The organism is Enteroscipio rubneri, from assembly GCF_002899715.1.
Taxonomy (GTDB): Bacteria; Actinomycetota; Coriobacteriia; order Coriobacteriales; family Eggerthellaceae; genus Enteroscipio; species Enteroscipio rubneri.
In genome coordinates, this window is sequence record NZ_PPEK01000006.1 from 1 (window position 1) to 56,852 (window position 56,852).

Annotated in this window: 52 protein-coding genes, 2 tRNA genes and 2 pseudogenes (1 of these 56 running past the window's edge); 18 read left to right on the forward strand and 38 right to left on the reverse strand. The window is 61.6% G+C overall.

Annotated elements, in window-relative coordinates; genetic code table 11:
* The 7 genes from C2L71_RS12195 to C2L71_RS06240 all read right to left on the reverse strand — a co-directional run.
* The coding region (locus C2L71_RS12195) for a DUF4417 domain-containing protein (RefSeq protein ID WP_204600462.1) at positions 1–319 on the reverse strand (319 nt) is incomplete at its 3' end.
* 180 nt (positions 320–499) lie between these two features.
* Positions 500–832 carry a hypothetical protein gene (locus C2L71_RS06220; protein WP_103264925.1) on the reverse strand — a complete coding sequence of 111 codons (333 nt, stop codon included), beginning with the start codon at positions 830–832 and terminating at the stop codon, positions 500–502.
* 13 nt (positions 833–845) lie between these two features.
* Positions 846–1,490: an AAA family ATPase gene (locus C2L71_RS06225; protein WP_103264926.1), complete on the reverse strand. Its 645-nt coding sequence runs from the start codon at positions 1,488–1,490 to the stop codon at positions 846–848.
* Entirely contained in the window at positions 1,487–2,500 is a 1,014-nt protein-coding gene (locus tag C2L71_RS06230; protein WP_157938934.1) for a toprim domain-containing protein, read from the reverse strand. The genes C2L71_RS06225 and C2L71_RS06230 overlap by 4 nt, the downstream gene beginning before the upstream one ends.
* Positions 2,500–2,943, reverse strand: coding sequence for a hypothetical protein (locus C2L71_RS12010; RefSeq protein ID WP_157938935.1), 444 nt, complete (start codon positions 2,941–2,943; stop codon positions 2,500–2,502). The genes C2L71_RS06230 and C2L71_RS12010 overlap by 1 nt, the downstream gene beginning before the upstream one ends.
* Positions 2,933–3,205: a helix-turn-helix domain-containing protein gene (locus C2L71_RS06235; RefSeq protein ID WP_103264928.1), complete on the reverse strand. Its 273-nt coding sequence runs from the start codon at positions 3,203–3,205 to the stop codon at positions 2,933–2,935. The genes C2L71_RS12010 and C2L71_RS06235 overlap by 11 nt, the downstream gene beginning before the upstream one ends.
* Positions 3,186–3,407, reverse strand: coding sequence for a helix-turn-helix domain-containing protein (locus C2L71_RS06240; RefSeq protein ID WP_129588479.1), 222 nt, complete (start codon positions 3,405–3,407; stop codon positions 3,186–3,188). Before C2L71_RS06240 ends, C2L71_RS06235 begins: the two co-directional genes overlap by 20 nt.
* Before the next feature lie 116 nt (positions 3,408–3,523).
* On the opposite strand from C2L71_RS06240, the gene C2L71_RS06245 reads away from it, so the two are divergent.
* Together C2L71_RS06245 and C2L71_RS06250 are read left to right on the forward strand one after the other, a co-directional pair.
* Complete coding sequence (locus C2L71_RS06245) at positions 3,524–4,537, forward strand: hypothetical protein (protein WP_103264930.1); 1,014 nt, start codon at positions 3,524–3,526, stop codon at positions 4,535–4,537.
* A 73-nt stretch (positions 4,538–4,610) separates the two neighbouring features.
* Positions 4,611–5,888: a tyrosine-type recombinase/integrase gene (locus C2L71_RS06250; RefSeq protein ID WP_103264931.1), complete on the forward strand. Its 1,278-nt coding sequence runs from the start codon at positions 4,611–4,613 to the stop codon at positions 5,886–5,888.
* A gap of 101 nt (positions 5,889–5,989) precedes the next feature.
* On the opposite strand, the gene C2L71_RS06255 is transcribed toward C2L71_RS06250, so the two are convergent.
* The 12 genes from C2L71_RS06255 to C2L71_RS06310 all read right to left on the reverse strand — a co-directional run bounded on the left by C2L71_RS06255 (position 5,990) and on the right by C2L71_RS06310 (position 21,582).
* Positions 5,990–6,065, reverse strand: a tRNA-Arg gene (locus C2L71_RS06255).
* Positions 6,066–6,133: 68 nt separating this feature from the next.
* The gene (gene pknB / locus C2L71_RS06260) at positions 6,134–8,083 is read right to left on the reverse strand and encodes a Stk1 family PASTA domain-containing Ser/Thr kinase (protein ID WP_170042454.1); all 1,950 of its coding nucleotides are present in this window, start codon (positions 8,081–8,083) and stop codon (positions 6,134–6,136) included.
* 88 nt (positions 8,084–8,171) lie between these two features.
* Positions 8,172–10,922 (reverse strand): FtsW/RodA/SpoVE family cell cycle protein, encoded by a 2,751-nt coding sequence (locus C2L71_RS06265; RefSeq protein ID WP_103264933.1) that lies wholly within the window; start codon positions 10,920–10,922, stop codon positions 8,172–8,174.
* Between the two features lie 4 nt (positions 10,923–10,926).
* On the reverse strand, positions 10,927–12,135 hold the full coding sequence (locus tag C2L71_RS06270) for a Stp1/IreP family PP2C-type Ser/Thr phosphatase (protein WP_103264934.1): 1,209 nt from the start codon (positions 12,133–12,135) through the stop codon (positions 10,927–10,929).
* Positions 12,135–12,548: an FHA domain-containing protein gene (locus tag C2L71_RS06275; protein WP_103264935.1), complete on the reverse strand. Its 414-nt coding sequence runs from the start codon at positions 12,546–12,548 to the stop codon at positions 12,135–12,137. The genes C2L71_RS06270 and C2L71_RS06275 overlap by 1 nt, the downstream gene beginning before the upstream one ends.
* A 21-nt stretch (positions 12,549–12,569) precedes the next feature.
* Complete coding sequence (locus C2L71_RS06280; RefSeq protein ID WP_103264936.1) at positions 12,570–13,853, reverse strand: FhaA domain-containing protein; 1,284 nt, start codon at positions 13,851–13,853, stop codon at positions 12,570–12,572.
* A 457-nt stretch (positions 13,854–14,310) separates the two neighbouring features.
* On the reverse strand, positions 14,311–14,919 hold the full coding sequence (locus tag C2L71_RS06285) for a TorD/DmsD family molecular chaperone (RefSeq protein WP_157938936.1): 609 nt from the start codon (positions 14,917–14,919) through the stop codon (positions 14,311–14,313).
* A gap of 69 nt (positions 14,920–14,988) precedes the next feature.
* Positions 14,989–16,101: an NrfD/PsrC family molybdoenzyme membrane anchor subunit gene (gene nrfD / locus C2L71_RS06290; protein WP_157938937.1), complete on the reverse strand. Its 1,113-nt coding sequence runs from the start codon at positions 16,099–16,101 to the stop codon at positions 14,989–14,991.
* Between the two features lie 12 nt (positions 16,102–16,113).
* Positions 16,114–16,734 carry a 4Fe-4S dicluster domain-containing protein gene (locus C2L71_RS06295; protein WP_103264939.1) on the reverse strand — a complete coding sequence of 207 codons (621 nt, stop codon included), beginning with the start codon at positions 16,732–16,734 and terminating at the stop codon, positions 16,114–16,116.
* Positions 16,735–16,748: 14 nt separating this feature from the next.
* Positions 16,749–19,514: a molybdopterin-dependent oxidoreductase gene (locus C2L71_RS06300; RefSeq protein ID WP_239926433.1), complete on the reverse strand. Its 2,766-nt coding sequence runs from the start codon at positions 19,512–19,514 to the stop codon at positions 16,749–16,751.
* Positions 19,515–19,811: 297 nt separating this feature from the next.
* Positions 19,812–20,468, reverse strand: a complete 657-nt coding sequence (locus C2L71_RS06305; protein ID WP_103264941.1) for a TetR/AcrR family transcriptional regulator — start codon at positions 20,466–20,468, stop codon at positions 19,812–19,814.
* A 112-nt stretch (positions 20,469–20,580) separates the two neighbouring features.
* Entirely contained in the window at positions 20,581–21,582 is a 1,002-nt protein-coding gene (locus C2L71_RS06310) for a DMT family transporter (protein ID WP_103264942.1), read from the reverse strand.
* A 297-nt stretch (positions 21,583–21,879) separates the two neighbouring features.
* Here C2L71_RS06310 and C2L71_RS06315 point away from each other — a divergent pair, with 297 nt between their 5' ends.
* Entirely contained in the window at positions 21,880–23,604 is a 1,725-nt protein-coding gene (locus C2L71_RS06315; RefSeq protein WP_103264943.1) for an ABC1 kinase family protein, read from the forward strand.
* 161 nt (positions 23,605–23,765) lie between these two features.
* On the opposite strand, the gene C2L71_RS06320 is transcribed toward C2L71_RS06315, so the two are convergent.
* The 7 genes from C2L71_RS06320 to C2L71_RS06350 form a co-directional block, all read right to left on the reverse strand.
* On the reverse strand, positions 23,766–24,578 hold the full coding sequence (locus C2L71_RS06320; RefSeq protein WP_103264944.1) for a family 1 encapsulin nanocompartment shell protein: 813 nt from the start codon (positions 24,576–24,578) through the stop codon (positions 23,766–23,768).
* A 91-nt stretch (positions 24,579–24,669) separates the two neighbouring features.
* Complete coding sequence (locus C2L71_RS06325; protein WP_103264945.1) at positions 24,670–25,041, reverse strand: demethoxyubiquinone hydroxylase family protein; 372 nt, start codon at positions 25,039–25,041, stop codon at positions 24,670–24,672.
* A gap of 406 nt (positions 25,042–25,447) precedes the next feature.
* On the reverse strand, positions 25,448–25,921 hold the full coding sequence (locus C2L71_RS06330; protein WP_103264946.1) for a universal stress protein: 474 nt from the start codon (positions 25,919–25,921) through the stop codon (positions 25,448–25,450).
* A gap of 44 nt (positions 25,922–25,965) precedes the next feature.
* Positions 25,966–26,826, reverse strand: coding sequence for a stress response protein nst1 (locus tag C2L71_RS06335; RefSeq protein ID WP_103264947.1), 861 nt, complete (start codon positions 26,824–26,826; stop codon positions 25,966–25,968).
* Between the two features lie 188 nt (positions 26,827–27,014).
* Positions 27,015–28,463 (reverse strand): N-6 DNA methylase, encoded by a 1,449-nt coding sequence (locus C2L71_RS06340; RefSeq protein WP_103264948.1) that lies wholly within the window; start codon positions 28,461–28,463, stop codon positions 27,015–27,017.
* A gap of 53 nt (positions 28,464–28,516) precedes the next feature.
* Positions 28,517–30,130, reverse strand: a complete 1,614-nt coding sequence (locus C2L71_RS06345; RefSeq protein WP_103264949.1) for a helix-turn-helix transcriptional regulator — start codon at positions 30,128–30,130, stop codon at positions 28,517–28,519.
* Positions 30,131–30,301: 171 nt separating this feature from the next.
* Complete coding sequence (locus C2L71_RS06350; protein WP_103264950.1) at positions 30,302–32,041, reverse strand: FAD-dependent oxidoreductase; 1,740 nt, start codon at positions 32,039–32,041, stop codon at positions 30,302–30,304.
* Positions 32,042–32,472: 431 nt separating this feature from the next.
* Here C2L71_RS06350 and C2L71_RS11920 point away from each other — a divergent pair, with 431 nt between their 5' ends.
* The gene (locus tag C2L71_RS11920) at positions 32,473–32,661 is read left to right on the forward strand and encodes a hypothetical protein (protein WP_129588480.1); all 189 of its coding nucleotides are present in this window, start codon (positions 32,473–32,475) and stop codon (positions 32,659–32,661) included.
* 94 nt (positions 32,662–32,755) lie between these two features.
* On the opposite strand, the gene C2L71_RS06355 is transcribed toward C2L71_RS11920, so the two are convergent.
* From C2L71_RS06355 to C2L71_RS06365, 4 genes and pseudogenes are all read right to left on the reverse strand, one after another.
* Complete coding sequence (locus C2L71_RS06355; protein WP_239926416.1) at positions 32,756–33,202, reverse strand: hypothetical protein; 447 nt, start codon at positions 33,200–33,202, stop codon at positions 32,756–32,758.
* Between the two features lie 99 nt (positions 33,203–33,301).
* Positions 33,302–33,364 (reverse strand): annotated as a pseudogene (locus tag C2L71_RS12485) (zinc-ribbon domain-containing protein); the annotation flags it as partial.
* A 13-nt stretch (positions 33,365–33,377) separates the two neighbouring features.
* Positions 33,378–33,596 (reverse strand): hypothetical protein, encoded by a 219-nt coding sequence (locus C2L71_RS06360; protein ID WP_103264952.1) that lies wholly within the window; start codon positions 33,594–33,596, stop codon positions 33,378–33,380.
* Positions 33,596–34,240 (reverse strand): hypothetical protein, encoded by a 645-nt coding sequence (locus C2L71_RS06365; protein WP_103264953.1) that lies wholly within the window; start codon positions 34,238–34,240, stop codon positions 33,596–33,598. The genes C2L71_RS06360 and C2L71_RS06365 overlap by 1 nt, the downstream gene beginning before the upstream one ends.
* A 113-nt stretch (positions 34,241–34,353) precedes the next feature.
* Between C2L71_RS06365 and C2L71_RS06370 the strand changes: the two genes are divergently transcribed.
* From C2L71_RS06370 to C2L71_RS06380, 3 genes are all read left to right on the forward strand, one after another.
* Positions 34,354–34,584 (forward strand): helix-turn-helix domain-containing protein, encoded by a 231-nt coding sequence (locus tag C2L71_RS06370; protein ID WP_103264954.1) that lies wholly within the window; start codon positions 34,354–34,356, stop codon positions 34,582–34,584.
* Between the two features lie 35 nt (positions 34,585–34,619).
* Positions 34,620–35,363: a TIGR02391 family protein gene (locus C2L71_RS06375; RefSeq protein ID WP_103264955.1), complete on the forward strand. Its 744-nt coding sequence runs from the start codon at positions 34,620–34,622 to the stop codon at positions 35,361–35,363.
* Between the two features lie 105 nt (positions 35,364–35,468).
* Positions 35,469–36,080 (forward strand): hypothetical protein, encoded by a 612-nt coding sequence (locus tag C2L71_RS06380; protein WP_129588481.1) that lies wholly within the window; start codon positions 35,469–35,471, stop codon positions 36,078–36,080.
* A gap of 245 nt (positions 36,081–36,325) precedes the next feature.
* On the opposite strand, the gene C2L71_RS06385 is transcribed toward C2L71_RS06380, so the two are convergent.
* The 3 genes from C2L71_RS06385 to C2L71_RS06395 are packed head-to-tail and all read right to left on the reverse strand — an operon-like array spanning position 36,326 to position 37,735.
* Entirely contained in the window at positions 36,326–37,339 is a 1,014-nt protein-coding gene (locus tag C2L71_RS06385) for an IS110 family RNA-guided transposase (protein WP_103264957.1), read from the reverse strand.
* Entirely contained in the window at positions 37,336–37,539 is a 204-nt protein-coding gene (locus C2L71_RS06390) for a helix-turn-helix domain-containing protein (protein WP_204600463.1), read from the reverse strand. Before C2L71_RS06390 ends, C2L71_RS06385 begins: the two co-directional genes overlap by 4 nt.
* Positions 37,526–37,735 carry a helix-turn-helix domain-containing protein gene (locus tag C2L71_RS06395; RefSeq protein ID WP_103264959.1) on the reverse strand — a complete coding sequence of 70 codons (210 nt, stop codon included), beginning with the start codon at positions 37,733–37,735 and terminating at the stop codon, positions 37,526–37,528. Before C2L71_RS06395 ends, C2L71_RS06390 begins: the two co-directional genes overlap by 14 nt.
* Positions 37,736–37,833: 98 nt before the next feature.
* On the opposite strand from C2L71_RS06395, the gene C2L71_RS06400 reads away from it, so the two are divergent.
* The gene (locus C2L71_RS06400; RefSeq protein ID WP_103264960.1) at positions 37,834–39,054 is read left to right on the forward strand and encodes a hypothetical protein; all 1,221 of its coding nucleotides are present in this window, start codon (positions 37,834–37,836) and stop codon (positions 39,052–39,054) included.
* A gap of 33 nt (positions 39,055–39,087) precedes the next feature.
* Positions 39,088–40,329 carry a tyrosine-type recombinase/integrase gene (locus C2L71_RS06405; protein WP_103264961.1) on the forward strand — a complete coding sequence of 414 codons (1,242 nt, stop codon included), beginning with the start codon at positions 39,088–39,090 and terminating at the stop codon, positions 40,327–40,329.
* A 120-nt stretch (positions 40,330–40,449) separates the two neighbouring features.
* Here the strand turns inward: C2L71_RS06405 and C2L71_RS06410 are convergent.
* A tRNA-Phe gene (locus C2L71_RS06410) sits at positions 40,450–40,525 on the reverse strand.
* Between the two features lie 205 nt (positions 40,526–40,730).
* Positions 40,731–40,856, reverse strand: a pseudogene (locus C2L71_RS06415) (twin-arginine translocase TatA/TatE family subunit); the annotation flags it as partial.
* Between the two features lie 397 nt (positions 40,857–41,253).
* Between C2L71_RS06415 and C2L71_RS06420 the strand changes: the two are divergent.
* Both C2L71_RS06420 and purE read left to right on the forward strand, forming a co-directional pair.
* Positions 41,254–41,895: a TetR/AcrR family transcriptional regulator gene (locus C2L71_RS06420; RefSeq protein ID WP_239926418.1), complete on the forward strand. Its 642-nt coding sequence runs from the start codon at positions 41,254–41,256 to the stop codon at positions 41,893–41,895.
* Between the two features lie 208 nt (positions 41,896–42,103).
* On the forward strand, positions 42,104–42,574 hold the full coding sequence (gene purE / locus C2L71_RS06425; RefSeq protein WP_103264964.1) for a 5-(carboxyamino)imidazole ribonucleotide mutase: 471 nt from the start codon (positions 42,104–42,106) through the stop codon (positions 42,572–42,574).
* A gap of 387 nt (positions 42,575–42,961) precedes the next feature.
* Here purE and C2L71_RS06430 read toward each other — a convergent pair whose 3' ends face one another.
* Positions 42,962–43,297, reverse strand: a complete 336-nt coding sequence (locus C2L71_RS06430; RefSeq protein ID WP_103264965.1) for a TFIIB-type zinc ribbon-containing protein — start codon at positions 43,295–43,297, stop codon at positions 42,962–42,964.
* A 350-nt stretch (positions 43,298–43,647) separates the two neighbouring features.
* Between C2L71_RS06430 and C2L71_RS06435 the strand changes: the two genes are divergently transcribed.
* The 5 genes from C2L71_RS06435 to C2L71_RS06460 all read left to right on the forward strand — a co-directional run bounded on the left by C2L71_RS06435 (position 43,648) and on the right by C2L71_RS06460 (position 51,287).
* Entirely contained in the window at positions 43,648–45,957 is a 2,310-nt protein-coding gene (locus tag C2L71_RS06435; protein ID WP_239926420.1) for a thiamine pyrophosphate-dependent enzyme, read from the forward strand.
* Positions 45,950–46,546 (forward strand): indolepyruvate oxidoreductase subunit beta, encoded by a 597-nt coding sequence (locus tag C2L71_RS06440; protein WP_103264966.1) that lies wholly within the window; start codon positions 45,950–45,952, stop codon positions 46,544–46,546. The genes C2L71_RS06435 and C2L71_RS06440 overlap by 8 nt, the downstream gene beginning before the upstream one ends.
* 94 nt (positions 46,547–46,640) lie before the next feature.
* On the forward strand, positions 46,641–47,627 hold the full coding sequence (locus tag C2L71_RS06445) for a GGDEF domain-containing protein (RefSeq protein ID WP_103264967.1): 987 nt from the start codon (positions 46,641–46,643) through the stop codon (positions 47,625–47,627).
* A gap of 207 nt (positions 47,628–47,834) precedes the next feature.
* Positions 47,835–49,076 (forward strand): phenylacetate--CoA ligase family protein, encoded by a 1,242-nt coding sequence (locus C2L71_RS06450; protein WP_103264968.1) that lies wholly within the window; start codon positions 47,835–47,837, stop codon positions 49,074–49,076.
* A gap of 666 nt (positions 49,077–49,742) precedes the next feature.
* Positions 49,743–51,287: a sodium:solute symporter family protein gene (locus tag C2L71_RS06460; protein WP_103264970.1), complete on the forward strand. Its 1,545-nt coding sequence runs from the start codon at positions 49,743–49,745 to the stop codon at positions 51,285–51,287.
* A gap of 99 nt (positions 51,288–51,386) precedes the next feature.
* On the opposite strand, the gene C2L71_RS06465 is transcribed toward C2L71_RS06460, so the two are convergent.
* On the reverse strand, positions 51,387–52,901 hold the full coding sequence (locus C2L71_RS06465; protein ID WP_103264971.1) for a helix-turn-helix transcriptional regulator: 1,515 nt from the start codon (positions 52,899–52,901) through the stop codon (positions 51,387–51,389).
* Between the two features lie 175 nt (positions 52,902–53,076).
* Positions 53,077–54,672 carry an FAD-dependent oxidoreductase gene (locus tag C2L71_RS06470; RefSeq protein WP_103264972.1) on the reverse strand — a complete coding sequence of 532 codons (1,596 nt, stop codon included), beginning with the start codon at positions 54,670–54,672 and terminating at the stop codon, positions 53,077–53,079.
* 246 nt (positions 54,673–54,918) lie between these two features.
* Between C2L71_RS06470 and C2L71_RS06475 the strand changes: the two genes are divergently transcribed.
* Positions 54,919–55,959, forward strand: a complete 1,041-nt coding sequence (locus C2L71_RS06475; RefSeq protein ID WP_239926422.1) for a YdcF family protein — start codon at positions 54,919–54,921, stop codon at positions 55,957–55,959.
* A gap of 258 nt (positions 55,960–56,217) precedes the next feature.
* Positions 56,218–56,852: the start of a Na+/H+ antiporter NhaC family protein gene (locus C2L71_RS06480; protein ID WP_103264973.1), read on the forward strand. The gene runs 1,024 nt beyond the window's last position; 635 of the gene's 1,659 nt are visible here — the first part of the coding sequence; it begins with the start codon at positions 56,218–56,220; its stop codon lies beyond the right edge, outside the window.

The window sequence follows — 56,852 nt, forward strand, 5'->3', positions numbered from 1 at the left end:
AGTCGGGCGTGAGGACGCACGCGAAGCGGGAGAGCATGGGCACGTAGCGCACGGGGTCGCTCCACGTCCCCTCGAACCGGTAATCGTCCAGGAAGAAGTGAACCCCGGCGTTAGGGTCGCTGCATCGCGGGCACGACGTGAACGCGCGCAGGCGCTCGGGCACGACCTCCACGGGGTCGAGCAGTGGCATGCCGGACGGCCCCACGTCGAAGCCGTCCAGCAAGTGGAGGTTGTACGTCCGGCGCACGCGGTCGCGGCGGTCGGCCTTTAGGGAGGAGGCTCTTCCGTCCTTGTCGGCTCGTTTGCCCTCTGCTTCCATCTTCCGCCCTTCATTCGCCTCAGGCTTCACGACCCCCGCAAAGGAACCGACCCCAGCGGTTCTTTGCGGGGATTTGAAGCCCTGCATCTTGGAACCCTTCAACAACCTTGCACCCTGCAACAAATACCTTTTATAAGCTGCTTGAAGGGCTGCAAGGCTTCAATTTGCAACCTTGCAATCTTACATATCACGCGGCACAACGAAACACGAATTCGGCCCCGACTCCCTTCTGTATCGCAGGCTTTCTTTCAAGTACGTCCGCAAAGTGTTGTCAGAGCAACCGCAGCGCCGTACCAAGTCGCGAAACGGTATCGGCTGGCCTCCGTTCTCGTCGCGCATTTCGTCCGCAGCCCGCTCCATTACCGCTATATTGCCGAGCTTTTGGAGCTTCGCCTTGCCGCCTGTGGCCTTTCCTCCCGCCCTCGCCGCCGTCATCGGCTCCCAATCGTCCAGCGCGCCGTCATAGTCGCGCACATGGACGGGATGGCGGAACCACACGTTGAACGGGCGCATGGGCGCGAACTCCCTAAGCGTGGCGGACACCCGGAAAGTGGTGGTGGTCGTATATGACCGAGCATCCGAGCCTGTCCGACACCTCGGTTATCGCGTTGCAGAACGACCTCACGTCCCCCGCGCTGTTCTCGTCGCCGTCCATGAACGGATAGGCCGGGTCGAGTATCACGGCGTTATACCCCTTGCCGGAAGCCCTGTCCGCGATCTGTCCCGCCAGCTCGCCGAGGGGCCGAGACTTGCCGCGAAGGATCCAAACGTCTACTGACGCCTTCACACATGCGTGATCGGCCGCCAGCCTGTCGGCTACGCCGCGGAAGCGGTGCGCGAAGCTGGCCGGGTCGGTCTCTCCGTCGATGTACAGCACGCGCCCTTTCTCGCAGCGAAGCCCGAACCACGTACCGCCCGCCGCGATAGCCACTGCAAGCTCCACGAGGCTCTGCGTTTTTCCGGCCTTGGACGGCCCCCCGAGCATCATCACGTGCCCTTGGCGCAGCACGCCCTCTATTAGCTCCGGGCGCAGGGGCGGCACGTCCGCGAGGTCGAGCGGCACGATGGGAGGCAACCCGCCTTCCTCCCTTTCTGCCTCCTGGCTCATATCGCCCGCCAGCTCTCCCGCCCGTCGCGCCTCATCCTCCCAGGCGTCTACTACCTCGCTCATGGCATCACCCGCTTGGCCCGCAGCACGTCGGCGGCGTCCTTCGCGCCGCCCGGGTAGGGCGGCATCACCGAGCAGGCCGCGCCGATCTTGGCGAAGCCCTCTTGAAGCGTCTCGGAGAACCTGCGCCCTGCATCGTCGGCGTCGGTCGCAATGACGTAGGCGGGCCGCTCGCTTGGCGGCGTGTCGGCCGCCACGTCGAGCACCCGGCCCGTTCCGGCCCCGCACATAGCGCACGCGGGCACGCCGAGGAGAGCAGTGAGCGCCGCGGCGTCGAAGATGCCCTCCGCGATGTACACGGGCGCGCTGCTCTGGCGCAGCAGGTGCTCCCTCCACACGGGCGAGGGCGCGCCCTTGGGCTTCCATTCCTTCGGCTTGGCCCCGTTCCTGCACGGGCGAAACGTCGCGTATCGCACGGCGTGCCAGCCCTCGCCCTCTGGGAACGGCAGGCAGATGTAGCCCGCCTCCACCATAGGCGCGCGCTCGAAGCCGGTAGTGAATATGTCGCTAGGGTGCTGCACCCAGCCCCAGCCAAAACGGCATATTTTCTCGTCCGTGAAGCCGCGCCGGCGCAGCCAGTCCAGGGCGACGGCCCCGGGTTCCTCGTAGAGCGCCGCGAACGCCCCCTGCACGGCTGGGAGCACGTCCTGGCCCTCTATCTGTCGGGGCGCGCGCCGCGCTGGCTTCCTCGCCGCCCGTCTGGGCCGGCAAGGGGAAGTGCACTCGCCTAGATCGATGCCCGCGCCCGACGCCGCCGCCCGCACCTTGTCGGGGAAAGCCTCGGCCCCGGAGTCCCACCCCGCGACCTCGAACACGTCCCCGGACGCGCCGCACGAGAAGCACTTCACCCTACAGGCGCGCGCATCGTAGCCCATGGAGGGGTGCCTGTCCTCGTGGTCGGGATGGATGCACCGGAAGTTCCTCCGCAAGTCCGTCACGCCATGGACGTTCGCCAGGTAGTCGGGCATCGCCTCGCGCACCGCTTGGAGCTGCGCTTCGCCGAACCCGTCCATCACAGCGCCTCGTCGAACATGGAGGGCTTCAATACAACGAACGGGCGCACCTCGGGATGTTCTTCGATCAGGATGCGGGCGAACGCCGCTGTGAGCGTGTTGCTGAACTCGGAGGGCTTGCCGTGTTTGCCTGCGAAGTCCTTGCGGCGCGCCTGCTCCGCAACCCACTTCACCGAAAAGGGGCGCTCCGCCTCGACCTCGTGCAAGGCAAGACCTTCCATGTAGTGCCATGCGTCGGGGTTCTCCGCAATCCACGTGAGAGCGCGAGAGCGCGCACGCGCCGCCTTCTGTGCGCGCTTGGGCGTGGTAGACTTCGGGGAGGGTTTCGGCCCGGTTGATGGCGTCCGGCTCGCTGCTTCATGCTTTCCAGGGCTTGCGGCGTGTCCGGGCGCTTCTTTCGGCGTTTCCTCGGCGTTCGCACCGAACGAGCATCTAGCGGCCATCGGCGGCACCTCCCGTCGCGTACTCGACAAAGCGGCACTTAGGGACGAACAGCCGGCGGCCAATGCGGCACCCCGGCAGCCTCCCCGCGTTTATCTCCGCGCGGATGGTCTGCTCCGACACACCGGTGAGGCGGTGCATATCCTGCACGCTCAGCAGCTCCGGTTCTCCCGCGAGCATTTCCGGCGTATCGGCGGGCGGTTTCTCGGAGAGGTACACCATGCGGCATTTGCCGCAATCTGCGCTAGATATCGGTAAGGCCATCCTGGGACACCTCCTTCAGTAATGAGCTCATTTCCGCTTTGTCCATGCCGAAAGCGTTTGCGACTTTAGCCAGTTGACCCGGGTAAAGTTGAAACCCTCTATTTTCTGCATAAGAGATTAAAGAAGCGTCGATGCCAGACCTTCTTGCGAGTTCGCGTTTGCTCCATCCAAGCATGATTCGTTTTTGCTGCATTTCGATCATAATGACCACCTCCAAGCTTATTTGTTGTTCATTGCACTTTGTATAATAGCGTTGTAAAATACTCTATAATAGAAAAATTAGAGGTTATTACTTTAGAGATTACGGAGTATCTACAAGTGAATGAGTACAAGATAAAAAGAGTCTTTAGTATTCACGAGGTTTTCAAACCGCTGCCGTGGTATGTCCGAGACGTAATTCCCATATTGAGAAGCGACGGCGAGCCAATCGCTTATTGCGAAGTGGACGGTCATAGTAGGCTTATGCGAGAGCTTCCGTGTGAAATTTTTAATCACGAATTGAAACGGCTTAACGTTTTGAATGGCGAAGAATTCGCCTCTTTCATGTCCGAGTATGGACTTGTTGGATGTTTTGAGAAAAACAGAGAATTATTTTCTTCGTCTCTCCTGAAACTCGACATTTCCGATCGCAGCCAAGTTCTGAGGTTTGAGGCGGATATGGATTTCCTAGCGTTACTTCCGAAAAACCCTTCTGATTACTTTATCTCTCGGCAAGAAATTGAGACACGCTATTCGGAACTTCAGGAAGGAATTGCATGTGTGGCAAAAGATCACAAGGTGCTTAGTGTCGTGTCTGCCGCAGAGGCGGCAACAACTGTTTGGTCTTTGCTGAGCAGTGCGAAAACAGTAAAGGCAATTATGCAGAGTGACGATCCTGAGACAATAGCCAAGCTTGCGGACATCAGCGTCGATGGTCTTTACGATGAGATACAGGAGGATGATGAATACCTGAACTGGCTCATGAGAGGGATTTCTCCCCAGATAGGAATAGTGATAGACATGCCGGACGGCACTTGCGGGAAGCCGTCATTCGATGACTTGATACTTGAATATAAGCGCGGGTGCTTTGAGCAGGCCGTGGCTTTGCAGATATGGGAGTTCTCTCTGCATGGCGAAGGGTATTCCGTATGCTCCGAGTGTGGCGAGGTTTTCGTCAGGAAGCGGTCAACCAACAGGAACGGCTCGCCTCGAAACACGAGCTTGTTTTGCTGTGATAAATGCAAAAATCGATATACGCAGAGAAAGTACAGAAAAAGCCCCGCATACCAGTTAAAGCAAGAAAAAAAGAAAGCCAGCAAACCAAGTTCATCCAATGTTGATAAAACGCACTAGCTAATCCCGCCCGCTGACCCGGGCGCGTTGGGTATAGCCAAGCAAGCGCGGATCACAGGAAGGAGGTAACACCATGGCAAAAGGAGACGGAAGCATAACGGAGGTGCGGCGCGGCGTGTGGCGCGTGTGCGTGTCTTTCGGCACCGATCCCGTGACGGGGAAGCGGATCAAGGTGCAGCGCAATGTACACGGCACCAAGGCGGAGGCTCGGAAGGAGCGCGACCGGATACGCAGAGAGCATGAAAACGGCTTGTCGGTCGATGCGGACAAGATGACGTTCGGAGAGTTCGCCGACACGTGGCATTCCGCTCGCGTGGATGCGGGCGAAGTGGTGCGCACGCGCCTTGAACGCGAAGGAACGCTCATTAGCACGCTGTCAAGCTATATCGGCACTGTCCGCTTGCGCGATTTGACGCCGCAGACCGTCGAATCTCTGTATGCGTCCATCAAGCGCGACAAGACGGCAGAACGAGGCTCGTGCAGTGGGACTACGCTTCACATGTACCACGCCCTTTTGAAGCAGATACTGCGCAAGGCGGTAAACTACGATCTAATCTTGCGCAACCCGTGCGACCGCGTGAAAGCCCCGAAGGCCGACGAGCCAGAACGCCGCTCGCTCACCGTGGACGAAGGGGCGCGGCTGCTCGAATGCATCGAAGAGGCGGAGCGCGCCGCATACGCGTGGATGGCGGAGAAAGAGGCGCGGCAGACCGAGTGGGGCAATCTGTTCGGGCGATCAAGCCTTTTGGGGCTGAACACGATCAGCTACGTTATGGCGGCGCGCATCGGCCTTGCCACAGGCATGCGGCGCGGCGAGGTGTTCGGGTTGTGCTGGGGAAGCGTTGACCTGAACCAGCCGTGCATCAAGGTTCGCCAATCCCTCACGTCCTACGGCGAGGTGAAAGCTCCGAAGAGCAAGGCGGGCGTGCGCACCGTCGCCATCGATGCTACCACGGCGGCGCATCTTCGGCAATGGAAGGAGCGCCAGGCGGTGGAGTTGTTGAAGCTCGGCATCAAGCAGGACGGATGCACGCCGGTATGCTGCTCGGCGGTGGGCGGTTACTGCGAGCTTCACAGGTTCACGCGGTGGTGGGTGGGGTTCCGCAAGCAACACGGCTTCGATGATCTCAAATTCCACGAGCTGCGCCACACCCAGGCTACCCAGCTGCTGGCGAACGGCGTAGACGTGAAGACGGTGCAGAATCGCATGGGGCACTCTACGGCCTCTCTCACTCTGAACCAGTACGCTCACGCGATACCGGAGAACGACGAGAAGGCCGCGCAGCTCGTGGGAAACCTGTTCGCCAAGAGGGCTGACGAAACGCCGATAATCAAGGTGAAAACTGCCTAGTTGTTTCCGGTTGTCCCCTGATTGTCCCCTGCGACGATTTTTGAAGCATCAAGAGAACAGGTCACCGGCTGCGAAACCAACCGATGACCTGCGAGTTCCAATGGTGCCCCCGGCGCGATTCGAACGCGCGGCACCCGCTTTAGGAGAGCGGTGCTCTGTCCCCTGAGCTACGGAGGCGCGGACGTTATTGTAGCATTAATCCTCGCGCGATCCTATGCGGCCTTCGTGTCAGAAGCCTGCAGCACCTACGCTTCCTGCGGAGGGGTGGGTGGATTCGATGTCTGCACCTGCTGGAACGTCACGTTTACGGTCACGTTCGCGCCGATGTTGCTGATCGTGTACGTGCCGCCCGAGGCTGCAACGCCATCCAGGCCTTTGACGGAAGCCACTTCGTAGCCGCTGTTCGGCGTGATGGTGATCGTCACGCTTCCGCCTTCGTCCACCGTCGATGCGCTCGACGACACGCTGCCTCCACCGTTGGAGTTCACGCTCACGCTGTAAGTGGACACCTGCTTGCCCAGGCTCACCACGATATTGACCGTTGTTCCTTCCTGATGCTTGCCGCTGCTCGGATTCTGGCTGATGACGAGACCTGACGCTACGCTATCGCTGTAGTCGTAATCGGCGGCCACGTTGAACCCGGCGTTCTCGAGCGTCGAAGTTGCCGATCCCTCGCGCTGCCCCACGACGTTCGGCACGTCATTGCCTTCGGGGCCCAGAGAGAGATAGTAGGTGATGGTGGTGTCCTTCGCCACTTTCGTGCCGGGGGCGACGTCCTGCCGTGCCACACGATCCTTGTCGACCGAGTCGGAGTACTCCGCTGGCCCAGCCGAGTACTTGAGCCCGTTAGCCGTCAGCTCCTTGCGTGCATCGTCGGCCGTCATGTCCTTCAGGTCGGGCACGGTGATCTCGGCCACTCCGATGGATACGGTCAAGTTGATCTTCGTACCCTTTTCACGTTTGACATCGGAATTCGGGTCTTGTCGAATGACCTGGCCTGATTCTACTGTGTCGCTGTTCTCCTCGGTGACGGTTCCCACCTCGAAGCCCTTTGCCTCGATTTCTGCAACGGCGTTTTCGCGTGTCATGCCCACTACGTTGGGCACCTGGATGGCGTCTTCGCTGGGGGATCCGCTCATGAGCGCGAAGGCGATGCCTCCGATGACGGCGAGCGCAGCGATGATGCCGAGCACGATAGCGATCGTTTTCTTGTTGCTTTTCTTCTGGGATCCGTCGTCGCTGCGGTAGGATCGCGAAGACGACGTGGTGTTTGAGGCGCCGGGGGCGACGGGCATGACGGCGGTGCTATCGGGCCCGATCGGCGCGACGCCGCCCATGACCCTTGTCTCGGCGCTCGTGAAATCGCCGAGGTTGACGGGCCGGCCGGCCAGGTAGTCGTTGAGCACTTGGCGCATATCCTTGGCCGTGGCGAATCGTTCCACCGGGTTCTTGGCCAAGGCTTGCATGATAATGGCCTCGAGCGCGGGGTCGATGTCGGGGTTGATTTCGCGCGGCGGCACCGGCAGGTCGTTCACCTGCTTCATGGCTACGCTCACGGCGTCGGGGCCGTCAAAGGGCAGCTGGCCCGTCGTGGCCTCGTAGAGCACCACGCCAAGCGAGTAGATGTCGCTTGCGGCCGTCAGCTCCTTGCCCTGCGCCTGCTCGGGCGAGATGTAATGCGCCGTGCCTAGCACCGAGGAGGTCTGGGTTTTGACCGAGTTCTTCGCCCGCGCGATACCGAAGTCCATCACCTTCACGTTGCCGTCCGGCTGAACCATGATGTTCTGCGGTTTGATGTCGCGGTGGATGATATCCAGCCCGTGCGCGACGGAAAGCGCCTGGCACACCTGCGAGCCGATCTCGGCCACCTTGCGCTGGTTGATGGCGCCGCGCTCGAGGATGGCTGTCTTCAGGTCGGAGCCGCGTACGAATTCCATCACGATGTAGTACGTGCCGTCGTCTTGGCCCCAGTCGTACACGTTTACGATGTAGGGGCTCTGCAAGTTCGCCGCCGCTGCCGCCTCTTGCTTGAAGCGCTGCGTGAAGCTGGGATCGGCAGCGTACTGCGGAAGCATCACCTTTACGGCAACCAGGCGTCCCAGAACGTTGTCTTGCGCCCGATACACCTCGGCCATGCCGCCGATGCCGATGCGCTCCGTTATCTCGTAGCGGTTGTTGAACACCCTGCCTATCATGCTTCCGGTCACGTTTTAGCTCCTTTTGGGTACATGCTGGGCTCGCTGTGCGTTGCGGTGTGATACACGAGTCTTCAGCATACCGTATTTACAAAAGCCCCTGCACTTCTAAGGCTGTTTTCAACACATTCTGCGCTTTTTGCGCCGCTGCGCCCGAGCCGCCGTTCTCGATGATGAGCGCCACAACGACGCGGCTGTTTTCGGAGGGCGCCATGCCCACAAACCAGCTGTTGTCTTTGCCATTTGCGTTCTCCGCCGTACCCGTTTTGCCAGCTACGGTCACACCGGAGACAGCGGCTGCAGTGCCCGTGCCATTCTCCACGACGCCTTCGAGCACGGTGCGCACGCGCTCGGCCGTGGTCTTGCTCACGGCCTGCATCAGCTTGGAAGGCTGAGCGGTGAAGCTGCGCTCGCCGTTTGCGTTGTATACGCCGTCCACCAGGTAAGGCTGCATGATGGCGCCGTCGTTGGCGATTGCCGACCCAACGAGCGCCATCTCCAGTACGGTCGCGTTCGGTCCCTTCTGGCCGACGGGTTCGCCGGCGGCAGCCCACGCCGTGGTCCACGTCGACATGGCGTCGGGGTCGGGCATGAGAGAGGTGTAGAGCGGAAGCGGGAAGTCGACGTCTTTATCGAAGCCGAACGTCTCGGCGCCCTTCACGAGCGCTTCTGGCCCCATTTCTACGCCAAGCTGGCCGAACACCGTGTTCGACGACACTTCCGTGGCCCGTGCGAGTGTGATATCGCCGTAGTCCACGTCGCCGTAATTCGACACGGAGGCTCCGCCTATGTCCATGGAACCAGGGGAGGAGAACACGGTGTCCTCGCTGGCCGTGCCGTTCTCAAGCGCGGTGGCGAGCGAGACGATCTTGAACGTGGAGCCGGGCGCGTACAGCGCGGAAGTTGCGCGGTTCACGAGCGCCCCATCAGCGCCGCTGGAGTCGGTGCTTGCCTGCTCAAGCAGGCTCTCGATGTCTGCCGCGTCGTAGGTGGGCGCAGACGCCATGCCCAAGATGGCGCCCGTCTCAGGATCCATGACTACGCACGCCCCCTTCTGGCCTGCGATGGCGTCCTGCGCCGCTCGTTGGATCGTGGAGTTGAGCGTAAGGGCGACGTCGTTTCCGGTCGTGCCCGTGCCGGCGAGCGAGTCCAGCACGTCGGTCCACGACGCGAAGTTCTCCTGGCCCTTGAGGGTGTCGTTGTATGCCCGCTCGATGCCCGAAGTGCCGAAGCGCGAGGATGCGTAGCCCACCACGTGGCTGGCAAGGTCGCCTGCGGGATACACGCGCTTGTAGGTTCCGTCCTCCTCCTGAACGCTTTGGGCGAGGACGGTGCCGTCGTAGGTGGAGATGGTGCCGCGCTCTGAGCGCGATTCCTTGGCGATGGTGTGGTTATTGCCCGCCATGTTCTGGTAGTAGTCGGCCTGCACTACCATGATGAGCGTGAGGTTGGCCACGAGCGCTGCGAACAGCACAGAGCAGAACAGCATGCTGTGCGTCAGGCGCTTGCCGAGCGACACGCGCCCGAGCACGCTGTTTGCATGGAGCGACCCGGTAGCGCTCGACATTTCCGTATCGACGCCTGTGCCCTCGTCGCCGCAGCGCAGCAAAAGGCCCACGGCGATGAAGCTCGCCAGCAGCGATGAGCCGCCTTGGCTGATGAAGGGCAGCGTGAGGCCCGTCAGCGGGATGAGTCGCGTCACGCCGCCCACGATGATGAACGCCTGCAGCACGATCAGCGCGGTCAGGCCTACGGCGACGAACGAGCTGACATCGCTTTTCGCGCGCGCCGCCGTCACGAAGCCGCGCACGGCGAGGCACAGGAACAGCAACAGCACGCCTGCCGCGCCCAACAGCCCGATTTCCTCGGCGATGGCCGCGAAAATGAAGTCGCTTTCCACGACCGGGATTTGTTCTGCCAGCCCGCGTCCGAGCCCGGTGCCAAACAGGTCTCCGTCGGCCATGGAGTAGATGGCCTGGACCAGCTGGTAGCCCTTGTTCTGGGCATCGGCGAACGGATCGAGCCACGTGGCCACGCGAATCTGGACGTGATCGAAGGCAAAGTAGGCGCCCACGCCGCCGATTGCAATGAGGCCCAGGCCGATGACAAGGTAGAACTTCTTGCCCGTCGCCACGTACAGCATGAGGAGGAACACGAAAAAGAACACGAGGGCGCTTCCAAGATCCTTCTCGAACACGACGATGAGCATCGCGACGCCCCACATGAGCAGCAGCGGCAACAGCGTGCGGATTTCGGGGAGGCGGAACGGACCGATGCGCCAGGTGAACACCGAGAGCATCTCTCGGTTCTGCGCAAGGTAGCCTGCGAGGAACAGCACGATGACGATCTTGGCGATCTCGCCCGGCTGGAACGAGAACGTGCCGACGCGCAACCAGATTTGGCTGCCGTTGATCTCGGTGCCGATGCCCGGCACCAGCGGCGAGAGCAGCAGCAGGAAGCCGACGATCATGAGCGTGTACTTGTAGTTCGCCACCTTGTCGAGGTTGCGGATGGCCACGAGCGCGACCACCATGCACGCCACGCCCAAGAATAGCCACATGACCTGGTTAACCGCCAGATCGGGAGCCAAGCGCGTCACGAATGCGATACCGGTTCCCGACAACACGAACACCAAAGGCAGGATGGCCGGATCGGCTCCCGGCGCGAACTTGCGGACGGCAATGTGGGCGATGATGAACGCGGCGAAGACGCCTACCGGCACGCCGAGCGTGTTCATGTTGAGCGATTGCCCCTGGTTCAGGGCGATCATCGCGAACAGCAGCACCACGAGCGGCGCAGCCACGCACAGAAGAACGAGCTCTATGTTGCGTCGCGTCATGACACTACTCCTGTGCTGGGGCGTTTGGGGTGTGATCTGTGCCTGAACGCTGATCGGCCTGGTCGGAGCCGTTGGGCTTTGCGCCCTGCGTGTCGTCGGCCCCGCCTTCCGGCTGCTGTCGTGCGGCTGCCTCCGCTTCGTATTCGGCGACGAGGGCCTCGGCGGCAGCCAGGTCGTCCACGCGGATACCGGATTCGAGGCGGTTCGCCACGCCGGGCTGGAGATCGTCGACGGACACATCGGTCGTTCGTTCCAGACTTGAGAACGACATGCCGAGCACCGCGCCGGGAACGCCACGGTAGATGGCCACCTTGCCGTTGTCTGCAGCGAGGTAGGCCGCCGTGTTCAGGTAGGCCGTCGTGCCCCATGCCGCTCCGGCTACAAGCGCAGCGAGCAGCACGAGTATCAAGGCGATAGAGATTTTCGTTTTGCGCGCCATCTTCTTGCGACGCACGTCGGCAAAGCCGGTCACGTCCGCTACGATCACGGTCACATTGTCGTGGCCGCCGGCCGAGATGGCTTCGTTCACGAGCTGTGTCGCGCACCGCTGCGGATCCTGGATGCGGCAGAGTGTGTGCTCTATGTCCGCATCGCGCAGCATGGTCGAAAGACCGTCGGAGCAGACGAGCAGTCGATCGCCCGTTTCAACATTGATCTCGTAGATGTCGGGGTGCAGGTGCTCGTCGCTGCCCAGCGCACGCGTGATGACCGACCGGTTCGGATGTGTCCGCGCCTCTTCAGAGGTGAGCTGGCCCGCTTCGATCATGTCGGCCATGAGGCTGTGATCGCGCGTGAGCTGTTGCAAGGTGCCCTGGTGCAGCAGGTAGGCACGCGAATCCCCTACTTGGGCGATAACCAGGCGCTCGCCTTCGAGCATGGCAGCCGTCATCGTCGTGCCCATGCCCTCGCGGCCGCGTCCTTCGCGCGCCGCTTGGATGACGGCGCGATTCGCATCCTCGACTGCGCGGGCGAGCTGCTCGCCGTCAGGATGCTTCGGAGCGCGTTCGGCCAGCACGTCGACGGCGATTTCGGATGCCACCTCGCCGGCCGCATGGCCGCCCATGCCGTCGGCGACGACGAACAGCGGCGGTGCGACGATAAGGCTGTCCTCATTGTGATCGCGCAAGCAGCCGATGTCGGTTCGGCTGCCGAATGTGGTGACGGCTCCGCGGCGCGTGCGCGCCGTGGACTTGTATGAACGATCGCCGGCCATCAGGAGAACCTCACGCGGATAGCCACGTCACCCACATTAACAACATCGTTGTTTTTCAAGGCGACGGGTTCGGAGACGAGCTGCCCGTTCACGGCGGTGCCGTTGCGAGAGCCCAGATCTTCGACGAACAGGTTCTGCCCCATGAGCGAGAAGCGCGCGTGGCGGCCGGAAACGTAGCCCGCGCCGATGACGATGTCGGCGCCGGGATTGCGGCCCACGATCACAGGTCCGCGCACCACGATGGATACGCCGCGCAGCTCTTTCGGGCCGCGCTCGACGGACAGGTTCCAGGTGCGCTCCTTCTTGCGCTGACCTTTCACCAGGCCGATGCCTGTTTTCATGATGGCGAACAGGAACAGGTAGAGCAGTGCCACGAACAGTAAGCGCACGATGAGCAGCACGACGTCGATCACGGGGCTTCCTTCCGTTTCCGCTTAGGCCTGCGTGAACACGAAGTTCGTTACGCCGATGGTGATACGGTCCCCTTCGGACAAAGGTTGCGCTGCGATTTCCCGATCGTTGACGAACGTTCCGTTCGTCGATCCAAGGTCGGTGATAACCCAGACGCCTTGAGGCTCTAAGCGCAGCTCAGCATGCTGGCGACTGGCATTGAGGTCGGGGATGACGATGTCGTTCTTCGACTCGCGGCCCATGAGCAAGCGTGCGGTGGCCAGATCGTAGGTGCGGTTATTCGTGGTGTCCACCAGACGTGCACGCACCGCGCTTTGCGCGGGCACCGGATTGGCTCCCTGCGCCCCTCCGGCAAAGACGACGGTATCGGCTGCGCGTGCGACGGGTTGCGCAGCCATATTTGCGCCGGCGCCTGCACCGACAGCTCCGGCCGCTGCCGCGGCACCGGCCACGCCGCCAAAAGCGCCTCCAGGCGCCGGCGCTGCGTAGTAGGGGTCGGCAGCTTGTGCGGATCGGGGTGCGGGGCCGTCCCGCCCTTCATCGAAGTCGCGGCTGTCGAAGGTGTACTCGCCGTAATCGACCGAGTAATCGAGCTCGTCCTCGGGCACGTAAGGCAACGGCGGCTTACCACCCGGCGCTGCCGTTTCTGACGGCGCATAGGGATCGTAGCTGCTGGCGCCGTCGGCCGGCCCTGCCTGAAAAGCCGGATCGGCGGAGAAGTCGTCGTATCTGTCGTACCCGCCTACAGCCTGCGCGCCGTACGATGCAGGAGCCGGGGCTCCGTAGGGCTGCTGTACGGGTGCTTGGTATGGGGCTCCTTGTCCGCGTGCGGGCATGCCGGCGAACTGCTGCGGCCGCATGCCGGCACGAGCCCGGCTTCCCGGGGCAGCCAGCCCGTAGCGCTCCATTTCCTCCGCGCGCAGCTGCGCGATGATGGGCGCGGCAACGGCTTCAGCGATGATGTCGAACTTGCCGTGCTTGAGCCCATCGTCGACGATGAACCGGACGAGGGGCTGCCCGTCCATGACGAGGCCCTGCTCGGAAGCTTTTGCGGCCAGATAGGTCTCAGTCTCTCCGGCGAGGGTAGGGTAGTAGCCGAACAGGCGTTGGTCGTCATCGGGATTGACGAGCACCGTGTAGAGCGTGGGCGCGAACTGCTTGCCGGCTCCGACCATCTTTTCGCGCTTCATCTGCTTCTCGGCCTTTTTCGCTATCTGGACAGGCGAGATGGGCGCGTTTGCCATACGGTCGGCCGCGCCTTCGAACGTATCCTCCATCTTGCCTTCGAACCTCGAAAGAAAGCCCATGGTATCTCCTTCATCGCATGCGGGCAGAACGCTTGCGGCTCCGTGCGGGCCACATCGTAACTTGCCCGGTCGAGCGCGCAGCCCCGATCCTCGATGCCCATGCAGCTCGCGGTGCGAACCGGTGCGCCTTCCCATGCGAACGTGATCGTCGTGTGATCCCTGCATATGCCTATGCAATGTTCCATCTTGCCATAAACCCTGCATGACCGTGGCATCCTTTACGCAATCGTCATGATTGTGAACAGGCGGGAGGCAAAAAAGAAACGAGCACGATGCGAACGCAAGGGCTCGGAGATAAGGGAGGGACTGAAACCGGGCGGAGGCGATAAGAACGGGGGCGCGGTTCCGCCCGGCGCGAGGGAAGGGGAAGCGCCGGGCGGATTGATTCGCACCGCATGCAGCTGCGGAGCCTGGGAGAGCAAAGGGAAGGAGCAGGCGCCTTCGGAGGGAGGACTCCCTAGGGCAGGAGCTCCTCGATAAGGAGGGCGATGCCACGGTAGAACCCCGTTTCGGCGGCTGCGGCCATCTGGGCTGCGTACGCCGAGGCCCAACGGCCGAGATGCTGACTGAGGAAGCTGTTGTAAAGCGTCTCGTATTCGGCCGCCTGCGCGTCGTCGCCTCGTTCCACCGCTTCGAGTTCGGATTCCAGAACGAGCTTTGCGAAAGCCAGCTCGACGCCCAGCTGATCGGGAGCGTCTTTCACACCTTCGTCCACGCTGTATCCAAAATCCGCGTAGAACCTGTTCAGACTTCCTATCGAAGCATTTGCCTGCTGCTTCACGTACAGAGATTCGTACGGAGGCTCGATGCCCTCCTGGTTCACGCCGCGCATGAGCCGAACGCGATCGCGGGCTATGTCGATCAGGATGTCCTGGAGGTCACGGTTGGCTTGCGCGCGTCCGAAACGTGCGATCTCGGCGATGCCCGCGCTTCCCGAGCCTTCTTCGAAGGTGCCCGCCACGATGCTTTCCACCAGGGCTTCGTCGGGAAGGGTAAGGAACAACGAGGCCAGCAGATCATACGTCTCGATGGTTGCTTGAAGTTGTTCGTTGCGTTGCGCCTTCATGATTCGATCACCGCTTTCCAATGGGCCCGCACGCATGCGGCGCGGGCCCATAGCTGTAGTTGCCGTTCGCTAGTCGTTTGCCGGATTGTCGGTAGGCACGAGCTTGCTGTTCAGCGCCGCCATGCTCAGCAGCACTGCCAGCCCGATGACGGCACCCGCGACCATGAACTCGGAAGCGCTTGGCACGTACGCGGTTACCATCTGCGGCCCGCTTGTATGCTGGAGAAACGGGATGAACAGGCCTTCGCTGATCTCGCCGTATGTGGGGTAGATGCTGCCGCGCACCACGTACACGAACTTGGACAGCGCCACGCCTGCAAGTGCGAGTCCCGCCGCGACCTGTACGCCTCTGCCTCGCAGGAGCAACGCTGCGGGTACGACGATGCCGGCGACCACCTGCGTCCAGAAGATCCAAGCGTACGTGCCGAACATGACGGCTTCGAATGCGCGTAGGGCGAAGTCGCCGCGGTAGGCCAGCAGCATGCCCTCGCCCAGCATGATGGCCGCATTGGCAACCAGCAGGGCGCCCGCCAGCTTACTGCTTACATTGCGCGCAGTTCCGGTGACCGCGTCCAGCAGCAGGGCGACAGCGCATCCGGCTATCACCATCTGCACGAGGGAGATGCCGATCTCTGCCGTGGACTCCCAGCCGATCTTGCCGGGGATCGAGCAGAACATGATGGCGGTGCCCAGCACCAGCAGGACGGCGAACACGCCCGTGCCGATGGAGGCGGCCTTCGCAAGCGCGGGCTTGGCTAGGCGTAGGCCCACGATCAGCAGCACGCCGAACACGAGCGTGGCAGACAGCAGCCACACGTCCAGCAGCAACGGCGAGGCGATGTTCGGAGCGAAGAACAAGCGCCACATACCCAGCGGACGCCCCAGATCGGGCAGGATGGCCAACCCGGCGCACGCCGAGAAGATCACGCCCACCACAGCCAGCTTCAACCGCGAGACCATCGCCGGTTTGCCGACGGCCGCCAGGAGCAAGGCGCCTGCGCCGGCCGCTTCGAAGAACAGGAACAGCGAGATGTACAGGCCCCACGGCACGTACGAGGTGATGCTCGTAACGCCTTCGACGAACGAATACTGCTGTACCAGGGCGAACAGGCCCATGGCGAGGAGTACGAGGCACACCGCCCCCACGCCGAGGACCACGTTCTTGTTCATTTTGATATCCATGACCATGCCTCCTTACACCAGACCGGCGTAATACACGCTTGGCTCGGTGCCAAGGTCTTCCATGAGCGGCTTGGCGCCCAGCTTCTTGATCATCTCGTTGATCTCGGAAGTCGGGTCGTCCAAATCGCCGAACCAGCGGCTCTTCGTGATGCACGTCTTCACGCACGAGGGCTCTTCGCCCTGGGCGGTGCGCTCCTTGCACATGACGCACTTCTCCACCACGCCGATAGGATGCTCCGCGGCGCGCATCTCCTCGTAGGGCGTCATCTCGTAGCCTTCGTAGTAGGGCGTGGTCTTCTGATCCACGTCGTGATAGGAGCGCGCGTTGTACGGGCACGCGTTGATGCACATGCGGCAGCCGATGCACTTCTCGTAGTCCACCTGCACGCACCGGTTCTCATCGTAGAAGCTGGCACCTGTGGGGCACGCGCTCACGCACGGTGCGTCCTGGCAATGCTGGCAGGCCATAGGCAGCACGGTTTGCCCGGAGTTGGGATACTCGCCGTATTCGCCTTTCAGGACCTTGCACCAGTACATGCCCGAGGGCGTGGCGTTTTGGTACTTGCATGCCATGGTGCAGGCATCGCAGCCCGCGCAGGTGCTCACGTCGATGAGCATTCCGTATCGAGTCATGTCCTTCCCCCTTCCTAAGCCTTGTAGATCTTGACGCGCACGGTGTCGATGACGCCGCCATGAATGGGATCGATATAACCGAAGTCACCGCTCATCAGGTCGTTCATGCTGGTGTCTTCAAGCAGGTCCTTGCCCATCCACGAGGTTTTACGTCCGCGTGCGCCGCCGATGCCCACGCTGTCGGGACGCACGGTCTCGGTCAGGTGCGCACGGCCCTTCGTCGTGCCGAACAGCGACTCAACAGTGATGACGTCGCCCTCGACGATGCCCTTGTCGGCCGCTGTCTTCGCGTTGACGAGGATGGCGTTGTCGTCGGGCATGTACTTGCTCGAGTAATCGCGGCGAATGGGATCTTGGTCCATGTTCGCCATGCGGAACATGTAGAACGGCTGGCGGTAGTTGAATCCGTAAAGGTCGAATTCAGCAGGTGCGGAATCGATCTGGCGGTTCTCCGGCCAGTAGGGCAGCGCGGTATAGCGGCGGCGCAGCTCGTCGATGGGGAATTTGATAGTGCCTTCCAAATCGAAGCCGCTTTCCTGTACTTCGCGCAGCTTAGGGATGAGGAAGTCGCCTGAACGCTTTTGCGCTTCCAAGTACACGGTGAAGCGGATATCCTGGTTGCGGTGCGAGGGGTACACGTCGGCTCCGTAGAAGCCGTTGTACGGCATCATCTTCACCTTGTCCAGGTGGTCGAGCCCCTTGTCGGCCCCGAATGCGCTCTTCAAGCAGCGATCGAACATCTCTTCGGCGGTGTACTTCACCCCGGGCTCCAGCTTGTACGCCGGATCCTCGAACTGCACGGCCGCGGGCGGCACCTGGCCGAAGCCGGTGAGGGCGGCGTAGCCGATGCAGCCGTTTTCGTTGGCTGTCTCGTTCCACAGGTCGATAAGCCCCATGCGATCGAATATCTCGATGAGCTGGTCGTTGCCATCAAGGGTGTTGAACAGCGGCTTCATACCCTTGCGCACCACCACACCACGGTTCGACGCCGCGAATTCGGGGTCGATGTTGGTGGCCGAGCCCTCATTGCCGGGGAAGAGGTGGCAGGTGTGGGTTTCGAGCGAGGCGTGCTCGGGCAGCAGCAAATCGGACAGCATGGCCATCTCGTCCATGTGGTAGCAGCCCTGGTAGATGACGTAATCGACGCTCTTCATGGCCTGTTCAGCAACCTCGGGGTCGGCCGTGACCGTGATGGGATTCGATCCGCACGACACCACCACCGACGGCTTGTAGTCGAAGCCGTACTTTTCGGGATCGCACATAGTGCGCATCATGAGGGTGTTTGTGGAGTGGCGGTGTGGGAACACGTCGGCGTAGTCCAGGCCCTGCGGCGGCCAGTTGAACTTCGTGCACGTTTTGGCCTCGAAATACGGCTCGGTGGTGCCATCGAGCTCGTTGGGCAGGTAGTCGCAGTACATGTTCGAGATGATGCCGCCGGGGTTGCCCACGTTGCCCAGCAGCATGTTGAGTACGCGGCTGTAGATGTCGCAGAGCGTGCCGTCCTCCTGGTTGGTGATGCCGCGGCCGATGATGACGGCGGCGGGGCGCAGCGGCAGCGTTTGGCCGTCGATTTCCACCGTGGAGCCGAACGAGGCGTACTTCACCAGGTTGTTGGCGATTTCGCGGATCTTGTCGGCGGGCACGGTGCTGTAGGCCTCGGCCCATTCCGGCGTGAACCCTTCGAGAGATTCCTTGAAGGCTTGGAAGGCGGGCTGACACGGCGTGCCTTCCACGTCATACTGGCCGAAGAGGGCAGGATCAGCGAGCGACGGATCGTCATGAGACTTGGCGGAATCGGACGATGCATCCCAGATCAGGGGCTTGCCGTCGGCGCCGCGGACGTAATCTCCGTTGGCGTCGATCAGGTAAGGCGAGTTGGTCCTGTTCTTCACGAACGGTTCGTCGAAACCGTTCTCTATCTCGTACAGCATGCAGTGCATCCACGCGTACACGAGCGAGAGGTCGCTGCCCAGCTTGGCGGATACCCACTCACCGCGCGTGGCCTCCATCGAAGCGCGCGGACCTACGGTGACGTACTTCATGCCGCGACGCAGGCAGTTGGCGAAGGTGCGCGCGTCGCCGCCCGCCAGCCCGGAATCGTAGCCGACTGATTTCCCTAGAATGACCAGGTAATTGCAGTACACGCCGTCGTAGTTCACCGTGGGGAACGCGGAGAGCGTGTAACAGCCGCCGTAGTGGATAGCGCACATCTGGCCCTTGGTGGAACTGGAATTCGGGGTTCCGAGCGCCATGGCCCACAGGCCGATGCCCAGGGTCGCATGGCCGCTTTCGTAAGGGGCGAAGCTGTACATCTGCACGAGCTTGCGAATGTCTGTGTCATAGCATTCCCGAATCTTCTCAGCCGCCGTATCGAGCGCTTCGTCCCAGGTGATCTCCACCCAGCCAGGATCCGCTTCCATGCCCTTTTCTGGGTTGGTGCGCTTCATGGGCGCTTTGATGCGGTGCGGGTTGTACACATTCATGATGGCGCTCTTGCCGCGCGGGCACAGGGTGCCGGCGTTGTTCGCGCGGTCCGGGTCGCCCTCGATGTTCACGACCACGCCATCTTTCATGGTGGCGACGAAGCTGCAGCTGCCGCAGAGCATGCACATGCGGCAGTGTCCGTACACTTCGCCGGCCTGGCCCTGCACCGCCGCGTTGGGCGTGTTCGCAAACGCCTTGACGGGTTTGTACGTCAGCGATCCGGCGACGGCCGAGGCGGCCGCCAGGGCGGCGGTGCCTTTGACGAAACCCCGTCTCGATAGGTTTATCGTGCTCATATTCACGTCGTTCTCCTCCTTACCGGTAGGTTGTGGTTCATGATGGTGCTCATGCGCGTGCCGCATTCCTCCTTCCTTCTGGTGCTCTGCCGCATGAGTCGGGACGTTTCGGGCGCACGATCTCAAGGGGGCGTATCGTCCCGAGGATGTGCGCAGGGATGTTCGACATGCTCTCCTAACGGCTCGGTTGAGCCGGCAGGTTCGCCCGACGCGAGGGCATGCGTTTCTCAGCCCTCGCGAGGCGCTGATCGTATGAGTTTGCGGGTGTGGCGGTTAGGCGGGTTTCCTCATCGGCGTCTACAACGCATCGTCGTTCGATGCTTGCACCCTCCCTTCGAACAGGATGGCAAGTTTTTCGCGAAACTTCATCTCGTAGGGATAGTCGTAGCGGTACATGCCTTTGTCGAGCTCGCGAAAAAAGATAGCAACGATGATCTGGGCCATAACGGCGCTGTCGCCTGAAAGTCGTAACGAGCCGTCTTCCTTGGCGCGCTCGATGATGCCCGCGTAGATGGCTGATAGGGCTGCACGCGTGGCGAGCTCGATATCAAGATGCTCTTTGCTGGCGTATATCTCGCAGTTGTAAGCCATACGGATGTCGTTGGCGTAACGCTGGTGGGATGAGCCGTCATCGGACTCCGGCGAGAAAAACACGTGTTGGGTACCATGGATGTCTTCAAGGAGCACAGCAAGCACCGCTTCGATCACCGGCATGTCATCAGGCAGCTCTTCTGCGAATGCGGTGAGATGCTCGACCGACGCGCGACCGATTTCGACAAGGAAGTCGCCCTTCGACGGGAAGTAGCGGTAGAGCGTTCCAGTGGAGACATCAGCGGCTTCGGCGATGTCTTTGAGCGTCGTGGCCTCGTATCCCTTTTCGAGGAACAGATTCGATGCGACGCGGTAAATGTGCTGTCGCGTTTTCGAACTGCGAATATAGGTTCTCGCCGCCATCGTGCGACTCCCCTCGTCCCGCGTCTTTCGGTAAAAGACGAAACTCAATTCTGAGTGCGAACTTATAATAGATGCCTAAGCGAGCAATGTCAACAGAAATTGAGTCTGAACTTCATTTTTGACCGCCAAGAGGGTTTTCGGCTTCGCCTTGCTCGAATGCGCGGTCCGGAGCATCTGGAGTACGTACGTCGTTCGCTTTGCGAACGCGTTCTCGTCGTGCGGCGCGCAAAGGCAGGTATTCGCTGATCACGATGCCGGCGAAAATGAGCGCGAAGCCGAGGAACAGCGGCTTGGTAAGCACCTCGCCCAAAAATACCATGGAGAATAGAACGCCGAACACCGACTCTGTTGCAAGGAATAGCGATGCGGGAGCGGGGTCCACATGAGCGACGGCTACATTCTGCAACAGCAGCGCGATGCACGACGCGAACACGGCGAGGTAGATAATGCTTATGTATGCATCCGCGCCCAAGGTGGCAAAAGAGGGAATGGGTTCGAATGCCGCTCCCGCAGCGAGGCCGAGCGCTCCTGCGACCACGAACTGCACCGCAGTGAGCACGAGCATATCGCGACCGGATGCGAATTTCGAGGTGCAGATGACGTGGAAGCTCAGGAACACCGCCGAGAGCAACGTCACGGCATCGCCGAACCGTATGGCGAATCCGGTCGATCCCGCCAGCGACACGCAGCCAACGCCTGCAACGCATACAAGAGCGGCTGCGATGTTGAAGCGGGTTGGGCGCTGCCCGGTGAGCACCCACAGCAGAAACGGGATGATCACACAGTACATGGTGGTGAGAAACGCGCTGTTGGATGCCGTGGTATCGGTGAGCCCCCAGGTGTTGCACCAGTACGAGAAATACAGGAATACACCAAGGATCGTTCCCTTCGCCAGATGATCGGCGTCGAGCAAGCGCTTGAGCCGGGGGAGGAGCGCGAGGGCGAGCACGATTCCCGCGCCCATGAAACGCATCCCGACCAGCCAGTTCGGCGAAAGCGTGTCGACCGTTGACTTGATAACGACGGTGCCCAGGCCCCATATACCGGCCGCAAGCAACAGCGAGGCCTTGTAGACCCATGTTGGGCGGGCGGTATGAGAGGTGCTCTGCGTCATAGCGATGCATCATAGCACGCGCATCGTGACGTCAAGGCGTCGATGTCGCGGAACACGAGCGGTCGCCGGAAGTCGGCCGCAAGCGCGAAAAGTGCGCAGTCGGCGAAGGCTCGAAAGCGGAGAACGCGTACAGATTCCGGCAGTCCGAAAACGCGGGACGCGCGCGGCTGTCGAAACCACCGTGTACGTCTGTTCAAGATTCCCTTGAGACTCGATCACTGTTTTGCTGCAGGTACGTCTCGCAGAATCGCATCATGGTAGGATGGGGCGATTTAGTCCATAAGGAGGCGACGTCCCATGCCCACGTTCCGCGAAGTCATGAAGGCGGTGCAGGTCACTCTCGACGACAAGACGTCGGGCAAGCGCATGCGCGAGATAGAGTCTATTCTGCGCACCCATCAAGCCTACTCGGGCCTCACGCCGGAGAAGGCTACGGCCATTCTCGAGGATCTCGGCCCGACGTTCGTGAAGATGGGGCAGATCGCATCGAACCGCAGCGACATCATCCCGAAAGCGTACGCCGATGCCTTCAAGGCGTTGCGCGCCAATGTGGCGCCTGTTCCGTTCGAAACCATCGTGGAAATCATTGAGAACTCGCTTGGGCATCCGTGGCGGGAGACGTTCGCCGAAATCGAACAGGAGCCGCTCGGATCCGCGTCGGTGGCGCAGGTGCATTGCGCCCGTTTGGCCCAAGGTTTGGGCGAGCCGGTACCGACGAACGCCGAACCCGAACGGTCCAAGACCGCGGCCGGGGCATCCACCGGAGACGGGGCCGTGGTGGCAGTGAAGGTTCGTCGACCCTTCGTGGTCGAGCAGATGGCCGAGGATCTGACGCTTGTTCGTCATGCGCTGGCGTTGGCGGGCTTGACGCACGTGGCGGGGGAGATGATGCTCACGATCGACGAACTGGTGGACGAGCTGGAGCGCACGACGGCCGAAGAGCTGGATTTCTGCGTCGAGACGAGCAACCTCGAGCGCTTCCATACCGAAATAGCCGATCAGCAGGGCGTGACGAGCCCCGTTCCGTATCCCGCCTACGGCTCGGACGAAGTGCTGGTCATGGAGTATATCGAGGGCGTGCAGATCAACGACGTAGACCGGCTGCGCATCCAAGGGGACGATCCCGCTGAGCTGGGTCGGCGACTGGCGGAGAATTACGTCACGCAGTTCATAGACAACGGGTTTTTCCATGCCGACCCGCATCCGGGCAACATTCTCGTGCGCGACCATGACATCGTGTGGATCGACCTTGGGATGACGGGAGAGCTGTCGGATGCCGAGCGCGCTATCGTGGGCAAGATGTTCTTTGCGGTTGTACAGAACGACCCGTTCGCGCTGAAGGATGCGCTGCTCACGCTTGCCAAGGCGCGTGGTCCCGTCGATCACAGTCTGCTGCTGGACCAGCTGAGCGCGCTTTTGGCGCAGTACGCGTCGGTGAGTCTGGCCGATATCAATGTGGGGACGGCGATGCTTGACGTCATCGAGATCCTGCGTTCGCAAAACCTCACGCTGCCCTCGTCGCTTACGATGCTAGCCCGAGGCGCGGTGACCATCGAAGGCGTGCTGGTGGATATTTCCCCGAAGACGAGCATCGTGGACATCATCTCGGATCACGTAAAGAAGCAGGCGTTCACGTTCGATCATGCGATAGCCAAGACGAAAGATATGCTCATGGCAACGGCCGCAGCGGCCGAGGCCACGACGCGCCTGCCCACCCAGCTTTCGCATACGCTCGATATGATCGATCGCGGGTACATGAAGGTGGGAGCCGATCTCAACATGCCGAAGGATTTCATAGCGGCACTGTACTCGGTGAGCGGCACCGTGGCGCTCGCGCTTATCTCGGCAGGTCTCTTCGTAGGCTCCAGCCTCATCGCCCAGACGAACATGCAGCCGCAGTTGCTCGAGGTTCCCTTGCTCGGCTTTCTGGGTTATCTCGGCGCGTTTGTCCTGGGCGTCTACGTGATCTGGCGCACTCTGATCACACGCCATCAGCAGCGCAATGATAAAAAAGTCGAATAGGCTCGGTTTAAGCTGCTTTCCGGCCGTCAAAGCGATGCCGTCGCGGTGCTGCGGCGAGGTAAAGCGAAAAGAGCCGGCGCACAGCCGGCTCTTTTCGATTGCGGGATGATTGCACGGACTTTCAGGCGTGTCGCGCGCGAACTTCAAGCGTGCTACACGCGTTACGCGAACACGACGATGGCAGCGGGGTCCTTCACGCGCAGGGCGGTCGTTTCCATGACGCGGAACGTGTGGTTGAAATCGGCGAACTCCAGGTAGCCCACCGAGAGGTCCAACCCGAGAGCGAGATCCAGGTACTCCGGTTCGGCGCAGACGAGCACGGCTTGGCCGGGGGCGATAACGCTCGTCATGAACACGTTGTCGCCGATGAGCTTCTGCACGCGGTCGATCTCGAGCATGCCGGTGTTCGGCTGCAGACGTTGCAGGCCAAGGTATAGGTCTGGAGCGACGGCCAGCGCGTAGCGGCCCAGGTAGCCAGTCTTCGCCAGCTGCGAGACGGCGGCTGCTACATCGGCGAAACCGTTCTCGCCCTTGCTCCAGTCGCGACGCTTGATCGTGCCGGCGCCTTTCACGTTGAGCAAGCCTTCGACGCCAAGTGCGGCATTGCCGTTCAGCACAAGGTTGTCCTCGCGGCGCGCGGCCCTCTTGGCAGCGGCGATGGCGGGTGCGAGGTCGACGGGCATGCCGCTACGCGCAGCGAGGTCGAGGTCGCGTCCGAGCAGGGTGAAGTCCTCGTAAAACAAGGGCAGCTCGAGCTGCGTGCGGCCGACGATGCGGCCGATGCCATCCTCGAGCACTTCCTCCTTCGCCACGCTGTCGACGGCGACGGTGGTGGTGCCCACGCCCAGCGGGCCGTGCGTCTTGAGGAAGCGGCGGCAGGTCAGGTGCTTGCGGGCGGTGCCGACGACGGCGTCGTCGATGCGGTTCCACAGCTCGACCGACAGGTCGGCTGATTCTCGTGCCAGGTAATCCATGAGGGACTCCTTTCGGTGATGGTGAGGCGAACGCCGGCGGCGAACGAATGTTTCACGTGAAACATTCGCGCTCGACCGGCGGAAACGTCGGTTACGACAAGTCGCCGACCGTGGGGGCGGGGGCGGGCTCGGCGGGAGCCGCGGCGATCTCGCCGTCCGCCACGATGCCGAGTTCGGCCAGCTGCTCCTGCACTTCGCCTTCGCCCTCCAGGAAGAACTCGGTTTCCGTGGGGTCGAGGTGGCGCATCAGCGTGATGAGTTCGCCCATATGGGCTTTCTCCTCGTCGCGGATGTCGGCGAGCACGGCCTTCGCGGCCGGATCGTCGGTGGCGCGGCAGTGCGCGTCGTACAGGAAGATGGCTTCAAGCTCGCCGGCGATGTCGATGCGCAAGGCCTGCATGAGCTCCGCGTTGGTCATTTTGCGGTCGATGTTTCCGGAAAACGGATCGGGGAAGCTGGGCATGATCCCTCTCTTTCTTCGTTTCCACTCGGCTGGGCGTGGCCGTGCGCTGCGCGGTTTGAGGTGCACTGCGCGGCTTGCAGCCGGCTGCCGAGAGGCGATATCCCTTCTCTTACCTTGATGGATATGGTACTCCGTAAGTCGGCGACTGTCTTGCGCAATTACGATGCTTAATAAGAATTTCTCTCAATAAGCATAACTACCCCGAGCGCTGCGGTCAGTATCCGACCTCTCTGCGCTCGCGGGGAGGGCGGGCAATGGTCCACGATGTGCATATTGCGTTCATCAAACGCTCTCTCTGCGCGGGCGCGGGGAACCCTCGGACGGCGCCCGCGCAGCAAGATCTGCTCGTTCGTTTCGGAGGTCGTCCCGGAAAACTGCAAGACGACGCTTTGCGCCGCCTGCGAGGCTAGCGTTCCGCGCGGTGCTTGACGATGAGCACCGGCATGTGCGCTTCTCGCAACACGTAATTGCTCACGCTGCCGAGAATGCCACGCAAGGCGCCAAGGCCGCGCGATCCCATGATTATGAGGTCGCAGCCGCCCTCTTCGGCATAGGCGACAATTTGCTCGCCGGGTTCTGTCTCTTCGAGAAACTCGACGGTCAGCTCGTTCATGAGATCTGGCAGCAAGCCAACGATGGCGTCATGCAGCTCGGCAATGGCCGCCTCGTAGTCGGCCTGCGGTACAACGGGAGTGAATGTGCTGTTTGTGGGCCTTTTTTCGGCCTTGAGACGCTCTGCGAGCAGCAGCTCGGTGTCGACGATCTGAATAATGCTCAACCGAGCGCCGGGATCGTCCTTCGCATAGCGCGTTGCTTCTGCGAGCGCCGCTTTTGCCGATACAGAGCCGTCATAGGGAACAAGGATGTGGTCGTAGAGCATGGTAGGCCTCCCTCATGTGAGCCATGCGGTCGGCTTTCAGTATATCAGGCGAAAGACGCTGTGCGTTCGGCGGCCTCGGGCGATACGATCTCGAAGCTGGTGCGCGCACACGGGCTCTCGAGCAGTGTGCGGTCGTCTTTCGCGAAGCGGAAGCGCGCGGGAACGTCGGGGCTTTCGTGGATGGAGCGCTCCATGGCGCCCTGCTGTGGGGCCTGCAGGCGGCGGCCTTGCGGCTCCGGCAGCTCGATGCGCAGGTCGAGGCCGCGTTGCGCAAGATGGACGGCGGTGCTGCTGGCTTCGAGGACATGAACTCCCAGATACGTCGCAAGCCGGTACTCTCTGCCGTCCAGCCATACGATCGCGATGCACCCGGTGAAGCGCACGCCGGGCAGCGGGATTTCGGCGATCGCGACCATCACGGATGCGTCTTCTGCGAAGTCCATGCTCTGCGCCCAAAGGTACGAGCGAGGGAAGCTGCAGCCTCGGTCGCCTTCCATGTAGCCGAGCCCCTCGGTGAAGCGCATGACGCTGTCGTCGAGGCTGATCGATCCCTCCACGCGATGCCGCATGCTGAACACGGTGTGCTTCGTCTCCATGGGCAGCAGTGCGAAAGGCCCCATGATGTCGTAGCGCAGGGGGATGTGCCCGCGGTAGCGAAGACGGCCCACGAGCTCCACGTCGGGAGTGCGCACGTCCACGTCCATGCCGTTTTGCGCGAAGACGCTGGAGCCGATGCGCATGATGCCGTCTTGGCGGAAGTCTTCCAGCGGATAGGCGACGAAATGGGAGGCCGAAGAAGTGATGATCTGGATAAACGCGCTGTCTTGAGCGCGGCCGGGGATGACAGCCAACACGTCATCGCCCTGCTGGTGCTTCATGTACCATCCCTCGTAGTACGGCTTCATGCGGATCCCTTCGCATCGGTGCGGACAGCTGCGCCTGAGGCGCAGCGCCGATGCTAGCCCATGGAGGAAGCGGGCCGGCTTCGCCCGGCCAACCGCAGGGCAACGGTCCGCCGACGGGAGTCTGCCGACAGGAGCCTGGTCGGCAACGGTCCGCCGACGGGGTGACCTATCGGCGAGCGATGGCCGGTTCAAACGTGCGTCCAGGGCGTCAGAACGCAGCCGTTCGCCTTCACTTCGCCGGGCGCTGCCGCCCGGCAGAAGCCCGGCTCATCGCAGGGGCCCGAACCGCCGGCCCACGCCTCGAACGCGCCGACGATGCGCTGTGCGGCCTCGCGCGGCAGACGGCGGGCAACGTTCCCCGAAGGATCGATCCCCCGCGCTTCGCCCAGCTCGAGCGCGTTGACGAACAGCGTATCGGCGCGGCGCCTTCCCTTCCGCATGATCACGAGCGACGCAGGGGGCCGCCCGTCGGCGAACAGGCCGCCCGGCAGCGCGATCACGGCTTCGACGAGGCCACTTCGGGCCCATGCGCGCCGCGCGGCCGCTTCCCGGCCGCTCTGCGTATGCAGCGCTGCGTTGCACAGCAGCATGAGCGCGCAGCCGTCCTCCTCCATGCAGGCGACCGTCTGCTGGATCCAGGCGAAGTTCGCCTTGTTGCGCGGCGGCGGGCTGAAGACCCAGCGCGGATCGGCCGCATCGACGGCCCGATTCGTCCACGTCCCTTGGTTAGGCGGGGGGAAGCACACGCAGACCGCGCTGCGGTGCACGCTCTCGGGATCGGCGAGGCCGCCGGTGGAGCTGCCGGTGGACGCCACGACGTCGATCGGCTCCTCGCCGGTGCGCGCCAGCGCGGCCAGCAGGCCGTCGGCTACGGCCAGCACCCCCTCGTCGACCGCGGGAGTGCCGTCGCTCCGGTCTTCGCGCGGCCGGGGCAGCGGCGTGCGCGCGGGCAGCGCATCCGCGCGTTCGAGCCGGGCGACGTCGTGCGCCGCGAGCATCCAGGCGCGCGCGAGCAGCCCGCGGAACTCTTCGGCTCCCATCCGTTCGCACAGTCCCATCGTTTCGGCGAACTGGCGTCGCTTTTCGCTTTGCGGCCAGGGCACGATCGCGCTCCGCAGGTCCGCGAGCTCGATGACGCGGGCGGCATTCGTGCCCTTGGCATAGCGGCCGGCATCGAGCGCGCCCAGCACGCAGCGGAGGTAAGGGAGATCACCCGGGGCGGGGCGCACGATGTGAAACTGGTCCGAAGCCGAGAAGCGGCCCTGCGCCTCCACCACGAGCAGCTTCCCGTCGCGCGTGGACACAGCGCCCTTCGCGCCGACGAGCAGGGCCTCGCCCTCCATGGCGAAGTCGTCGATGCTCGCCTGCTGGAACCCACGCAGGTGCAGCGGGTACGGCCCCGAGCGCAGGGGCAGCTCGCGGGCGGCAAGGCGCACGCATTCGGTATCGCCTACGTTCGCGCACGAGCGCAGATGCCGTAGGCGCAGGCCGTCGGCGCATGCACGCAGCACGTCGGCGCATGCCGCCTTCAGGAGCCTTGCCCGCTCGTCTCCGTCCGCCAGGAGGCGTTCGAGCGCGCTACGGATGCGCCGGTCCAGTTCGCTTCGGCGCTCCGCGATCGATTGCGCAGTATCCATGTCCGTTCCTTTCTTCGCACCGTTCCGCAGGCTGCGGCGTCGGCCCTCGCCTCTTACCGTTCGCGCTCGATCTCGTTCAGCGCTTCAATGAGTTCGCGCCGGTTGTGCACGGCCATTTTCGCGTACAGGTTCTTGAGGTGCGTCTTGACGGTGTTCACCGATATCATGAGGATCTTCGCGATGTCGGTGGAGTTGTATCCCGCCAGCAGCAGCACGGCGACGTCGATCTCGCGGTCGGTTAGCTTGTACTGCTGCCGGTAGACGGGGTTTTTCCTCAGCTCGTCCTCCGTCACGTTCGCAACCGATATGACCACGCGCTGCAGGGGGTCGTCGGACCCTTCGCCCTTGCCGGCTCCGTCCGCGCCCACCATGCCGGCGCTTCGCGCGGCTTGACGGGAGAACAGGCCCGACGAGATGGCGGCGAGCGCAACCACGTACAGGATGATCACCGAGACGATGAGGATGCCGATGGCGTCCATGCCGATGAACTCCGCCACCGCCATGCACACCATTCGGCCGAACTGGATGGAGAAGTACATGATGCCGCACACGATGCCGCCTACGAACAGGGGATTGCTCCAGAACTCCCGCACCGCGTTGAGCGCGGTCAGAATCACGCACATCGACACGATGGTGAACGCGATGTTGTCGACTGCGTAGAGCACCGTCTGCACCTGGACATTCTGGAACGAGGAGAACACCCCGCACGTCGCCATGATCACGAGCAGCACCGAATAGGTCCGGTAGGAGGTCCTGGTTCCGCCTCCTGCCTTGCCGGTTGCCCAGAACGCCAGCGCGCCTCCCAGGTAGCCGACGGAGAAAAGTGTGCGGATGGCCTCGTCGGGCAGGAACCCTTCGAGAGAGATCACGCGTTGCGCGCCGCAGACGAAGGCGATCGCCACCAGGCACAAAAGCGAGCGGCGCTCCATGAATATCCACGACAGGAACCGCCGGCCCTCCTCCGCGGGCGATCCGCCGCGGCCTACAGGCAGGCGTCCCGCGCCGATGGGCGGCAACGTGGGCCCGGGCGGCGCACCGCCGTCGGGCGCGAGCGCGGAGCGCGAGGGCTCCCCGTCGTCCGGCAGAGGGGCGGGGCGCGCCGGTTCGTCGGTGCACGTCTTCACGGCGCCCAGGCAGTAGTACATGAGCGCGCTGCAGCCTGCGACGATCAAGGACAGCGCGCTGAACAGCATGACGGTATCCGGGATGAGGCCGATCGCCAGGATGACGGCCCCCGAGAGCATCGTGCTCGCCACCATGGCGCGCGCGACGCGGGTCGGCTCCATGCGCGCGTAGACGAGAAACCAGCAGAGGAAGCAGGCGCCCTGGCCGCAACCGAACAGCGCGCCTGCGACGCTTGCCAAAAACGGCGGCGTGGAATCGCCGACCGCTTGGTACAGGGTGAGCGCGTAGCCGGCGACCAGCAGCGCGAGCGCCGCGTGCGGGGCTATCCGCTCGGCCGGCTGCGGATGCCGGGCGGCAAGCAGCGCGACAAGGAACAGGCAGCACACCTGGCCGATCTCGGCCGCATGCGCGTACAGCGGAAACGTGACAGCGATGTTCTGGCCGAAGAATAGCGGGTTCACCCGTCCGGCGAACAGCCCGAAGAACACGAGCAGGAGCGCATATCCCCCCACGACCGCCGCCCGCGTGCGTTTTTCGTTCATAGCACCCTCCCTGGGTTCCTCTTCGGCGAAGCGCCCGGCGCGCTCCGCCGAAGAGGAACCGGAAGCCTCCTCTGCAAGGCTTCCGGTTCGACCGAGATCCGGGTGTAGATTATCCCACTTCTCACGAGCGCGCCCGCGGCGCGTCCTTCAGGCTGCGCCGCGGGCGGCGGTCTACGCCTTCGCCAGCTCCTTGCCGAGCAGGTAGGGGAAGGTGATGCACGCCATGCCCAGATTCTGTCCCGGAACGCGGAAGTTGTAGAACGTCCCGAAGGTGTCTCCCATCATCGATCCTACGTTGTACAGCCCTTCGATGGGCGTATTGGCTTCGTCGCATACCTCGCAGTTTGGCGATGTCCGCAAGCCTCCGAGCACGCACAGGAACTGCGCGGGGCCCAACTGGTTGTACTGCCCGTAGAACGGACCCTGGTCGATGGGGATGAGGAAGTCCTTGCACTTGTGGTACTGCGTATCGTTGCCGGCCGCCACATCGGCGTTGTACTGTTCGATGGTGGCTTTTGCGACGTCTACGTCGATGCCGCCCTTCTCGGCAAGCGCTTTCAAGACGTCGTCGAGGGTGTCGCCCTTTACGTAGGTGCCCTCATCGACGCCAGCTTCGAACTCGGCTGCTTTCTCGTCGGCGGAGACGGGCGCGATTCCGAGGCTGTCCATGTTGTTGCCCAGGCCCTCCCATGTATCGAACCGATGGGCGAAGGCGGAATCCCAGACGGTGAATACCTTCTTGTCGGTCTGGCCGCTGATGGCGTATCCTGCGTACACCGACGTAGTATCTTCGTTGATGAAGCGCTGACCTTCTACGTTAAGCAAGATTCCGGGATGGTTCTGGTCGGAGCATGGCGCGGGGAATCCGTACCAACCGATCATCGGGGCGCTCGGAGTGGTGTTCTGCCAAGCGGCCCCCACCCATAGGCCCATCTTCTGGCCATCGCCGGGCATAAGGCCTCCGAACTGGAACTCTGCGTCGTAGTCGCCAGCACTTTCGGCGACGTAGTCGGCGAAGGCGTTGCAGTATTTGGCCATCATGTCGGGGTCTCCCGAAAAGTCGCCCGTGGCCATGACGATGGCCTTCGAGCCCTCGAACTTCACGTATTCGCCGTCTTCGTTCGTGGCGATCACAGAGGAAACGCGTCCGGTATTGTCGTTCTCGCGGACGAGGTACTCGGCTTTCGTGTTGTAGCGGATGCTGCCGCCGTTGTCGAGGATGTACTGCTCCAGGGTCGCGGTGAGCAGAGGCTCGCCGTCGTTAGCCGAGTTCTGTATCTCGGGGCCGTAGAAGTTGTGCGCGCCGCTTGGGATGCTGAACGTGCCATTGGGGTCGGCGTAGGGCAGTTCGAGCGTGGTGGTGTAGCCGGCAGCTTCCATAATGTCGGTGACCCAGTCCATAGCTTCGCCTGACTCGTTAATCCATTTCCACCACTTGCGCGAGTCCATACGGTAGCCCTGGCGTGCGATCTCGTTGTTGAAGTGCGCGGCCACCGTATCGGGTGTGTAGGCAAGTCCAAGGCGTGCCTGCGTTTTCGTGCCCACCGCATGGTTCGAGCCGCCGCGCGAAACGGCCTTCGTGCCGGCGGAGAACAACGTGCAGCTGCCGCCGTGTCCCAGTACGGAAGCGGCTGCCATGAGACCCGATACACCCGATCCTATGACGATCACGTCGTCGGCGATGGTCTCGACCAGCTGGCTATCGTCTACGGGCTCGGGCGGCACTTCGAAGCTCCAGGTGAGGTTGCCGTAGGCCTCGGCGGTCATCGGTCCTACCACCGCGGCTGCTTCCGAAGACGAAGTGGGTTGCTGCGGGCTGCACCCGGCGATCATAGCGCCCGATGCCGTCGCGGCCCCTGCGACGAGCGCTCCCTTGAGAAAGCTTCTGCGGTCGAATGCGTGTGTGCTCATGGTCCCTCCTACAAGACGTCGACGGGCAGTCGGCCCGCCGCGCGGCCGCTCCCATCGGGCCGCTTCGGCGTCAGTGTAGGATTGACGCAGGCCGGAATCCTCACACCAGGTGGGTGAGATTCGCACGTTTCACTTCGTCGTCTGACCGGATCATCGTCGAAAGCATCGAGCGGGATTTGGAGCACGCCTGCTATCCTGTCGTCCGTCTCGGCGTGGCGAAATAAAAGCGCCTCTCGAGCGAGTCGAGAGGCGCGGTGCACGCGATGGTGGTCGGAGGGGGACTTGAACCCTCGACATGTAACGCCTGGTCAAACCTATGAAACCTTGATGGATCATTTACGAACAACCGAGGGGAACAGAGGGGCTTGTAAGACTCCGTAACTCCCTGTAGTCATGTACAGAATTCGTACACGTTACAGAGAGGGCCATCAATGGAGAAGCATGCAACCGTCTTAAATCTTGAACTGGAGCCGTTGTATAACGATTTGCTCAACTTAGCTAGCCTATTGCTCGCTGTGGGGGATGCGCTTGAAAACGAAGGGAATCTATATGCTGGTGCCGTAGTTGTAGCACGTCGTGAGCTTGCAAAAGTCGCCGAGACGGTGAAGTGGGCTGTATAGCAGTAGCGACTCCCCCGCAGAAGCCGCTACTGCTTGAATCGCAAGGGATGGAGGGCGGGCAACACCGTACTCCCGGGATGAATAATCTAAGTAATCAGCGCATGACAAGGGGCATCGGCAAAAGGAAAGCGACGAGAAATCCAATGAGGATAACCGTTGCGTACATACCAAAGCCCCACCGCTTCTCGCTCTTGGAGCCGTGCAGCCTTACGGCTCCAATATTTATCCCCGTGGCGATGGCGGCAAGGAGCGCGCCGCCCACTACCGTGAGGTAAAAGCCGAACCCCACATAGGAATTGTTCGCAGAAACACCGGCGATATGCATGAGGCCGAAAACCAACGAAAGCGCAGCAAAGGCCGCCTCTATAGCTGCTGCATTTTTGCTGGGGGTTCTCAAGTAGTAGAAGAAGAACCCAGCGGCGGTTGAGAGGACGGCGAGCAATTGCACCGCCGCGATGATGTATGCGTCGGTGGAAATTGCGTAGTGCAGGAACATGGATAGAGCGAAATAACCAGCCACAAGAAAGGCGGCTGCGTTCACGACTAGGCCGCCCATGGGGGTCTTTCGTGGTGCAATAGGGGGTGCGGCTGTCGGTTTATTGACCGGTGCGGTTTCGGCGGGGGCGGCACCCGTCTTCGTGCCGCATCCATCGCAAAACCTCGCATCGTCGTTCAGCTTCTTACCGCAGTTTTGACAATACATCAGACTATCCTCCCTACAGTTCGCGGGCGGTGTTGGTGCCCGTGTCCAGCTCGAAGCGCTTGCGGATGTCGCCGGTCAGCTCCACGGTTGCCACGGTGCCATCGATGGTCACCGACGCTATGTCGCTGTCGTAGCCCGACCATCCGGAGAGGGTCGCGTAGACCTCTCGCATGCCGTCCTCGAAGACGATGGCGCGGGTGCTGGGGTCGGTCTTGTCGTTATACGCGTACATCACAGGCTCCCTTCGCTCGGCTGGGCGTTCTTCGCGTTCTCGGTCGCCGCTTCTCTCACGGCATCGGCGAGGTCTTCAAGCTCGATGACCCTGCGCGCGCCAAGCGCGGCGAGCTGCGGGAGGCTGATGCTGCCTTGCGTGCCGCGTTCGTTCAGCTTCGAGGTGGGCAGCACGTAGAACTCCCATTGGGAGAGGTCGAGCGGGTTGGGGTTCATCATGTCCTGGATGGTGCAGTTCTCAAAGGCGAATACGTACACGTCGGCCTGACGGCGCACCGCTTCTTCATAGGTGTTGTCTTCCGGGTTCCATGCGCGCGACGGGCGCGTGCTGAACGAGGGGATGGAGAGCGCTTTCTGCCCCCATACTTGAATGTACGCGGAGGTCTTCACCTCCACCTTGACCCGCTCGGCCTCCCACAGTATGTCGTAGGCTCCCCATTCCTCGCTGGTGCCGCCCGCGCAGTCGAGCGCAAGGCTCACGAGGTACTCCGCGAACTTGCCGCGCTCGGCGTTGCTGTTCAGCTCGGAGTGCGCCCAGCGCCAATAGTCTTGCACACACGCAATCTTCCTGCCCTCGCACAGGATGGGTTCGCCGCCGGTCTTCGGCGTGCATCGTATGACGGGGTACTTGATTTTCTCTGCCATGCATCCTCCAATCGATCTCCTTCTCACACTATATCGCAGATTGTCACCGATATAGGTGTAACTCATATAGGGCTATAGGAAACGATGTGAGCCTATCGGAGAAAGGCTCACGCATGACTGAACTGGATATAAAGATGAGGACGGGTCTTCGCATCAAAGAGCTGCGCGCGAAGACCGGCCTGAGCCAGGAGAGCTTCGCATGGGGCATCGGCATGGCGAGAACGTACTTCGCGGAGGTGGAGACCGGCAAACGCAACATGTCGCTCGTGAACCTTGAACGAATAGCGGATGGCCTCGGCGTGACCTTGACAGAGTTCTTTGATTCGGAATTGTTCGACAAATAGTATCGCCTAAATAAATAATCAGGGAGGTAAGGCTTGTGGTTGACTACAGCATTGAGTGGGTGGTTAAACAGCTTGATGAATTTATCGAGTTGACGAAAGGGAGATACAAGGGCAGCCCCGAAGACATGGGCGTGTGGTGGTCGGTGTCTGGCGATTCCGATTCAATCAAAGCACAACTACCCGTTGTTGAACGGATTTTCGACCGCTTTGTACCCGGCTGGAATAACCCTCCAATTCTGTACAATTTGGACGAGCCAACCGAACAACTTTGGGGACGACATAGAGACCTTGCTCTTCGCGTTAAAACGTTTGTTGAGCGTGAACAGGAGATTAGGTGCTACCTTGGTGATGGAGCGCCTAACATTTCCGCAAGCAACCTTCACCCATGGGTGTGGAGCGGAGCTGCTTCGTTGTGGCAGTCGGGTCATTTCCGCTCTGCGGTTGAAGACGCTGCAAAAAAGGTAAATGCTGAGACCCAAAACAAACTGCATCGACGCGACGTTAGTGAAACCCGTCTTTTCAACGAGGCATTCAGCGAAGACCCTGCTGTACCAGGGAAGCCTCGCCTGCGACGCATGAGTCCCGATGGAAGCAACACATATCGTTCGATGCAACGAGGAGCGCGGGCGCTCGCAGAAGGAATTTATGCTGGAATAAGAAATCCGTTCAACCATGAAAGCCCACATGATATCGATGAGCAGGTTGCCTTGGAGTATCTTGCAGCGTTGAGCATTCTCGCGAGATGGGTTGATGAGTCTGAGCTGGAGGAAGCGGCCTAAACGGCTTAAGTCGTTCACTCGGCCTCAAACGCTGCAAAAGAATCGTGATGCCGAGGTGGAAACACGACGCAGTGCAAAGTATCCTTTATTGTTGGAGGTGCTTGCATGGGAAAGAAATCCACGGCGGCAATGGTCGAGCTGCGTACGGCCAAGGTGGCTGAACTGCTCATAGACGGGTGGAGCCGTGCCCGGATATGTGAATATGCGCGAAACCAACATTGGAACGTGAGCGAGGGGCAAATAGACCGCTACATAGCTTCGGCGCGGGAGCGCATCAAGGCCAATTGCTCGAAGGACACCGAGGAGAAGTGCGCACTCGCCGAGGCGCGCCTTGAGGCGTTATACGGCAAAGCTGTCGAGGCGGGAGACCTCCGGTTGGCGCTCAATGTAGTGAAAGAACAGAGGGCGCTGCAAGGCCTCGACGAAGCTTCGGGTGCGGCTGCGCCGGGTAAGGACGCCCTCCCGTTCTACGCTGTGCTGGCCTCATACGGTGAGGCTTTACGCGTCAACCTGACCCCCGAACAGCTCAGGGCGGTCGTAAGGGATGCGAACGAGTATGCCGTCATAGGCCAATCTTTGGAACCCGATTGGGAGCCCCCGGCTGATTGCATGGCCCAGTGCGTCGAGGATGTAAGGAGACTGAGGAGGACGCGCACCCGAGAAGAGTTGCAAGAAGCCGGTATTATTGAAGAAGGCGGTCTTGAGCTGCCCTCGTGACGTACAGGTATGTTGCTTACCCAGGTAATAGGGAATGACAAGGCAAGACCCATGGGCCTTGCCTTGTTTTTGAGTGAGCCTCGGAAGAAAGCCCCTACCGACCGTCGGTTGCGGCGCGCAAGCGCGCAAATCAGGTAGTCGTGTCTCGACCCCGGAACGGAAAGTGATAGGTTGCGGCTAGGCCATGTACGTTGCGCCGTTCCAGGACGCGACAATCGGGTGAGGTTTCCTTCCTTTGGTTATGTCTAGTCGAGACGGTGGGCCAATGCCCACGCCTGCTCGGCGATGCAGCGAGCCATGATGGCTGCGCGATGAGTTTTCCCGTGCTGGCGTGAGGATCTATCAAGCGAAGCTAGGCATTCGCGTATTGCGCTGTTCTCAGGGTCGGCCAGCCCGTCGGTTTGAAACGAGCCTCCTGTGCGCATGACGGTCGTAGCGGCACTGTAGAAGCATGCTCCCGACGGCGTGCGCTTGCGATTGCCGAGCTGCACGATCTTACCTCCAGAGTCGTGCGGAATAGGAACGAGACCGAGGAAGCTCACATAATCGCGGGCGGTGTCGAACCGCTTGAAGTCCATGGCTTCCGCTGCCGTTGTGAACGCGGTTACAGAGCCGATACCGCTCAACTGTGTCAGTGCGCTCATGTCGGAGTTGCGCTCCACCTCACGACCCATGAACTGGTCAAGGTGAGCTAGCTCGCATTCTGCGCTTTCAAGCTGAGCAGTCAGGGAGTCGAACGAGATACGGTCGTCGGAACTCAAGGAGCCGAGTATGCGCGCTCGCGCATCGGGTGCCATCGTCCTCGGTAGACCATGGCGGTGCGAAAAGGCAGAAAGACGCTTCTTTACGACCGTACGCTGCTGCGCAAGCGCATACCGCTGGCGGGCCGCTTCGCGTTGCGCCTCCTGTTTCTCGGTGGGAATATAGACCGGTTGCAACCGCTTACACAGAAGGAGCGTGGCAAGCGCCTCGGCATCCAGCGCGTCGGTCTTTGCCCGTCCCAATCCAAGCGTGCGTCCCTGCGTAACCATACAGGGTATGCCATGGCTGATGAGTAAGCGGGCAAGCGCGAAGCCGCAGTACCCCGCTTCATAGACGGCTTCACGCTGTCCAGGAAGTGCTTCGAGCCACGCTAGCAAGCCCGCGAAATCACTGCCGTCGAACACACTAGCAAAGATTTCACCTGTATCGGCATCGATAGCGCGCGCAACGATGTTTCTCAAATGCACATCGAGTCCAACTTTGATTCGCGCGTTCATGCCGTCACCTCGTCGCTCAGGAATTCAGCCAAAGCCGGGCGGGGTATACGCCAGAGCCGACCGATCTTGCGTCCAGCCAAAGCCCCGATGCGGCACAGCTCGCAGATGGTCTTGGTCGATACCTGCAAAATATCAGCAGCTTGTCTCACGGTAAGGACGGGCGGGTACTCCTGCAAACCAAAAGCGTTATTTTTCATCATCAACCTCCTCGAACAGAGCGTCTTGGTCGCCCTCCCAATCTAGAGCGCGGGCGAGCCGTTCCTTCCAACCGGGCCAAATTTGCGTATTCCCTGTCACGATGCGGCTGAGGATTGTGGGGCTGATATCTGCACGTTGCGCGAGCTTTGTTTGGCTCAATCCCTTAGCTTGTCGCTCGATTGTAAGTCTGAGAGTCATTCTGAAATCCTTTCCATTGAAGTGTTGACCTAACCAACGCACACGGTTATTATGTAAGAGGAATTTACCGATAAATAAATTTAACGGTAAATATAGAATTGGGGCTGATTTACGGGAAGGTTGATATGGGACGGCTAGAATATGTTAACGAGAACGAGCTTGTTTTCAGCGAGCCTCGCATGCCCTTGTCTCCCATTTGCGGCAGCAGGATTCTGGAGGATATCAACAACCTTCGCACGTGGCGCGATTTCATGACGCTCTGCAACAAGTACGGCGACTGGCTTTGCTACGAGCCTTTCCTTAACAAGAAGATGGGCGCGTTCTCTATGTCTATAGGACATGACATAGTCAGCGCAGCGGGCATGCTTAAGGGCAACCTCGTCAGTGCGGCAGACGCATTCGAGGGCGTGGAATACCTCGACCGATTTTCTTCCGATATACACGGGGACGAGGCCAACGCCGTCTATAACTCCTTCGTCACATGCGTTCATGGAGGTGTGTATCCTTATCGGGTCATCGAAACACGTCAGATGCTCAAGTACCTCCGGCTGTTTCCGTTCGTACTAACCCTCGCAGCCATCGCCAACGATAAACACAACGGGGGCGGGATTGTCGAGGTTGGCGAGTGCGTCATCCTCAAGCTGGGGGAAGAGCCGGGCATGGCGTGCCCGGTTTACATCACCTTGCCCGAAGAGCTGGCCGAAGACGATATGCGCACCCTGTTCTTCACGGACGATGCCAATTTCTCCCAGCTTCCCGAAGCCGAAGCCCTTGCCGAACGGCAGCGGCTTTCCGAGGCGGCGGGTTGTTCGCGCAATGCCCCCGATTTGTCAAAGCGCGTCCGCGTGTTCGTGTTTGACCTCGCTCCGACGCTGACATTAAGCGACGAAGACCGGAGCTATGCCGTGCGGCAGGCATGCGGAACGCTTGCGTGCTTTGTTCTGGCTCGCATAGGGTTCGGTGAATCATCATTGCGCTTCATCAACGGGAAAGCCGTCACCGATGAGGGGGCGACCATCTTCCAGGTTATAGCGCAAGCCGCAAAAGAGATTTTGCTGGATGACGACGTCATCCTTTGTGAGGTGTGCTCACGACCCGTACTCACCAATAAAGACCGGGGAACACCGTCGAAGATCTGCCGTGTCGGCTCGTGCAAGACAACCGCCAGTGCACGTCGGAAAACCCGTGTGGAGCAGTTGGCGGCGAGTGGTGTTCCGGTCGAAGATGCAGTGAGTGAACTAGGGGAGCAGTACCGCCAAAGTATCGAGAGGTGGTTCGAAAATTATGTGTCCACAAGCGCATTGGGTGCTTTGGAATAGGCATGCTGGCAAACAACAGAAAGGAGACCTACCATGCCAAAGGTACGCGGGAACGGGAAGCTGAGGAAGCTTGGGAAGACGGACGGTCTGACGCGGTATCAGATGCGGGTGGCTATCGGTCGCGACCCGGTGACCAACAAGTACATCACTAAGACCAAGGTGGTGCGCTGCAAAACCAAACAAGAGGCAGAAGAGAAGCTGCGGGAGTTTGTTCGCCACATCGAGAGCGGGCTTGCCACGGGAAACGAGGTGCCTACGTTCGCCGAGTTTGCGAAAGAGTGGCACGAGCGTCGGCGCTCCTCGAAGGAACTGAGCATCGGGCAGTTGCGGAAGGAGGGGCTTCATGTCCGAACCCTAAATAATTATTTAGGGAATATCAATCTTCAGGAGCTAAACCCGCGTCTTATTAGCAACATGCTTGTGAAGCTCCGAAATAACGGGTCTCTGTTGCAGAAGTCTCTCTCCGGCACGACGTGCAACGGTATCTTCATCACGCTTAAGCAAATACTGCACGAGGCGTTTGTGTACGAACTTATCCCCAACAACCCGTGCGACAAGCTCAAGGCTCCCAAACGTGACACCAAGGAGAAGCGCGCGCTCACACCGGAGGAGCTGTCTCGGGCAAATGCGGCGCTCGAACAGATGCCGCTTGATGCGCACGTCGTTGCCGTTGCTCTCGCTCTCAATACGGGCATGCGACGCGGCGAAGTGCTTGGCCTCACTTGGCAGGATGTTGACTACGACGCTGGGGTTATTCATGTGCGGCATAGTCTCGCGAGCGACGGCATGACCCTCAAGGAGCCAAAGACGCAGAGCGGAAAGCGTACCGTGCCTGTTGACGCACGATTCATGGATAAGCTTCGCCGCTGGGAGACCCTACAGGAGAAGCGCCTTGCCGAGCTTCGTATAAAGCCCACGATTGATACTCCGGTGGTTACGAGTGGAGTAGGTGGCTTCATGCACCCCGAGAATCTGAATAGGTGGTGGCGCAAACACCGTGTCGAGCTTAGGCTTGAAGAATTCACGCTTCATCAGTTTCGCCATACCTACGCGAGCGTGCTTGTTGGGGAGGGTGCCGACCCGAAGTCCGTTCAGTCGCTCATCGGCCATTCCGATGCCGCGTTCACGATGAAGCTGTACACGCACCACAACATCGAGAACGAGAAGCGTGCGACGCTCAAGATCGCCAATGTTATCTACGGAGACGGTGAGTCAACGGAAGCCCGCCCCGACGAACGAGACGCTATCTCAGCCGCAGAATTCGCGACCGCATAAAGCATTTTCGAGCAACCATGTACACGTTTCGTACACGACAGGTTGCGTAAATGAAAAGGGAGTGTTTGCGCTATCCCAGAATCCCCATCCTGATCAGCACAAACACTCCCTAGCATTCAATGGTGGTCGGAGGGGGACTTGAACCCTCGACACGCGGATTTTCAGTCCGCTGCTCTACCAACTGAGCTACCCGACCACGGGTATCGTCCATGAGGACGTGAATCGGTATTGTACCGGTCGTGCGCGTGCGGGTCAAGCGCGAATTCCAGGAGGGGCGCCAGAGAACATGCCAGGTACCCGACTTGCCCGTGCGCCCGACGTTGCGATTGCCCGCCGCTGTGAGTTTGGTATGGACTCGACGGCGCAGGGCAGATTGCTGCCTAGTCCGTTTCCACGCGCCCGCGCAGTTTTTTGACACCGCGACCGAGCATGCCGCCGAGCTTCGGAAGGTTTTTTGGACCGAAGATGAGCAGCACAACCGCCAAGATCAACGCGAGCTCGGGTACTCCCATGCCGAATATTCTCATGCTTTGTGCTCCTCTCCGTTTCAATCTTTACCAGTGTATTCCCGTGCGAACGCGAGGGACGGCCCTTCGGTGGCGATCGGTCTGGCTGTTGACAACCAAATGCTGTGCTTTCTTGCGATCTGCAAACGCCGGCATCGATTGCTGTCGGCCGAGCAGACCACTTTGCTGGCGATAAGTATAGCAGCATTAAAATTATAGTAACTATAATTTTGAACAGATTCGAACACATTCTATATACTGAAACCGGTGAAAACGCGGCGATGGTCGTCGTGCAAGCGAAAAGCGACGATCGGTCGGTTGGGCGGATGGCTCGCAAAACCTCACAATGACGAGGGTGGGCCGCAGGTTCGCCCGGACTCGATATACGCTCTGGCACATGCGACGAGAGGACGATGGAGTGGAGAAACGAGCAGATGGGGCCGATCGACCGCGGGAAACGTTGCGTGAGCGTAAGCGGCGCGAAACGCGTGAGGCTATCGAACGCGCCGCGATCTCGCTGGTGGACGAGTTGGGATATGAAGGGGTGACGGTCGCCATGATCTGCGATCGAGCCGTTGTGTCGCAGGGCACGTTCTTCAACTACTTTCCCACCAAAGACGCAGCCATCGTCGGCATTCCCGCAGCTCCGCTTGACGTCGATGCTGTTCGTGCCGCATACGACAGCCAGGCTTCAAGCACGCCGTTCTCCGTCACGTTGGCGCTTTTTCTCGAGGTCGTGCGCGCGCTCGACCGGGCGAGCGACATAGCTGCTATGCGATGGCGGCTCGTCTCGCAGACGCCTGCTCTCATGCGCCTGTTTTTGGATGGCACGTTCGGCTTCGTGGCGGACTTCCGGGATTTGCTGGCCGAATACCTTGCGGCGTGCCCCGATCGGCGCGCGTGTCCCCATGAGCTTACGGCGGCCGAGGAAGCCGATCTTATCGTCGCCGAGGCGCTTGCTGCAGCGAAATTTGCTTTGACGCGCGCAACCGGTCGGGAGGAAGGGAACCTGCCGGACAACGAAGAAGTTGGGCGCATTGTGAGAAAGATCGTTGGATAGCGCCGCATGAGGAAGACCTGAAGAGGAGCGATCCGGCAGGGTAGCGTGTACCGGGGAGCTCGGGGCAGCTCGCCGCAGGACGAACGTATGGAAATGCGGAACGAGGCTCGAGGGGCTTCCCGGAAGCATCTACAATGTATGCCGTCGACACCAGCGCGCAATGCGCTGAGAAAGATGCCGCATCGTGCGATCCAGAGAAGGAGAACCAATGTCTTGCGAACAGAAGAACCCGGTCATCGGCATTATCATGGGATCCGAGAGCGATCTGCCCGCCATGGAGCCCTGCATGAAGCAGCTCGATGAGTTCGGCGTACCCTACGAGGTGAAGGTGGCAAGCGCCCACCGCAAGCCGGCCGAGGTGCACGAGTGGGCTTCGAAGGCGCACGAGCGCGGCATCCGCGTGATCATCGCCGCCGCCGGCAAGGCTGCGCATCTGGGCGGGGTTGTGGCTGCATACACGCCGAACCCGGTCATCACGGTGCCCATGAAGACGAGCGACTTAGGCGGTTTGGACTCGCTGCTATCGATGGTGCAGATGCCCTCCGGCGTCCCTGTTGCCTGCGTGGCCATCAACGGCGCGAAGAATGCGGCTATCTTGGCCGTGCAAATCATGGGTACGGGCTGCGACGGCGCTCGTCAGAAGATCATCGACTTCAAGCAGGGCATGGCCGACGCGTAAACGGCGCCGTGCGCGGCGGCAAGATCGCGGGAAGGCGAATCGAAGAAGACGCTGCGGACTGCCGAGCGCCATCATGTTCTGCCTGTCGGCGCTACGGTGCGCTCGTCACGCTCTGGCGTTGCGCGCGGCCGTGCGCGGCGTAGAGGGCATCGGCTTGTTCTTCCCAGCGTCCGCTTTGGCAGAGGCGCTGTTGCGGCTGCTGGTAAGAAGGTGTAGACCGCAAGGGGGTACGGGTTCGTCATCGTGCCCGGCCTGGCGGTGCCCGCTCGCGGCTCTTGCGCTGTTTTTGCCTTCGCCCGCCACCGCAAGCTCCGAGCGAAAAACAAGCAGGCCGTCGCATCGCTTGCGCGCAACGGATCGACGCTCTCGGCGGTGCGGAGCTTGGCGCTAGTCTCCGAAATCGAATAGGTCGCTCAGGAAGCTCTCGGGCTTCTTCTTTTTGCGAATCCTCTTGTCGTAGTCGCCGGGACGCCGCTCGTCGAAGCGACGTCCATCGCGATATGTGTGCTCATCGTAGCGTCGTTTGTCGTAGCGATCTTCGCCAGCATACCGACTATCCTCGTACGGAGCTGCGGAAGGTGCGAACTGGGAATTCGACCGATCGACGATCTTGTCCAGCTCGCCGCGGTCAAGCCATACGCCGCGACACTGCGGGCAGTAGTCGATTTCAATTCCTTGGCGCTCGCTCATCACCAACTCAACGTTGCAGAGGGGGCATTTCATAGGATTCTGCTCTCTCCCGGGCTGCGCGCTTCCCCGCGCGAGCGTACCTGTACCTATCCGGCTTGCCGAACGTATGCGCATGATATCGCATGCTCCGGCTTTTGCGCCGGTAGGATCGCGATGCGTTACGCCGATTTGACATTGCTGCGCGTTCGGTGCCGCAGCGCCGCTCGCGATCTCCGCGACGATCTTCGTGCTCTTCCCTTCGCGGATGCGCCCCGCCGCGTGGGAGCTGGTTTGCTATCATGGAGGAGACGTATTCACGTACATCCTTTGTTTGGGACGGCAGCGGCGCCCCGCCGGTGCCGTTCTTGATGCGGACTATGAGAAACGAAGCAGGCGAGGCGCATATGGCGAAGAGACTTCTGATGGGGAACGAGGCGTTCGCACACGCTGCGCTGGAGGCGGGCGTGCGCGTGGTGGCGGGCTATCCGGGAACGCCGTCATCCGAGCTCATCGAGACGGTGGCGAAGCTGCACGCCGATGGAGCCGCGCGCGGCATCCACGTGGAGTGGTCCACGAACGAGAAGAGCGCGCTCGAGTTGCTGGCCGGCGCGTCGTACACCGGCGCGCGCTGCCTGTTCACCTGCAAGCAGGTGGGCCTCAACGTGGCGAGCGATGCGCTCATGAGCCTGAACTACGTGGGCGTGAAGGGCGGCATGGTGCTGTTCGTGGCCGACGATCCGGGCCCCATCTCGTCGCAGACCGAGCAGGACACGCGCCGCTTTGCGTCGTTCGCCAAGCTGCCCGTGTTCGACCCCGCTACGCCCGATCAGGGATTCGCCATGATGCAGGCCGCCTTCGACCTGTCCGAGCGCTACCGCACGCCCGTCATCGTGCGGCCCACCACGCGCATCAACCACGCTTCGACGTTCTTCGACGTGGCGGACGCCACCGAGGCGCGCCCGGTGCCCAAGGAGGGTTTCCAGCGCGATTCCAAGTGGGTCATCTTCCCGCGTCGCGCCTTCCAGGCGCACGGCGAGATCAACGAGCGCCTGGCGGCGATCGCGCACGATTTCGCCGACGAGCCGGCGCTCGCGGCGTTCAACCCGATGTTTGACGGAGGGAGAGAAGAATCAGGAAGCGCCCGCGCTGCGTCTGCGACCTCCGATTCCGCTTGCACTGCTCCCTCCGACGCCGAATCCGCTGGCGCCGCTGTCCCCTCTGCAGATTCAGGAACGCAAACAAATGTTTCACGTGAAACATTCGCAGCAGCACCGCGTCTCGGCATCGTGGCGGGCGGCGTGTCGGCCGCCTACGCTCGCGAGGCCCTGCGCATGGTGGAAGCGCGCGCAGCGGCGTCCGGCGCGGAAATGCCGGCCTATCGATTCTGGCAGGTGGGCACGCCCTACCCCTTCCCGGAGGAAACGGCCGCGCGGTTCGTCGAAGGCCTCGATGAGGTGCTCGTGCTGGAGGAGCTCGACCACGTGCTGGAGGACGCGCTGCTCGTGCACGCCGCCCGCACGCACTCCTCCTACGAGGTGCGCGGCCGCCTGGCCGGCGATGCGCGCGACCGCGGCGAGAACGACGTGGACGACATCGCCCAGCGCATCGCGCGCTTCCTCGGCATCCCCGATGCCGTCGCGCCCGCGAACGCACTTGCGGCCTACGCTGCCGAAGACGACCCGCTGCCCGTGCGCCCACCCGTGTTGTGCGCCGGCTGCCCCCATCGCGGCAGCTTCTACGCGGTGAAGCGCGCGCTGGGCAAAACGCCCGCCGTGTTGTGCGGCGACATCGGGTGCTACACGCTGGGCAATGCCATGCCGCTCGATGCGGTGGACACGTGCCTGTGCATGGGCGCGGGCATCACGATGGCGCAGGGTTTCGCCGTGGCCGAGCCGCATAAGAAGACGCTTGCGTTCGTAGGCGATTCGACGTTCTTCGCCAGCGGCCTGCCGGGCATCGTGAACGCCGTGTACAACGGCCACGACATCACCGTGTGCGTGCTCGACAACGCTACCACGGCCATGACGGGGTCGCAACCGCACCCCGGAACAGGCCAAACGCTCATGGGACCGAAGCGCGAGCCCATCTCTATCCAGCGCGTGCTGGAAGCGGTCGGCTTCGGCTGCATCGTGCATGCCGATCCGCTCGATCTGGACGCGTCGGTGGCCGCTGCGCGAGAGGCGCTCGACTACGAAGGTCCCAGCGCCATCCTGTTCGAGTCTCCCTGCGTGCAGCTAGTGAAGCCGGCCGAACCAGCCGCCGTGAGCGTCGAAATCTGCACGGGCTGCAAGAAGTGCATCACCGAGATCGGGTGCCCGGCCATCGGCTTCGACGCCGACGCGCGCGGTCCGCGCAGCAAAGAGCGAGGCCAGGCGTTCGTCGACGCCAGCCTGTGCAACGGCTGCGGACTGTGCACCCAGGTGTGCCCCTTCGACGCGCTGCGAGTTCCGCCGGCTTGCCAGCCGGTGGAACCTGCCGACACTGCGGCTTCCCGCAGTGCCCGACCTCGCCGCGCTGACGAAGGCTCGCGTGCTGAAGCACCCCACGCCTTCGCCAGCCCGTCGATCTCAGGCACTGCGGAAACCCTCGCTGACGTCGATGGACCTGCGGCTGTTTCACGTGAAGCATCGTCGGACGCTGGGAGCATCAAGGACGTTGGACGCGCGGCGGCCGCGGACGGATCCGCGGCGGCGGAAGGGGGTTCCCATGCGTAACGTGCTGCTCACGGGAGTTGGCGGCCAGGGCACGGTGCTGGCAGCGAAAGTGCTGGCCCAGGCCGCGCAAGACAAGGGTTGGCAGGTGCGCACGGCCGAGACCATCGGCATGGCGCAACGCGGCGGCAACGTGGTGTCGCATGTGCGCATGGGCGACGCGGGCGAGGAGGTGTTCGCGCCGTTGCTGGCCGAGGGAACCGCCGACCTCGTCATCGCGTTCGAGCCGGCCGAGGCCGCGCGCGTGCTGCCGTTCCTCGCTCCTGAAGGCCTGCTGGTCACCGCGACCACGGCCATCCAGCCGGTCACGGCGGCGCTGTCCGACCGGCCGTACCGCGCCGACGACGTGATCGCGCGCATCGAGCGATCGCTGGCCGGCACCGGCGCGCGCTTCGTCGCCGTCAACGACGTCGCGCTCACCGACGAAGTGGGCAGCCGCAAGGTGCTGAACTCGGTGCTGCTGGCCAGTGCGCTGAGCGTCGGCGCGATACCGCTCGACCTCGACGACCTGCGGCGCGCGCTCGAGGAGTGCGTCAAGCCCCGCTTCGTCGCCCTCAACCTGGCAGCCGTCGACGCGGTGGCGGGGATGTAGAACCGAAAGAGCATGCTTTCCGCCGTGTCCGTCTCAGAGGGATGCTGCTATACTAATGCCCCCGGTGGTATGGGCAATAGAAGGCGAGGGCGCCATGCGAGAGACGATGGATCGGGCGTGGCTGGCGGAAGCGGTAGAGCTGGCGCGCGAATTGGCGCATGCGTATCTCATCGAGCCATCGGAGGAGAACGTTCAGTTCATCGCCGGCGCCATGGATCCGCAGCTTTTGTCGCTCATCGGAACGGGCAAGCACGAATTCTACGCGGATATCGCGTCGTTCTTCGAAGGGCTCGAGCGCGATCAACAGGAGGCCCAGGGAGTCGTATTCGAGATTCTCGACGAGTATTACGAGCCTCGGCCGATCGGCTGCGACTCGTGCCTCGTGATCGGCACGTTGTGGGTGCGCGAGCGCCCTGACCGGCCCAAGCCGTTGCTCGTGGAGATGGACACGCGTTTCACGATCGTGTTCCGCCGCGAAGGCGGCCGTTGGCTGCTGACCCATCTCCATCATTCCACGCCAAACCTCGACCAGCGCCGCGACGAGTACTACCCGAAAACTGCTACCGAGCAGGCGAACGCCGCGCTCGAATACTCCAAGGCGCTGGAGCGCCGTGCCGAGCTGGACTCCATGACCGAGCTGCTGAACCACGCCGCGTTCGAGAAGCACGTGGCGGCTGCGCTCATCGAGGGTGCCGAAGACAACGCCTTCTTCATGATCGATCTCGACAACTTCAAGACCGTGAACGACACACTCGGCCATCCTGAGGGCGACCGGGTTATCGAGGAGTTCGCCGACGTGCTGGAGCAGGTGTTTCCCCGCGACGCGCTCGTCGGCCGCATGGGCGGCGACGAGTTCGCCGTGTTCTCCACGAATCCGTTATCCGCTGACGATGCCGAAGCTAAGGCCCGCGAGCTCATCGAGACGTGGTGCGACCGTTCCGCCCAGCGCGCTGTGGAGCTGGGATGTTCGGTGGGTATCGTGCGCGTGGTGCGCGGCCGCACGTTCTTCGACCTCTACCGTGCGGCCGATCAGGCGTTGTACGCCAGCAAGGGAAACGGCAAAGCCTGCTTCAGCTGGTGATGGGCGAGCGGAACGCGCGGCGACGAAGTTGCGGGTTTGCAATCGCGCTCGCTTCGCCTAGAATGGATGCATGGAACACGTGAACGACATCTTCTCCTCTCCAGCCGTGGTTTCGGCAGGGCGATGGCTCTAGCTTCAAGACTCGCGCTTGCGGGCTTGAAGCATTTTCATACCCTGTAGAAGACCATCGTCCGAAAGAGGATCATCATGCAGCTTACCAGCGACCAGTTCGCGCTCATCAAAGACCAGTTCAAAACGCTCAAGGAACGCTCGCCGTTCTACGCGAGCAAGTTCGAGGGCATCGACCTTGCCGACGTGCAAACTCAAGAAGACTTCGAGAAGCTCCCATTCTCCGAGAAGGACGACCTGCGCAACGCCTATCCGCTGGGGCTGCAGGCCGTTCCCGACGAGGAGATCGTGCGCGTCCATTCGTCGAGTGGCACCACGGGTACGCCCGTCGTCATCCCCTACACGAAACAGGACGTCATCGACTGGGCTATCCAGTTTGCTCGCTGCTACGAAACGGCTGGCATCACCAACAAAGACCGCATCCACATCACGCCCGGCTACGGCCTTTGGACGGCGGGGATCGGTTTCCAGCTGGGCGCCGAACGCCTGGGCGCCATGGCCATTCCCATGGGGCCGGGCAACACCGAGAAGCAGCTTCGCATGATGCAGGACTTGAAGTCCACCGTCCTGTGCGCCACCAGCTCCTACGCGTTGTTGCTGGCCGAGGAGATTGCCGAACGAGGCATTCGCGACAAGATATGCTTGAGCAAGGGCGTCATCGGAAGCGAGCGGTGGGGCGACAAGATGCGCCAGCGCATCGCCGGCGAACTGGGCGTGGAGATATACGACATCTACGGCCTCACCGAGGTGTACGGTCCCGGCATCGGCATCTCGTGCGACGAGCATCACGGTATGCACGTCTGGGACGACTACGTGTACTGCGAGATCGTGGATCAGATCACCGGCGAACCGGTGCCCGACGGTGAAGTGGGCGAGCTCGTGCTGACCACGCTGCGCAAGCAGGGCGCGCCGCTCATCCGCTACCGCACGCACGACCTCACGCGCATCATCCCTGGCGACTGCCCATGCGCGTTCGGCCATCGTCATCCGCGCATCGATACGCTCACCGGCCGTACCGACGACATGTTCAAAGTGAAGGGCTGCAACATCTTCCCTGCTCAGGTGGAGGAGGTTATCAGCATCACCGACGGCGCATCGTCCGAGTATCAGGTGATGATCGAGCATATCATGGGCAAGGACGTGCTCACGGTGCTGTTCGAGACGCCTCTCGAGGGCGAATCGAAGGAGCGCGCCGAACAGGAGCTGGCCATGATCTTCAAGGCGAAGTGCGGCTGCACCCCCGACGCCAAAGGCGTTCCCATGGGCGAGCTGCCTCGCAGCGAGAAAAAGACCAAGCGCATCTTCGACAGCCGGTACTAGAGTTCCGTTTGCCAACGGCAAACGGAACGTGCGACGCTCCACGGCGCTGAGGCACACCGCCTTCGTGCGATCTCGAAGACTTCCGTACCAAAGTACGCTTCGCCTTTGCGATCCCGCGAATTCGGGTGCACCTCAGCGCCGATCGCTGGCATAGCAACCGTTCGTTCGCAGGGGAATCACGAACTTCTCGCTGTGCGAACTGCTCCACTATGGTAAAGTAAGCCTATGCATTCCGAGAAGGTACATACTGACGCTGAACAGCGCTGGCAACTCCAGTTCGCCGTTGCGGCTGCGCTGCGCGCCTTCGCGCCGCGGTCTTCCGAGTGCTTGGCGACGTTCGCCACAAGCCGTACGGCTTCTTCGCACGACGGTTCCGTCTACTGCGCCCTTCCTTATTATTCCTATCGATACCTCTAGCACATGGGTTTGCCCGTGGTGCTGCGTCCGTGCCGCGTCTCGACATGGCGCGCCTGCAGCTGGCAAAGTCATGTGCGCCACCGCGAGGGCCCGCTCCCGGCGCATTGTTTCACGTGAAACATCTGTTCCTTTATCGCAGGACGCAGTGGCAAGTGTTTCACGTGAAACACTTCGAGATGCCAAGGGCTCGATTCCAACGGAAAGCGAGCGACGCGTCGTCGGCTCGCATGAGACGATAGGAATACTCCCATGATCGAAAAGATATGCATGGTGCTCATTTTCGTCGGCGTGGCGGTGGGCGTCGGCATCTACTGCCGACGACACACCGGCACCGTCGACGGGTTCATTCTGGGCGGCCGCAACGTGGGGCCGTGGCTCTCCGCGTTCGCATTCGGCACGAGCTACTTCTCCGCCGTCATCTTCGTGGGATACGCCGGCCAGTTCGGCTGGAAATACGGCGTCGCCGCCACGTGGATCGGCATCGGCAATGCCATCCTGGGCAGCTTGCTGGCCTGGTGGGTGCTCGGCCCGCGCACGCGCGAGATGACGCACCGCCTGGGCGCGTCCACGATGCCCGAGTTCTTCGGCGCGCGTTACCAGTCGAAGGGCTTGCGCATCGCGGCCGCGGCCATCATCTTCGTGTTCCTCATCCCGTACACGGCCAGCGTCTACAACGGCCTGTCGCGTCTGTTCGGCATGGCGTTCGGGCTGCCCTACGAGTGGTGCGTCATCGGCATGGCCGTTATCACCTGCATCTACGTGGTGCTGGGCGGCTACATGGCCACCGTCATGAACGACTTCATCCAGGGCATCGTCATGCTGTTGGGCATTGTGGCGGTCATCGTGGCCGTGCTGGTGAACAACGGCGGCTTCACCGAGGCCCTCACCACGCTCTCGCTCATCCCGGCCGAGGGGTCCGAGATGGCCGGCCCGTTCGTGAGCTTCTTCGGGCCGAACCTGCCCGACCTGCTGGGCGTCATCGTGCTGACCAGCCTGGGCACGTGGGGCCTGCCGCAGATGGTGCAGAAGTTCTACGCCATCAAGAGCGGTCCCGCCATCAAGCAGGGCGCCATCATCTCCACCGTGTTCGCGATGGTGGTGGCGGGCGGCAGCTACTTCCTGGGCGGGTTCGGCCGCCTGTACGGCGGGCAGGTTGAGATGACGGCCGCCGGCACGCCGGTGTACGATTCCATCATCCCCACCATGCTGTCCACGCTGCCCGACCTGCTCATCGGCATCGTGATCGTGCTGGTGCTGAGCGCGTCCATGTCCACGCTGTCGTCGCTCGTGCTCACGTCGTCGTCCACGCTCACGCTCGATCTCATCAAGGACAACCTCGTGAAGAACATGAGCGAGAAGAAGCAGCTGTCGTACATGCGCGTGCTGCTGGTGGTGTTCATCGTGATCTCGGCGGTGCTGGCGCTCGTGCAGTACAACTCGTCCATCACGTTCATTGCGCAGCTCATGTCCATCAGCTGGGGCGCGCTGGCCGGTTCGTTCTTGGGCCCGTTTTTCTGGGGACTGTTCTCCAAGCGCATTTCGCGTCCGGCCGTGTGGGCCAGCTTCATCGTGGGCGTGGGCCTGACCACGGGGAACATGATCGCCGGGTTCATGGGCACGGCGTTCATCGCCAGCCCCATCAATTGCGGCGCCATCGCTATGGTGCTGTCGCTGGTCATCGTGCCGGTGGTGAGCCTGTTCACGAAGCGCGTGGACTTCGAGGTGGACCCACCGCACGTGGAAGGCGCCATCGACCGCGAGTACGAGCAGGAGCTAGAAGCGGAGCAGGCATAACCCTGATCGGATGCGGTGCCAATCTGGTGGGTGCTCAGCCGGCGGTGCGAGTGCTATGAACGCAGTCGTGATCGGATGCGATGCCTACCTGGTGAGTGCTCAGCTTCGCGTGTTGTTCGACGGATCGTGTTCAGCGTCGCTGGTTTTCGAGGGAAAACCAGCGACCATGTCGATAAGCTCCTGCTTATCGTGCACTCCCAGCTTCTGATAGATTCGCCTTTTGTGGGTGTTGACGGTGTTCACCCCGATCAGCAGCTCGTTGCTGATGTACGGCGAGGTTCTTCCCTGAGCGAGCAGCGCGAGTATCTGCGTTTCCCGCTCGGTGAGGCCGTGCGCCTGTCCGAGCGCCGCAGCCGATTGCCGAAGCAGGCCGTTGACTTCTGCACCGCTGCGGCCGGACGAGGGCGCACCGTCGGATCCTGCTTTCATCATGGCCCATACATTGTCGATCCCGTTGGTGTCAAGCACCAGCATCGTGGCGATGACGAGGATGCATACCGCCGAGGACAAGATGCTCTGCATTTGAAGCGCGTCCGCGGCGAACATCGTGCGCGCGACGACAATCGCGAGCGTCCCCGCAAGTAGTCCGGCCGAAGATAAAAGCCGTGCCGCGCCAGCCGTCGCGCCTGCATCGCTTCGGTGCACGCGCATAACCTCGAACACGATGGTCCAGCTCATACATTCAAAGAAGCCATACGCCATATGGGCGATAAAGCCCGCGGCGAAGCTGCCGTTCGAACCAAATATCGGCACAAGAACCAGCCCGACAAGAACGATGGACGTGGACAGGCGATAGGCGGTGTGGGGTTTCCAAGAGAACACGCAAAGTCCGACGAAGAATACCACGGCGGCCAGCGCGCGTCCTCCCTGCTGGAAATCCATGAGAACCGAGTCAAGGAAAACCGTCGAACCCGAAAAGCGCTGCATGATGCCGAACACAAATCCAAAAGCGGCGAACCAGAATGCCACGTTGCGCGGGAAACCCATCACGGTGCAGGCACGGGCCGACTCGTCGTCGGCCGCGCTGCACGCGAAGACGGTGCGCTCGCTCTTCGGCGTGAGCGGCAGATCCTGCCGCGGAGGTGCGAGCAATGCGCAGCTTGCAAGAGGCAGCACTGAGACCGCGACGATTCTCATCCAGTCTGAAAGCTCGATGGCTACGAGGTAGAAGGGGAACGAGAGGGCGATCGAGCCGGCCACCCAAACATAGCCTCGCCCTTGCTTGTCCGATGCGTAGTCTTCGGCCCACATGAGGACGATCGCTCCCATTCCCAGGCCGATGAGCGCAAGGCCTCCGGCCAACATTCCGAGGGAAAGAGCCCCTCCCAAGCTCACGAGGATGGCCCCCGCCGATGCAAGTGCGGCGATGGCCCAGCGAACGGTTCGCTTTCTCGTGCATTCGAACAGTGCAGGTGCACGGTAGCACAGCACGTATACGAGGATGCAGAACAGCACGGAGACCATCGACGTCAAATCGCCGAACAGCGTATTCACAGCGACACTTCGCGCCAGGGGGACGCCCACAAGGGCAACGTCGATCCACGCCCAGTACAGGGCGAACCCAACGATAGGCCGCACCGATGATGCGTCGATGTGAGCGCGAATGCCCCTCATGCAGTCCCTTCCCTTTCGACTCCGTCGGCGAGTATAACGCCTTCGGCACGTTCGCCAGCTGGCGAACGTGCCGAAGAGGCCGATCCTGCACGTGGAGGCGCACGACGAACGGGGAGGCGCTGGAGGGAAGGGGGAAGCGCCTTCCCCCTCGCCGTGCCAAGCAAGCGCAGGGGGCTTAGCGAATATCGCTGGCTATCTGCTGGGCGGCCGTCCGGCCCGAATAGGTGCAGTAGCCGTTCATGCCTCCCGATATCTGGTAGTTGTAGGTATCTTGATACAGGCCGCACGAGGTCACGCCCGAGCTGTACAAGCCGGGAATGACGTTGTTGTCGGTGTCTAGCACCTGCATGCGCCTGTTGACGCCGATTCCACCGAACGTGGTGAGCACCGAAAGATCGGTGTGGACGGCGTAGTAGGGACCAGAGCCGATCGCGTTCAGATAGGCGGCGTCCTTGCCGAAGTCTTCGTCGACGCCCTTTTCGCACAGAGCGTTGTAGCGCGTGACGGTGTCGGTCAGCCTGGCGGGATCGGAACCCATATCAGCCGCCAGCTCTTCGAGCGTCTCGCCCTTGAATACCACGCGATAGCCGCTTGCCTGCGCTCCGGTTTCGAGTTGTTCGCGCAGACCGGGAAGCCGATCGCCCGGCTCGACTTCGAGGTTGCCGACGTAGCTTCCCCGCCCGTTCTCCAAAAGTTCGATAAAATCGTTGTCGAAGAACGTGTACGTGTCCGACAGCTGCGAACGCTGGGCGTTGATGACGAGCGCATAAAGCTTCTTCAGGTGCAGGTCCTCGGCCATGAAGCGCTCTCCGTCGCCATTAATGTACAGGCCGGGCTGAATGCAGGCGGCCATGGATATCGCGTCGCGGATCACGAAGCCATCCACCCCCAGGCAGGGGAGGATGGAGATGTCGGTTTCCTTAGCCCCGACAGCCCAGGCCATTCTGTGCCCGTCCCCTACGTTCGGTAGCGGGAACTCGGTCTTGGCGTGCGAGGTGTCGATGCCGGTCTTTTCTTGCAGCAGTTCGAGGTCGTTGCCAATGCCGCCGCACGCCAGCAGCACGGCCTTTGCGTTTACTTCGAGAATCTTCCCGTCATCCGTTTCGGTGTACACGCCCACGACACCGCCGTTCTCAACCTTGAGGTCGATTGCGGCCGTTGAGGGGCGCGTTGCGATGCCAAGCTCCTCGATGCGCGCCAGCATGGAAGCCATAAAGCTCGTGCCGATCTTGCCTTCCCACCAATGTGCAGTCGGGAAGGCGCTTACGCCGCGGTAGTCGTCCACGGTATCGAACACGACGCCCTGATCGCGAAGCCAGTCGATGTTCTCTCCCGATCGTTCAATGTAATCGCCCCACAAAAGCGGGTCGCTGTGGTGGTTCGTGTAGGCCAGCTCCTGATCCACCACCTGGTAGCGATACGGCAGATCGAGGCCCGCTTCATGTTGCATAGCGGATCCCAAACCGAATATGACCTCGGTGGCGAAAGAGGAGCCGCCGAGCTCGCTCGACTTCTCGATCAGAACGACGTCGAGCCCCGCTTCGGTTGCTTCGATGGCAGCGCACATACCCGAGTTTCCAGCGCCGATGATAGCGACGTCGGCTGATATGCTCTCGTCAGGGGAGTAGGTTTTCGGTCCGGGCTGCGTGCTTTCTTGCGCGCTTGGATCCGTAGTCTGCTCGGACGGTCCGCAGCCGACGATTCCGACCGCCATCGCGCCGGCTCCAACGATGCCGGCGCCTTTCAAAAAGCTACGACGAGTAAGTTCCATACGTTCCCTCCTGCATTCTCGTGGACAGCAGCCGCCTCGTCAGAAGCGACGGCTTGATCGTAGGCGTGCGGCAAGGAGGGCGTCGACCTCCGTTTCAGAGGTTTGCGTGCGATCTTCCGTCACCTGTTTCGCAGTATCGAAGGCGTAGCTCCAGGTCGAACGCGGTATAAAAAGCGCGGGCGGCACGTTTCGCATGCGTAGCCGAAAGGAACAATTTGGCGACGGGTCGTTATCGGACGATATACTATGTACGACGCCCATTCGTCGAAAGTGCTGACCATGCTGCTCCAGCTCATTCTCATATACTTTCCCGCTCTTGTGTTCGGGCTGCTGTTCGCGAGAAATTTCCGCAAGGAGCCGCGACAGTTTCGAAACGCGCTGTACTTCTTCGCGTTCTGCCTCTGTGCGCTCTATGGCTTGTCCATCCAGTTCGAACTGCCGTGGCTCGTGCTGCTGGGGTTTGCGGCCATTCCCTTCGGCACGGTTGCATTTGTGGGGTTCTTGATCGCGAACACGTTCGTGGTCGTCAAGCGCGAGGGCCTGAGCCTTGCCAATGTGCTGCCGGGGCTGCTTGCGATCTGCACCGTGGCGGTGTGCGTGAGCGGGCCGCTGCTGCTTCTTGTTCAGGCGCCCCCGCTGCTGCTGGCGCTGTACCTGCTTGTGCTGATGGAGGGCTCGTACATTGCGTTCACGTTCGCAGCGCTTTTGCTGTATTCCTGGCTGTATCGGCGACTGCCCAAACGCTGCACGTATGACTACATCGTCGTGCACGGAGCGGGCCTGTCGGAGACGAAGCCCACGCCACTTTTGGCTGCGCGCCTGGACAAGGGCGTCGAGCTATGGGAAGGAGGCGGCCGCAAAGCGGTCATCATCGCATCGGGAGGGCGTGGCTCTGACGAGCAAGTCTCCGAAGCCGAGGCTATGAAGAGGTACCTGGTGGAAGAGCGCGGTGTGCCCTCCGATGCCGTGATGCTCGAGGATCGATCGGCCAACACCATGGAGAACCTGCGCAACTCGAAGGCCATCATGGACGCGCGATCGGGTGTGGGAGCATATCGCACCGCCGTGGTGACCAGCGACTACCACGTGTTCCGCACGGCCGAGTATGCTCATAAGATCGGGTTGGCCGCCGATGGCGTTGGTAGCAAGACCGCGCGCTACTATTGGCCCACGGCTTTCATCCGCGAATATGTGGCCGTGAGCAACGCCCATCGCTGGCCCTTCGCGGTGATCTTCGTGCTCTGGCTTATACCGGTCGCCCTTTGGTTTGCCGGCTTCGTCCTGTAATCGTTGCGCACTCCGATTGCGGGCATCGCGAATGCGCCCTTTGGTGCCTGCTTCCGTTCGAAACCGCGCATCGGGCTTGCAGCTCGCTCTCCGAGGCGCGCATACCGTTCGCGCGGGTTCGCGGACAAAATCGCGTGCAATTCCGTTCCCGTGGCGCTGCTCGTACCGTATACTAATGCGCATCGTTGCGTATTCGCGCGGGCGTCCGTATGAACGACCTCCGCGCGAATGCGTGCCGCTTGAGAGAAGGGGACGTATATGGAAGGATTCGACCTGATCAGCACTGGGGTGTGGTCTATCATCCCGCCGCTCTTGGCGCTGGGGCTGGCGCTTATCACAAAGGAGGTGTACTCTTCTCTCGCCATCGGCGTGTTCACCGGCATGGTCATCTACCAGTTCACGCTCAACGGCGCCGGGTTTGAACAGCTCGTCGATTCGTTTACCATGGTGCCCCAGATGATGGCGGAGCAGATTGCCGGGAACGGGGCGCTGCTGCTGTTCCTTGCGTTATTGGGCGCGCTCGTCGTGGTCATTGCGGCTGCCGGCGGATCACGCGCATACGCCGAATGGGTATCCACCCATGTCAAGAATGCCAAGATGGCGCAAATCCTGACGGCGGTACTGGGCATCATCATCTTCGTGGACGACTACTTCAACTGCCTCACTGTGGGCGCCGTCATGCGCCCCGTCACCGACCGCTTCCACATCAGCCATGAGAAGCTGGCGTGGATCATCGACTCCACCGCGGCGCCCATCTGCATCATCGCACCGGTGTCGTCGTGGGCCGTGGCCGTGGGCGGCTACCTGGGCGAGGGCGGCTTCACCACGTTCGTGCAGTCCATCCCGTACAACTTCTACGCGCTGCTCACCATCGTGTTCGTGTTCTTCATGTG

Bases quoted from the DNA above. Each gene is read 5' to 3' on its own strand.
- C2L71_RS06280 (WP_103264936.1), bottom strand. From the start codon at position 13,853: ATGGGCTTTCTTTCGAGGTTCGAAGGCAAGATGGAGGATACGTTCGAA.
- C2L71_RS06225 (WP_103264926.1), bottom strand. From the start codon at position 1,490: ATGAGCGAGGTAGTAGACGCCTGGGAGGATGAGGCGCGACGGGCGGGA.
- C2L71_RS06380 (WP_129588481.1), top strand. From the start codon at position 35,469: ATGGGAAAGAAATCCACGGCGGCAATGGTCGAGCTGCGTACGGCCAAG.
- C2L71_RS06365 (WP_103264953.1), bottom strand. From the start codon at position 34,240: ATGGCAGAGAAAATCAAGTACCCCGTCATACGATGCACGCCGAAGACC.
- C2L71_RS06300 (WP_239926433.1), bottom strand. From the start codon at position 19,514: ATGAGCACGATAAACCTATCGAGACGGGGTTTCGTCAAAGGCACCGCC.
- C2L71_RS06305 (WP_103264941.1), bottom strand. From the start codon at position 20,468: ATGGCGGCGAGAACCTATATTCGCAGTTCGAAAACGCGACAGCACATT.
- C2L71_RS06330 (WP_103264946.1), bottom strand. From the start codon at position 25,921: ATGCTCTACGACCACATCCTTGTTCCCTATGACGGCTCTGTATCGGCA.
- C2L71_RS06450 (WP_103264968.1), top strand. From the start codon at position 47,835: ATGCAGCTTACCAGCGACCAGTTCGCGCTCATCAAAGACCAGTTCAAA.
- C2L71_RS12010 (WP_157938935.1), bottom strand. From the start codon at position 2,943: ATGGCCGCTAGATGCTCGTTCGGTGCGAACGCCGAGGAAACGCCGAAA.
- C2L71_RS06230 (WP_157938934.1), bottom strand. From the start codon at position 2,500: ATGGACGGGTTCGGCGAAGCGCAGCTCCAAGCGGTGCGCGAGGCGATG.
- C2L71_RS06350 (WP_103264950.1), bottom strand. From the start codon at position 32,041: ATGAGCACACACGCATTCGACCGCAGAAGCTTTCTCAAGGGAGCGCTC.
- C2L71_RS06310 (WP_103264942.1), bottom strand. From the start codon at position 21,582: ATGACGCAGAGCACCTCTCATACCGCCCGCCCAACATGGGTCTACAAG.
- C2L71_RS06460 (WP_103264970.1), top strand. From the start codon at position 49,743: ATGATCGAAAAGATATGCATGGTGCTCATTTTCGTCGGCGTGGCGGTG.
- C2L71_RS06475 (WP_239926422.1), top strand. From the start codon at position 54,919: ATGTACGACGCCCATTCGTCGAAAGTGCTGACCATGCTGCTCCAGCTC.
- C2L71_RS11920 (WP_129588480.1), top strand. From the start codon at position 32,473: ATGGAGAAGCATGCAACCGTCTTAAATCTTGAACTGGAGCCGTTGTAT.
- C2L71_RS06430 (WP_103264965.1), bottom strand. From the start codon at position 43,297: ATGAAATGCCCCCTCTGCAACGTTGAGTTGGTGATGAGCGAGCGCCAA.
- C2L71_RS06335 (WP_103264947.1), bottom strand. From the start codon at position 26,826: ATGAAGCCGTACTACGAGGGATGGTACATGAAGCACCAGCAGGGCGAT.
- pknB (WP_170042454.1), bottom strand. From the start codon at position 8,083: ATGATAGGCAGGGTGTTCAACAACCGCTACGAGATAACGGAGCGCATC.
- C2L71_RS06405 (WP_103264961.1), top strand. From the start codon at position 39,088: ATGCCAAAGGTACGCGGGAACGGGAAGCTGAGGAAGCTTGGGAAGACG.
- C2L71_RS06340 (WP_103264948.1), bottom strand. From the start codon at position 28,463: ATGGATACTGCGCAATCGATCGCGGAGCGCCGAAGCGAACTGGACCGG.
- C2L71_RS06235 (WP_103264928.1), bottom strand. From the start codon at position 3,205: ATGGCCTTACCGATATCTAGCGCAGATTGCGGCAAATGCCGCATGGTG.
- C2L71_RS06345 (WP_103264949.1), bottom strand. From the start codon at position 30,130: ATGAACGAAAAACGCACGCGGGCGGCGGTCGTGGGGGGATATGCGCTC.
- C2L71_RS06270 (WP_103264934.1), bottom strand. From the start codon at position 12,135: ATGGCCGGCGATCGTTCATACAAGTCCACGGCGCGCACGCGCCGCGGA.
- C2L71_RS06445 (WP_103264967.1), top strand. From the start codon at position 46,641: ATGCGAGAGACGATGGATCGGGCGTGGCTGGCGGAAGCGGTAGAGCTG.
- C2L71_RS06435 (WP_239926420.1), top strand. From the start codon at position 43,648: ATGGCGAAGAGACTTCTGATGGGGAACGAGGCGTTCGCACACGCTGCG.
- C2L71_RS06465 (WP_103264971.1), bottom strand. From the start codon at position 52,901: ATGAGGGGCATTCGCGCTCACATCGACGCATCATCGGTGCGGCCTATC.
- C2L71_RS06265 (WP_103264933.1), bottom strand. From the start codon at position 10,922: ATGACGCGACGCAACATAGAGCTCGTTCTTCTGTGCGTGGCTGCGCCG.
- C2L71_RS06325 (WP_103264945.1), bottom strand. From the start codon at position 25,041: ATGCCCAGCTTCCCCGATCCGTTTTCCGGAAACATCGACCGCAAAATG.
- C2L71_RS06295 (WP_103264939.1), bottom strand. From the start codon at position 16,734: ATGACTCGATACGGAATGCTCATCGACGTGAGCACCTGCGCGGGCTGC.
- C2L71_RS06240 (WP_129588479.1), bottom strand. From the start codon at position 3,407: ATGATCGAAATGCAGCAAAAACGAATCATGCTTGGATGGAGCAAACGC.
- purE (WP_103264964.1), top strand. From the start codon at position 42,104: ATGTCTTGCGAACAGAAGAACCCGGTCATCGGCATTATCATGGGATCC.
- C2L71_RS06285 (WP_157938936.1), bottom strand. From the start codon at position 14,919: ATGAAGGCGCAACGCAACGAACAACTTCAAGCAACCATCGAGACGTAT.
- C2L71_RS06360 (WP_103264952.1), bottom strand. From the start codon at position 33,596: ATGTACGCGTATAACGACAAGACCGACCCCAGCACCCGCGCCATCGTC.
- C2L71_RS06385 (WP_103264957.1), bottom strand. From the start codon at position 37,339: ATGAACGCGCGAATCAAAGTTGGACTCGATGTGCATTTGAGAAACATC.
- C2L71_RS06250 (WP_103264931.1), top strand. From the start codon at position 4,611: ATGGCAAAAGGAGACGGAAGCATAACGGAGGTGCGGCGCGGCGTGTGG.
- C2L71_RS06370 (WP_103264954.1), top strand. From the start codon at position 34,354: ATGACTGAACTGGATATAAAGATGAGGACGGGTCTTCGCATCAAAGAG.
- nrfD (WP_157938937.1), bottom strand. From the start codon at position 16,101: ATGGATATCAAAATGAACAAGAACGTGGTCCTCGGCGTGGGGGCGGTG.
- C2L71_RS06390 (WP_204600463.1), bottom strand. From the start codon at position 37,539: ATGATGAAAAATAACGCTTTTGGTTTGCAGGAGTACCCGCCCGTCCTT.
- C2L71_RS06315 (WP_103264943.1), top strand. From the start codon at position 21,880: ATGCCCACGTTCCGCGAAGTCATGAAGGCGGTGCAGGTCACTCTCGAC.
- C2L71_RS06320 (WP_103264944.1), bottom strand. From the start codon at position 24,578: ATGGATTACCTGGCACGAGAATCAGCCGACCTGTCGGTCGAGCTGTGG.
- C2L71_RS06440 (WP_103264966.1), top strand. From the start codon at position 45,950: ATGCGTAACGTGCTGCTCACGGGAGTTGGCGGCCAGGGCACGGTGCTG.
- C2L71_RS06470 (WP_103264972.1), bottom strand. From the start codon at position 54,672: ATGGAACTTACTCGTCGTAGCTTTTTGAAAGGCGCCGGCATCGTTGGA.
- C2L71_RS06220 (WP_103264925.1), bottom strand. From the start codon at position 832: ATGCGCCCGTTCAACGTGTGGTTCCGCCATCCCGTCCATGTGCGCGAC.
- C2L71_RS06395 (WP_103264959.1), bottom strand. From the start codon at position 37,735: ATGACTCTCAGACTTACAATCGAGCGACAAGCTAAGGGATTGAGCCAA.